Genomic DNA, 55,394 nt, shown 5'->3' with positions numbered 1-55,394 from the left:
TCGACGAGAAGATCTTGGCGCAGGATCACGCCTATGCCGTCCAGCTGGGTGGTGAGTATGTCGATATCTTCAACGACGGTGAGAACGTCGGCACCTTCCGGAATCCTCCGTCGGGTCAGGCCATCGATGTGCTCGGGCTGCCCGCGCCGCTGGCAGGCCAGGTGTGGTTGGACGGCAGTTTCCCGCTGCCCATCCCGGAATACAACGCGCAGCCGCAGACTTTGACGGTGACCAGGTATCGCCAAGGCCCCTTCCGGGTCGACGCCGCTGCTGTAGCGCGGGCCGGTCGGGCGGGCGCGGTCTCCGTCTGCCCGGACTCTGGGGGCTGGATGGATCATCCTTCTACGCGGGCCGCGGTGACCTCTCCGCGCGCGCCGAAGGAACATAGCGAATCCCTGACGGCGCGATCGTTGCCGCCATCCGCAGGCCGGTGGCGTAGGAGCGGAACGCGGCCCGATCTCCCGGTCGCGCTCGCACACCGAGCAGTTCCCTGGTACGAGGATGCAGCAACTCGCGCACGGCAACGGACGGCAGCAGCCGCGGAACCCAGCTGGTCGGACGTAAGACCTCGGGTGCGAGCGTGCGACCGGCAGGGGTGAGACGGAGCTCTTGCGCGCAGGTGCGCTCGAAATAGTCGCCGAAACTCGCCCAGTCCGGTGGCATGGCCCGCGCGGACACCCCGAACCGCAGATACCATTCGCAGCACTCGGCGTACAGGCGCTCGTGGTCGAGATCCGACAGCGGCGAGATGAAGGTATTGATCGCGACCACCAGCGTCTCCACGTAGGTCGCGTGCTGAAAGTGGAACACCTCCGGATTCAGCGCGTGGAAGCGCGTGCCCCGGTCGTCGATTCCACTGATGTGCCCATGAATGTTGACCATGCGGTGCCGCTGGTCCCGTTCGTCATAGGCCATGTCGATCGTTTGCGAGACGGTCCGCGCCTTGTGGTACCACAGCCGCATCGCCATGTGCTCGTCGAGAGCTGTCGCGATGGCCGGGTGCAGAATCTGTAGTCCCACTGCGCGCGGCAACGCGAGCAGGAATCGTCGATCGCCGACGTACCGGCGCAGCAGCGAGGTTTCTCGTTGGCGGTGCATCGATGACTTCCTCAACCGCGCATCCTGCAGTGCGGTGCGGCGGGTAGGGGAAGTGGTGTGGTCATCGTTGACCCCGTTCGAATACAGGCGGCTACTGAGGCAGTGCTGAGAGAATGATTCTTAAAGTCTCTCACTGCCTCGAGCGTCTGTCAACGGTTGATCGGACTTCATGCAGGCGTGAAGAATCAACCTTCCGGTTGGCCGTGAAAACTGTTGTGACACAAAACATGTGGCGATCAATATGTGCTGGTAGTGACTATATTAGCCAAGTCGAATCCCATTGAGGGCTTCGCTTTCGGTCGACCTATCGAAAGAATGCTGATTAACATCGTGCATGTTCTCGGGTGGTCTCACCCCCTGCTGAGGGGCTATACGGCCCGTGTTCTTCGACGCGGTGCCGCTGATTCCCGGAAATCTCGCGCGATTCATTCCGGCCCGGCGCTCCGCGAGTTCGTTCGCGCCGGGCCCGGACTACGATCTCGACGCGGTGCTCACCGAAGCGTTCGACTGCGCCGACGCCGCGTTGCGCGGGCTCGAACTGCCGTGGCCGGTCGTCCACGTCAGCGGGCGTGTCCGCGGCGCGTCGGCCCGGCCGCCCGGCGACCTGATGGAAGGTCTTGCCGCACAGGATCATCTGCTCGAAGCCCAGGCCTACGTCGTGTTCAGCGCACCGGTCGCCGACGACGACACGAATGATCGACGACGCCCGCCACGCGCTGCTGGCCGGGGGCGCGAAGGTCGACGCTCTCTATCAGGGCGCGCACGGATGATCACCGTGCCCGCCGAGAAGGGGAAATGAAATATGCAACCGACAATGCCGTCGAACGTCGCGCGCGGGCAGCGAGGACCGTGCGCGCGTGTGCTGGCCGACGCGTTCACCGACGACGCGATCTGGAACGAACTCCGTCCGCGCTCCACGCGCCGGGCAGGATCGGTCCTCTTGGCGCCGGTCGCGTGGACCCCGGGCGATCGCGCGGTCCTGCGATGATCGAGCGGTTCGCCACGATCGCGATCCGGACACCGAAACTGGTTCTCGCCGTGGCGGGTATCGCGTTCGTGCTGTTCGGTCTGCTCGGTGCGCAGGTCACCGACCGCTTGTCGGCGGGCGGGTTTCTCGACCCCGACGCGGAGTCCTCACGGGCTGAGCAAGCACTGGCTCGCGACTTCGATATCGCGGGAATGCAGCTGATCTTCGCTGTCGAAGCGCCCGGTGACGTACTCACCGGCGCCGGGGCCGATCGCGCGAACGACATCGTGGACGATCTGCGCATCGACGACCGGGTGTTGTCGGTCGATTCGCCGTGGACCGACCCGAACAGCCGTGCCCGGTTGACCGACCGGGACGGACACGTCGGACTGATCGTGGCGGGTCTGGCCGGCGACGACGACCAGGCGCAGAAGACCGCGGCCGACCTGGCCGGCCGATATACCGGGTCCACGGGCGAGATCACCGTCACCGCGGGCGGACAGGCGATGGCGTTCCAGGAGATCAACGAACGCGCCGAGCGCGACCTCGCGTTGGCGGAATCGATCGCGATCCCGCTGACATTTCTGCTGCTGATCTGGTTCCTGCGCAGTGTGGTCGCCGCGGCGATTCCGATCGCGGTGGGAGTGCTGGCCATCGTCGCGACCACCGCGGTGCTGTTCGTGCTGACCTTCGTCATCGACCTGTCGGTCTTCGCGCTCAACATCACCACCGCCCTCGGGCTGGCGCTGGCGATCGACTACTCACTCCTGATCATCGGGCGGTTCCGCGAGGAGATCGCCCGTGGTCACGACCAGCACACCGCGATCGCGCTGGCCATGCGCCGCGGTGGGCGGGCCGTGCTGTTCTCCGGTGTGACGGTGGCGATCGCGTTGATCGGAATGTTGTTCTTCCCGATGAACTTTCTGCGTTCCATCGGGTACGCGGGTGTGGCCGTGGTCGCGCTGTCGGTCGTGCTGGCGCTGACGTGTGTGCCCGCCCTGCTCGCACTCCTCGGTGAGCGGATCACCCGAAAGCCGTTGCGAGAGGCGGCCGCGGTCGAGTCGATGTTCCTGTACCGACTGGCGGTGGTGGTGCAGAAGCACCCCGTTCTCATCGCGCTGCCGGTGCTGGGAATTCTGCTGATCGCCGGGGCGCCGGTGCTGGGACTCCAGGTCGGGTTGCCCGACGATCGAGTCCTGCCCGCCGCCGCGCAGGCACGCCAGGTCGGTGACACGATCCGAGAGCAGTTCGACGCCAATGCCACCGGCACCGTCCACATCATCGTCCACCGCGAAGGTGCCGACACTGCGACGGCCGAGTACGCGGCCGCACTGTCTCGGGTGCGCGAGGTGGATGTAGTGCTCGCGCCGTCGGGGACCTATGCGGGCGGGCAACCGGTGGGACCCGGCGATCCCGGCGCTGCGCGTGCCGATAGCACCCATCTGACGATCGCCACCTCACTCGATCCGTACTCACCTGCCGCCGCACGGCAACTCGACGAGCTCGGTGCGGTCGCGCCACCCGGTGACGCGGTGTTCGGCGGTTTGGCTCAACAGAAGCGCGACACGGCAGCCGGGATCGCGGCTGCCTTCCCGAAAGCCCTGGCCTGGATCGCTGTCACCACGTTCATCCTGCTGATGTTGCTGACCGGCAGCCTCCTGCTGCCGTTGAAGGCGCTGGCACTCAACGTCCTCTCGCTCACGGCGACCTTCGGTGCGTTGGTCTGGGTGTTCCAGTCGGGACACCTCGGTGGATTCGGCACTGAGATCACCGGTTTCACCGTCGCCACGGTCCCGGTCCTGCTGTTCTGTGTGGCGTTCGGGCTGTCGATGGACTACGAGGTCTTCCTGCTCGCGCGCTTCACCGAGGAATGGGAGAGCTCCGGGCACACCAGGGCCGACAACGATCGGGCAGTCGCGGTCGGGCTCGCCCGTTCCGGGCAGGTTGTGACCGCGGCGGCGGCGATGATGATCGTGATCTTCGCGGCGATCGCGACGAGCGGGGTCACCATCATGCGCATGCTCGGCATCGGATTGACGCTCGCTGTACTGGTGGACGCCACGTTGATCCGTATGATTCTGGTCCCCGCCTTCATGCGACTGGCGGGCACCTGGAACTGGTGGGTACCGCGCGGGGCGCGGCCGTTCCTCGAGAAGGTTCGGCTGCGCGAATAGTGTCGATCGCCCAGGTAGCGCCGGCCCCTGCTCCTGCGCTACCTGGGTGCGACCCGTCTCGAACGAGGGTCAGGCGCTCAGCGCCTGCCAGATCATCACGGCCGTCGCGGCGTCCATCACCAAGTGCGGGAACAATGCCCGCGCCGGTCGCCGATGGGTGATCTGCCACGTCAGTGCGCCGAGCGTGACGACGGCATCGAGGGTGAAGATCGCCACGAATGCCCAGCCGAGCAACGGGACCGGCAGCTGGTTCTCCGCTCCACCGTGGACATGGTGGTGGTGCTGCTGCCCCAGGGTCGCGTAGAGCATCGCGAACGCGGCCACACAGTGATAGATCGCGGCGCCGACGTCGTCGGTGCGGCGACCGATCGCGATCACGACCCAGACCGACATCGCCAGCACCGAGAAGACGGCACGCCAGACCGTGGCGGGCAGGCCTCCACCTGCCGGCGTCCACATCACCGCCATCGCGACGAGCATGACGACATGGGCGAGTTCGGTTGCCCGACCGCCGTATCGACTGTTCGTCGGTGTGCCGGAACGGGCGTCGACCGCCGCGACGAGCGCGGCGGTCGAACACAGGCCGATCGCGATCCCGCCCACCGGTCCGGGTAGTGCGTGGTTCACCGCGCTCAGACGGGGCTGACGCGCACGACGTGGCGTCCGCCGAGGTCCACCGCCGACGCGGTCGGCTCAGTGATCAGTTGCTGCCGGGCACCTGCGCGCGATGTCGTCGCGCCACTGCGTCGAATCGCGCACGTACCACGCGGCGCTGTCACCGTCGAAGCTCACGCTGACCAGCGGGCGACCGATCGATTTTCCGGCGTGGGAGTGCACGAGATCCACCGACGTGATCGAGGCGAGCGGAATCTCCAGCGCGTCATCCGAGCCCGCTCGACGGAACCACAGGCGTGTCTCGGTCAGTACGAGTGCGCCGTTGCCGCGCACCTGCCGCCCACCCTTCGAGCCTCGCCCGAAGTAGTTGGCGACGGGGTCGCTACGCACGGCTTCGCCGGGTGCGAAGTTCTCCGCGATGGCCGCCTCGGCTGTCCGGCGGATGGCGCGAAGGATGAATCGGGTGACGAGCATGATGACCGCGAGTGCCACGGCCACGATGACGAGGACCATGGAGACGATCCAGCCGACAGTCATGGAAGCAGTGTAATGCTGCCTCGCTCAGGGCTCGATCGAGTTGGGCCGGACACAGATTCGTATCCCGCCCCGGCGGCGAACTGCTCTGGCGGGCGCGCTCTGATCTTCGTCCTCATCAGTCGTCTGACGCCACGTCGGAGGGTCGACGACGGTCGGTCGTGTATCGGCCGGTGGCCACGTCGTCCATCCGGCAGCGGCTGCATGTTCTGCGACAGATCTTCCCCAGTTCCACATCTTTCGCTCCTCCCCAGAGCTCATATGGATCTCGACCAGGCTATCCGGGGAGTGCTGTGGTGCGCTAACGATTTTCGGGGTGGGGAGAACTGGTTGACGCCACCTTCGGTGCTGTGGTCGGTGGATGTGCGAGCGACGGAGTCGGACGCGTCGACTTCGTCGGGGGCCGAGTCGATGTGGTCGTCGGTGACGCGGGTGTTGTCGACACCACTTGCGTGGTGGATGTCGTGGTCGGGCGGGTCGGAATCGTGGTTGTCGTGGTGGTGGTCGGCACCGTGCTGGTCGAGGGATCAGCCGACACCGTCACCGTGCTCGGATCGGCTGTCACCGTGACCGTCGACGTATCCGTCGGGGTCATGATGGCGGTCACCGTGGAGATCGAGGTCGAGGCGACCGTGCTCGGGTGTTGGGTACCGGACGTGTCCGGAGCCGGAAGGCTCACCGTGGCAGAGAAACTCGCGCTCACCGATATCGCCGCCGAGTTCTCGGGCGAGGCATCCGTGGTCACGGCCGCCGGCGTTTCCGGCACAGGGGCCGTGCTCGTGGCAGAGTCGGTGGCATCGGCGGTCGATTGGGCGGTCCCGGGAACGGTAGCCGTGTCGGCGGTCGAGATGTCGCTCGGTACGGTGACCTCGCTCGGTAGGACATATGTCGTGCTCGTCTCCGTCAGGCCGGTCTGGCTCGGGACGGCGCTGTACTCGGAAGTGTTTATTGTCGATTCGGACGAGAGCGGCTCCGCATTGTTCGTTCGCAGAGGCGGACTCGAATCCGCCCTTACCATGAGCGTTATCCCGATCGCGGTGGTGACCAACGCAGTCGCCACGCCCGCATACGACGTCTGCCGCCGGAACCGATCGGGCGATGGCGGCGCGGCGCTGTTGTCGACGGTTCGCATTCAACTCCTGCTTTCTCCCTCGCGACGCGCCGGGAACTTATGTGATCGAGACTTTCGGGGTCGCGAGTAGGGATCCACTTCGCGTAGCTGTTTCGAATGGATTCGTTGCAGCTCGCCCGCTCTGGTGAGAAAGTCGGCGATTATTTCGAGTTCGGTGGAATCGTAATAACTCAGCAGCATCTTGTAGCTCTCGACGATCATGGGTACGACGAGTTCCTGTATGCGGTGGGCTGCGAGTTCGGTGGCCACCACAATGACGCGACGACGATCGGTCGGGTGCAGCGAGCGGGCGATATAGCCCTGCTTCTCCAGGCGGTTGAGCATGATCGTGACGCCGGCAGCGGTGAGGCCGAGCCGTTCGGCCAGCGTTCCCGGCGTCGTGGACTTTTCTTCCCCGAGCAGGACGATTTCCAGTGCACGCCGATCGGTCTCGTTCACGCCGAGCACTCGGACCAATTCCCGGATCAGATCATCGACGGTTCCGTGATAGAACTCCAGCGCCCTCTTGAGCTCGACCGAGATCCGGGCGGGTTCGCTTGTCGTCGGGCACACAGGCTTTCCCATCGATCACTTGAAACAGAGAACCGCTCAGCAGAGGTCACCGATCAGGGAGCCCTCGGTTGTCGAGCGCCCGATTCGGCCCCGGGGAGTCAGAGAGATCGGTGGTCTCGATGGATGGCATCTCGGCTCCTGTCGAACATCACGAAAGCGGCACCGCACCGGCCGACGAAGCGAAACGTGGCTGTGTCAGACATGCACTGTACGACACGGCGGCCGATGCGATACTGCGCATCGAATTATTCGTTCGAGGTGGCAGTAACAACGTCAAACCTGAAGCGTGGCAACCACTATCGGCATCAGTGGTCACCAGCTCCGGATGGACCGGGTTGCTGGCACAACCCGGTCCGCGTGTTCACCACAGGCACCGGCGGATACCGGCAGTCGTGCTGTGGCGCCTGTCGGCGGGCTTAGGTGACAGATGTGGTCGTGAGGGTCGGGGACGGGTTGGGGTAGCACGAGGTCGCGACGTTGCCGACAAAGGAGACGTTGGTCGTCATGGTCATGCCGGGACTGGTGTAACTGGTCCCGGCGTACTTGCTGGTGATCGATGTTCCGGCGGCGCCCGCGGTGACATTGATGGTCACCGCGGGCGGGGTGAAGCTGGTACCGCCGGCAATCGGACCCGGCACGGTCAGCACGACATTCCCGCCTGACGTGGCGACGGTGCCTGCCACGGTGCCCCCGGAGGCGGTGGCCGAGACCAAGGTCGAATTCGCCGGAGTCGGAATGGTCATTTTCAGGTTGCTGATGTTGTTCACGGTGAAGCCGGCGGCCGAACTGGGAACCGACGAGGCGCCCGGTGTGATGGTGATGGCCACCGCGGAGCCCGACGCCGCGGAGCCCGGTGCGGTGCCGGTGACCGATGTGGTCATACTCGAGGTTTGGCCGATGCCGAAGACGGTGCCTTTACAGCTCCAGTTCACGCTGATGGGGGCGGCATTTGCCGGTGCGGCCAAACAGAAGACGGTGGCGACGGCCACCGGAGCGATAAGGCCGGCACGAAACAGGGACGAGGTCGATCTCATGGCGAACTCCAGAAATGTCGAGCAGCGGTATGACGAGAAGTCGAACCGCAAAATGGGTGTTCAAAAAATATAACCTGTTCTCGCATTTCTGTGGTTGAAATCGTCAATAGAAGAGTGCTGAAAATATCATTATCCGCTATTAGATATTTACTCCGGATAGTTAATTCCGGAAAAGTTTCTACGTGGTCCGTCGCTAAATAAATAGTCGGGCGATACGTATGCCGTCATCAGGCTCGGACGCGATTCACGCGTTCCCGATGAGAGGGAGGATGTGCGGGCGGTGACATCGTCGCGGTCGTACGGTGGTGGTCACGGGTAGAGGCGAGGACGCGGTGCCGTGGTGGTGCGTCCGTGACTCTCCCGCGTAGTGACGTAGCGATCGAACAAGGGAGCTCCATGTCCACAGCCCTGCGCCCCGATGACATTGCCCGGCAGCTCGCGCGGTTGGCGGCGACAGAGTCGATCATCGCGCTCAAACACCGCTACTTCCGGGCCTGCGACGCCAAGGATCCCGTCGGGTTCCGCGACTGCTTCGTCGCGGTCGGCTCGGTGCTGGACTACGGCCACCTCGGAGTCATGGATGCCGACGGCATGGCCGCGGTCTTCGCTTCGATCGCGTTGCGGCAGGTGGACGGCAAGCGCACGATCCTCGATATGCACCACGGTGTGCACCCCGACATCACGGTGGGGGAGGACGGCACTGCGAGCGGTCGGTGGACGCTGCGCTTCCGTCAGGTCGACCTGGTCGAACGCACCGAAACCGTTGCCACCGGCGAATACACCGACGAGTACCGGGTGCAGGACGGGCACTGGAAGATTGCGACCTGCCGGTTTCACCAGTTGTGGGCGATCACCAGACCGCTCGACGACGCCTGTCGAATCACGCAGTAGGAGCGGACCGATCGATGATCAGCCGAGCTCCTTCAGCTCGCGCTCGATCGCTGCCGCCGCGTGATGCATCCCGGTGCCGCGCAGTTGCTCGATCCGGTTGTGTACCCGGTCGATGCCGTAGGACCGCACGACGTCGGCGATACCGACTCTGCCGCACGGAGCGGAGGCGAATCTTGCGGCTGTGTCACTCATTCTCATTGCAACCCCCAATCGGGAATCCGTACCGATTCCCTTCTGGAGCCTAACGTGTTGCACGTGCATCTGCACGTGCAAAGCATCGGACTGTGCCATGTAACAGGTTGTGGCACACTCGGCTTCGCGAAGTTCGATGCTGACAGGAGTGGCCGTGAGTGAGGATGTGACCGCCGTCGTCGGTGCCTGCACCGGGCCGGATCCGGATGAAGACCCTGCTCTGCTGCGTCGGGTACTCGGTGTGCGTCTGCGGCGGTTGCGTGAGGCGGCCGGTATCAGCGGGGACGCGGCAGGCCGGATGATTCGTGCCTCACATTCCAAGATCAGTCGCCTCGAGGCCGGTCGGGTCAGCTTCCGGGTGGCCGACGTCGACGATCTGCTGACCGCGTACGGGGTGCGTGATGCCGATCTGCGGGACGAATACCGGCTCCTGGTGCAGCGGGCCAACGGGACCGGACGTTGGCAGGCCGGTCCGGATCTGACGGTCGCGCGACCGGACACCTACCTGGCACTCGAGGACGCCGCCGCGCTGATCCGTTGCTACGCACCGAACTTGATGCCCGAATTGGTGTGGACGCCCTCCTACGCGCACACGATCTTCGCGATCGCCGATCAGCAACCGGCCGCGGAGATCCAGCACCGCATCGAAGTGCTGGCCCGACGGCAACGACTGCTCACCCGCGCGGATCCACCGCGGGCGTGGTTCGTCATCGAGGAGGCCGCCTTGCGTCGACCGATCGGTGGGGCCGTGATCTGGCAGGCGCAGCTCGAGCACCTCGCCGAGTTGGCCGAGCGCCCCAATATCACCGTGCAGGTGCTGCCCGATCACATCGGCGGCCCAGCCATCAGCGCGACCCCCTTCACCATGTTGCGGTTCGCGGCGCCCGAGTTGAGCGATATCGCGCACTTTCTGCACCTGTCCGGCCCCCAGTTCCTCGAGAAGCCCGGCGAGCTGGACCGATTCAACGCGGTCTGGGATCGGCTCTGTGTCTGTGCTCTTCCGCCCGGGCGGACCGCTGAGCTGTTGGACACGCTGCGAACGAGTCCCGCTACTGTCGACCCCTCCTTCTAGCGAACCCGACAAGAACAGAGATCTGATGTCAGACAACGCCTTCGGTGCCCCACTGCCCACCGACGTCGACACCACCATCGCCCACGAAGCCCGCGTCTACGACTACTGGCTCGGGGGCAAGGACAACTACCCGGCGGACCGGGCGCTCGGCGACGCCATCGGTGAGCACGTCCCTGCCATCAAGACGATGGCGCGCGCCAACCGCGCCTTCCTCGGTCGTGCGGTCCGGCATCTGGTCGCCGACGCCGGGATCACCCAGTTCCTCGATATCGGCACCGGAATACCCACGGCCGGAAACACGCACGAGGTCGCCCAGCAGCTCGATCCCAACGCGCGGGTCGTCTACGTGGACAAAGATCCGATCGTGCTCGCCCACGCCCGGGCGTTGATGGACAGCACTCCGCAAGGTCGCACCCGATTCATTCACGCGGACCTGCACGACCCGAAGTCCATCCTCGACCACCCCGACATCGCCGACACCCTCGACCTGAACGAACCGGTCGCCATCATGCTCGTCGCGATCATGATGTACTTCGCCGACAGTGACCGTCCCCAGGACATCATCGCCACGCTGCTCGATGCCGTCCCCTCCGGTAGCTACGTCGTGATCACGCACCCCACCGCGGATTTCGCACCGGAGGCGATGGCCGGAGTCAAGGCCGCCGCGGAAGCGTCGGGGATCTCCTTCAACCCGCGGAGCAACGCCGAAACCGGTGAGCTGTTCACCGGAACCACTCTCATCGAACCGGGTCTGGTCCCCGTCGCCGCGTGGCGACCCGAACTCGTCGACCGCCCCGTCGCCGTCGCCGAGGCCGAAAGTGCTTGGTACTGGGCGGGTATCGGCCGCAAGCCCTGAGTCCTGGACCAGCTGTCGAGCGATAGCGAGGAGACGCGAGGAGGTCTATCCCCAAGTACGCCGTGTCGCGGGCATCTCGGAGTTCCCCGTTGCTTCCGGCACCACGCCGAGTACCTGGTGGATCCCGAGTCCGCCGTCCTCGAAGCCCAAGGCGGAGGCGGCCATATAGAGCCGCCAGATTCGTGCCCGCCCTTCGCCGACGAGTGAGACCGCTTGTTCCCAAGCGTTTTCCAGATTCGCGACCCATTGGCGAAGGGTCAGCGCGTAGTGCTCGCGCAGGGCCTCGACGTCACGCACCTCGAAGCCGGCGCGTTCCATTGCCAGGACGACTTCGCCCACATCGACGAGTTCGCCGTCCGGGAAGACATAGCGCCCTATGAAGGATCGATTGCTGATGACGGAGCCGCCTGGCGAGGAGATGGCGTGGTTGAGCAGCCGTCCGTGTGGACGCAGCAGTGCGCGCAGGGTATCGAAGTACTCCGCGGCACGCTTGGAGCCGACATGTTCGAACATTCCGATGGAGGAGATGGCGTCGAACTCTTCGCCGCGCAGGTCCCGATAGTCGGTGAGCCTGATCTCGACACTGTCGGCGAGCCCCGCCTCGGCGACTCGTTTGCGGGCCAGTTCCACCTGGGCACTGCTGATGGTGACGCCGACGACCTGCGCCCCATAGGTCGACGCCGCGTGCATCGCCATGGACCCCCAGCCGCAGCCCACGTCGAGCAGGCGCATCCCCGACCGCTCGGCCAACCCCAGTTTGCGGCAGATCAGGTCGTGCTTGGCGCTCTGGGCTTGCTCCAGTGAGCCGTCGTCGTCGGGCACGAACCGCGCGCAGGAGTAGGTCATGCTCGATCCGAGCACCAGCCGGTAGAAATCGTTGCTGACGTCGTAGTGATGACTGATCGCCGCCGCGTCGCGGCGTTTGGTGTGCAAGGCTCCGCGCGCTGGTCGCGCTTCCTCCGGTGGTGGTGACGGGCGGCGCCCGAGCACCCCGAGTTGCCGTGCCGCGCCGATGGCCTGCCAGGCCGCACCGAGGCCGAGGCGGGCGTCGTTCGGCGCGGTCGACTGGAGTGCTCTGAGCATTCTGAAGATGTCGCCGTCGAGGTCGACCGTGCCGGCGACGAACGCGCGCGCTACGCCGAGCTCGCCAGGTGCCCAGACGAGGTGGCGCAGCGCGTCCTCGGATCGCACGCGCATCGTGCCGGGGCTGTCACCGTCGGGTTGGATCGTGCTGCCGTCCCAGAATTCGAATCCCACCGCGGGATGCGGGCCGAGGGTGGCTCGCAGCAGAGGTTCGAACGCGGCGGAGATCGCGGCCTTGTTACCCATTCGTCCACTATGGGCCGCGTCGTGCTGCCTGCGTGGGAACGACGCGTGTTCATCTTCGGTGACCGCCTACCGTGGCGCGCTGATCGGTCACCCCGCCGATGCGCCTGCTTCGATCAGGGCGAGTCCAGCACGCTCGCCGGGACGCCATAGGGGAGAAAGCGCACCCGACGGCGGTCGTCGGTGTTGTCGCGGTGGGCGCGTAAGGCCTCCAGCTCATTGGGAAAGACCTGGTCGATCCTGGCCTGACCGGCATCGTCGGCGGTGTAGATCGCCCACACTCCGCTGCCGGTCTCGCCGGTGGTTTCGCCCTCGGGTGCTGTCGACGGTGGGCGTTGCGGCTGGACGAACTGTCCGAGCAGCGAGGACAGTGCGCCGACGCCGACCTGATCTATCCGATCCAGGTAGCCGCCTGCCTTCCCGAACAGGTCGCTGAGCTCGGCGCCCGTCCCGCGCAGTGCACGTTCGAAATCTTCCGGATCGATGCCGAATGGCCCGGTGTTTGCCATCGCGTGTCCTCCTGAGGACGAGTTGGCGTGTCTGTCCACAGTGTCCTCGCGAAATGGCCGCTTCGCCACGATGGCGCTCGGCTGTGCGCGCGTCGCGTCACCGACATATCCGCGGGGCTCGTAGGTTGATCACAGCAGCCGTAGCACTTCCACCACGAGAAGGGGCTCACACGTTGTCGAATCTCGAGTTCGCCGTCGCCGCCGGCATCCTCACCGCTTTCCTGGCCGCGGGCACCGTCTCCGCTCAACCATCGGCACCGATCCTGCGGCACCAACACAGTGAGGTCGCCGGGAACGAAAACATCGCCGAGTTCGCTCCTGCTGGGGACAAGGACGAAAGTGCCGACGATCCAGGGAGCGAAGGTAAGGGCAAGGGCAAAGGTAAGAGTGAGGGTAAAGGGAAAGGGAAAGGCAAAGGAAAGAAGAGCGGCGACTGAATACGCCAGGCCCACTGAGTGTTTCGGGACGAGCCGCGAGTCGGAGCCGAGCGCAGGGCCCGATGGGTGATAATCGCCGCGAAAGCTCGGCAGGTGCCGGGCGGTGGCGGGAGGCGGATCGATGACCGCGATCGGATTGGTCTTCACCGGAGTGGCTGTGCTGCTGCACGGCTACATCTTCGTGATGGAGTCACTGCAATGGACGGCGCCGCGGACGCGAGCGACGTTCGGGATGTCGGCCGCGGAGGCGGAGGCCACCAAGGAAATGGCCTTCAATCAGGGGTTCTACAATCTTTTCCTGGCCGTTGTCACGGCGATCGGGATGGGGTTCACCGCGTTCGGCGACAAGGGAATCGGGCTGGCGCTGGTGCTGGCCGGGGCCGGGTCGATGGTGGCGGCGGGTGTGGTGCTGCTGGCGTCGTCACCAGGTAGGGCGCGTCCGGCACTGATCCAGTTGCTTCCTCCGCTGATCGGCTGTGTCGCCTTGGTGATCGCCCGGCTCTGAGCACGATCGGTATTCACCCGGCAGCTGTCCCGTTATGGGATCTGCGCTGTGTCGGGGACGAGGACGATGCGCACGCCCTGGGTGAGTACCGAGGTCGCGGTGAGCCCGAACAGTGTTCGGAAGGTGTCGCTGAAATGGCTGGCCGAAGCGAACCCCGCGTCGGCCGCGGCGCGGGTCAGGTCGACGCCCTCGGCGACGGCACCTGCGACCGACAACAGCCGTGCCCACAGGCGGTAGCGCCGGAAACTGGTCCCGGCGTCGGCCGAGAACAGGTGCAGGAAACGGGAAGTGGAGATCCCGAGGTCGGCGGCCAACTCGGCGGCGCCCGCCTGCCCGGCGGGATCGTCGACGATCGTGTTCATCACCGCTCGGATCCGTTCGTCGATCGTCGCCGGTGCCTCGGCGCCCGCGATGATCCGGCGCAGCTCTCGAGGGTCCGGTGGGTCGGGTCGATTCAGGTAGGCGGTCAAGGTCGCTTCGTCGCGGTGTCTCGCCGCCACGGGCGTCGGCGGTTCGCTCATCGCGGCTCGCAGGCGGGCAGCCGCCGCCGAGCGGGGATCGAGATAGTAGAACAGGACGCGTCCTTCGGATTCGAGTTTGTGGGCCGTGCGTGCCGGAATCAATACGCTGCGCCGCCGCCGCTCACCGTCGGATGTGCGAACGGTGAGCATCTCGTCGACGCCGAGAACGAAGCACTGAACCGGTGTCGAATGCGTGTCCAGCTGGAACGACGGGCCCAGGAACGCCGCGTGGCCCTGCCAGAGCCACAGGGTGCGCTCGCCCGGTTCGACTGTCATAGGCGTGATCATCGCAGTTCAGGCGACACCGAGCACCAGCGCGGCGCCCGCGAGCTCGACCACGCAGTAGAACCAGATCGGATAGAAGCGGACCCCGCTGTCGACCAGCCTCGAGATGACCCGTCCACCCGCCATCCCGGCCAACGCGAACCCCACTGTCAACGCTGCCCCGGTCCGCAGTTCGTCGGCACCGAACGCAGACCAGAACAACACCCCTGCCACAGCCAGACCGAAACCGCCGTACACGGCGCGAATCTCCGACCGGCCCGCCGCTGTCGGCGCCGAGAGTCCGAACGGCCGCACCAGCGCGGCAGGGGCGGCCAGCGCATACAGTCCCATCCCCACGAACAGCACACCGACAAGGCACAGCACCACGGTTCTCATCGACTTGCCACCACCGAGCGCCCCTGCTCGACAGCGTGCTCATCCCGGAGCAGCGCGGCGCCGGCTCCGAGCATTATCAGGCCCGCGATGTCGACAGCTGCCACCCGCATCAGCCCCGGGCCCACCGAACCGTCGGCGATGACCAGGGCGAGAAAGCTGCCGAAGCTGATCGCGTTGGCGCCTATCGCGATCGGTCGCAGCGCGGGCCGAAAGACCGCCACCACCAGAATGACACCGACGATGGCGAACAGTACGGCCCGATGTCGCAGCACTACCTCGAGATCGGGCCCCGCCGGAGTTATGCCATAGGCCGCGTACATTCCCTGCGGTGCGATCGCACCGACGGCGGGTGCGGTATTGAGCAACCCCACGGCCGCCAACAAGGCCGGCCCAGCATGTCGTCGCATAGTTTCTCCTCGGATCGTCGTCTGGCGATCCTCACACCCGGTGCAACGTCGGCGCTTCCGAAAACCTGCTGGGGCCGGTGATCGGGGGGTTCAGCCGTCGAGCAGGTGCGGTAGGCCGGCGCGGAAGCGATCCGCATCGATGGCTTTGGCGGTAGCGAACGCCGGCAGCGAGACCAGCGGGAAGATCTGGGCGCGGGGGCTCGGGTCGTCGGCGGAATCGAGGATGGCGTTGGCGGCGGCGCGACCGGATTCGTTGGCACCTTCCATGGTGGCCAGGTCGATGTGGTTGCGGACGTGGTCGCCGCCGAAGTAGAGATTCGGTATGGCGCAGTGCGCGTCGGGGCGATGGTCGTAGGAGCCGACCGTGTTGACCAGCAGCGGGGTCTGGTTATGGATGGCGCCGCCGGACCAGGTGATGCCGGGGTCGAGGTGCCAGGAATGGATGTCCTCGTCGCGGAGCCAGTCGGTGCCGGTGTTGAGCCAGGTTTTGAGCTGGGCCCAGGTCTCGGTGGCGATTTCGGATGCGCTGCACTCCTTGGCGGTGCGGCCGAAGTGGATTCCGGGGGTGTCCCAGTCGGAGATGTCGACCGAGAGGCATTCCAGCACCGAGCCGTCGCCGTAGGTGGCGGGGAAATCGCCCACCCACATGGGGGCTTGGCGCAGGGCGGTGAGCGCCCAGGGGGAGCCGAGCGCGGCGATGTGTCCTTCGGGGATGTCGGTCGTGCGGCGAAGGTAGAACTGGATGCCGACCATCCAGTCGGTGACCAGATTGCGCAGGCCGCCCAGGCGCGGATCGGCGTCGATGATGTCGTCGTCGAGGAGATCGACGGCGCGGTCGACCGGCATGGCGCACAGATAGTGGTCGGCTGTCACCGTCGTGGTTCCACTCGTTCCGCGCACTGTCGCCGAGGCGATGCGACCTCCGGCCAGCTGCAACGCGGCGAGCCCCTGTCCCATGACGAAGCGGACACCGAGCGATCGGAGGTACCCGACCCATGGATCGATCCACGCGATGTTGGTCGGGCGGTTGAGGATACGGTCCACGCCACCGGAGAACTGCGGGATCGTGCCGGACGCGGCGAGGACGAGTGCTTCGCCGATCGTGCCGATGGTGCGGGCCGAACTGGTCTGTGGTTTCGCGGCGACGGTGATCCGGGTGAGCGCGTTCACCAGATACTTCCGGTACGCGGGCGACTTCCCCTCGGCGTGCATGATCTGTTCCCAGGTCACGTATTCCCACTGGCCGAAGCGCCGTTCGGTGCTGGAGGTGAACCACACGACCATCTGTTTGGCGAAGAACGCCAGCTCGTGCGGCGGCAGGTCGGGGATGAAGCCGAGCGCGCCGATGATGCTGTTCTGCACCAGCTCCGGCGTGATCTGGCTCATTCCACCGAGCTCGACCGGCGCGAAGATCGGCGGGAGGTCCTGGAATCCGGCGACCGTACCCTCGACCCGCACCAGGTTGTCGCGCACGCCGTTCGGATTGCCGGGGAACGGGATTCGGCTCATCGTGTCGGGTACGTGCTGATAGCAGCCGGGGAAGAAGCGGAATCCGTGCTCACCCGGCAGTTCCTGACGACCGGGCGACGCCGTCCCCGGCACACCCATGCTGCGAGCCTTGCCGCCGAGGAACGCGGGTTCGTAAACGGTGACGTCGTATCCGCGCTCGACCAGTTCGTGCGCCGCGCTCAGACCGGCCATGCCGCCGCCGAATATCGCCACCGCCTTACCGCCGGAGCGCAACAGTGGTGAGCGCCGCACGCTCGGAGCGGCGGTAACGCTCGGAGCGGCGACGGCTAGTGCGGCTCCGGCGACGAGTCCGGCACGCAACGCGGTGCGCCGGGTGATCGGTGCTGACAACGGTGTCGGCTGATCAGGCATGGTGTTCTCCTGGACCTGCGGTGGTGAGGGTGGAGCGCGGCGCGGACGGTGCCGCGTCGTGTGGTGTGGTGCCACGCAACGTTGTTCGCGTGGTGCGCCATTCGCTGGTGGAGTCGCGGATCTCGCGCGCCACGTCGGTGAGGAGGTCGGGCAGATGCGCTCGTTGATGGCGCAGTGCGCGGACCACGAGGCCCAGCGCGCGGGACGGGGTGTACAGCTCGGCGGGGCGGTGGGTGCGGGAGAAGATGCCCGCGGTGATCCGCGCCAGTTCCGGATCGTCGGCGGCGGTGCGGTAGAGCTCGATCTCCAAGGGCCGCATGGTCTCACCGCGTGCCAGCCGATTGGTCCAGTGGAAGATCTCGCGGCACTCGATGACGCGACGGCGCTCCCACTGCGCCAGTGCCGCATCGAGTGCGCGCGGATCATCGACAACGTCGGCGACCGATTCGGCGAGTGTGCGTCCGTAGTGCAGTGCGTCGCGGATGCCCTGCGCGGTGACCGGATCCTTGAAATGCCCGGAGTCGCCGGGCAATGCCCACCCGGGGCCCGCGGAGCGCCGGAAGTACGAGGCGATGCCAGTAGCTGAACGGACCCTGCCCACCCGCTCACAGCCGCTCAGCCGGTCGGTCAGGTCCGGAATCCGGGCGAGGGCCTCGGTGTAGCGGCGTTCGGCCTCGCCGGGGCCGCGTCCGGGTTCGCTGACCGAAGGCGGCTGCACCAGGCTGAGCACCAGGCCGTCATCGCACGGGAAGGCTGTGCCGAGGTCGGCGCCTACCCGCCACTGGGCGGCGATGTGGCGGTGGGTGTCGGCGGTGTCTCGCCAGTAGGCGAAGTAGCAGTCGCGCCCGCTCGGCACGGTGAGAAACGGTTGCTCGGCGCCCACCGCGCGGGCGATGGTACTGCGCCGTCCGTCGGCGCCGACGACCAACGCGGCGCGGATCTCCACGATCGCGCCCGCGGCGTCGAGATAACGCACACCGGCGCAACGGTTTTCGTCCCACAGCACTGCGGTGACCCGACAGCGCGCCCGCACCTCGGCGCCGGCGGCTACCGCGGTGCCCAGCAGTGCGGCGTCGAGCCCGGTGCGACGCACGCACATCGCGTAGTCGATGCCGTCGACCGGGGGAAAGGGGGAGCCGATGCCGTAGCCGGCGCCCTGTGCGTAGGCCCTCGTCAGGCGCGGCGCACCGAGCGCTTCGACGGCCGCCAACGCGTCGAGGCGCTGAAGTTCGGCCAGTCCGCCCGGCCAGAGCAGGTGGGTGGACAGCGTGTCCGAGGGCAATGTGGCGGCATCGAGCACGACGACGCTGCGCCCCGCCCTCGCCAGGGTCGCCGCGGTGGCCGATCCCGCGCAGCGCGCGCCGACCACGACGACGTCGGCCCGTTCGACCGTGGTGGCAGCGGAATCGACCATGGGAACTACCTCGGTCACTAAGTCTCGGACAGTGTGTCCGATTGATGATGAGGTTGGCCGAGTACAGGTGTCAATAGTGAACCTGGACAGGGGGATTGGCGTGGCCTGGACCACGCCGACGCGGCGGCGCGCCGCGCTGCGGGCACAATGGGCACATGGTCAATGCCAGCGCACCAGTTGCTGCCTCGGCGACGGATCGCCGATGCCCTCGCTGACCCGTGTCCCGCGATCGGCGCGCAAACCCGCCGACGATCGGCGGGCCGAATTCGAGCGTCGCGTCCTGGCCGCGGTCGAAGACCTGCTCGCCGACGGAACGCCGTTCACCGAGATCGCCGTGCAGAAGATCGCCGCGGCCTCGGGGTCGGCCAGGTCCACCTTCTACCGCTACTTTCCGGACAAGAGCAGGCTGCTGATCCGGATGGCCGAGCTGGCCACCACCGATCTGTTCGCGGCGGCGGAGATGTGGTGGAGTGCCGAGCACACCGATCAGCAGACCGGGGTCGTCGGTGCCATGCGCGCGATGATCGGCGGCTTCCGTGATCATCGCTATCTTTTGCTCGCCCTCACCGAAGTCGGTTCCTACGACCGGGAAGTCGGTGCCTACTGGCGTTCGAGGGTGGCGACGTTCGCCGAACTGGTCCGTGCGCGGCTGGAGGCCGAACAGCGTGAAGGCCACATCGCGCAGCGGCTCGACCCGCGGGCCACCGCGCTGGTTCTCACATCGATGGTCGAACGCACGATCTCGGTCGCTTTCGCCGTCGAAACCGGTATCGGCGAAGAGGAATTGGCCGATTCGCTCGGACGCGCGATCTGGCTCGTCATCTACGGTGACGCGCCGTAGCTCGCGCCTACCTCCGTCGTTCGTCGAGCCGGCCCCCGGCGACGCGCGGCAGGAGCGAAGCTCGCCGCTTCGGTCGTTGCGGGGCGTCGCCGGAGGCGTCGGATTCCTGCGACGAGATAACCCGTCAGCAGACAGCAGGGCATCGAGACCTCGTCAGCGCCGTATCGAGCGGACGGCGGGATCGGGCGCGAACGAGGTCAAGCCGACCTCGCGGTACTTGCCGACCAGTTGCTGATACTTGCGGCGATTGCGTGCCATGGGGGAGTCGGTGACTGCCGCGGGCAGCCGGGCGAAGGCGATCCGCAGTATCGCGCTGAGGAGCCGGAATTCCCGATCCTGGCGGCTGGTCCACGTGATCGGCATCTTCGCGCGGACCTCGGGATGCATGATGCCGCAGCCGAGGATCATCGCGAGATGGCCGAGGACGGGCGCGCCCAGCCGCCACAGCGGTTCGGTGACGGCGGGGAGGAAATACGGTCGCACCGAGCGTCGCACCTCGGTGGTGGCGGCCTCGAGGGCCGGGGTCATGCGCAGCTCGGCGACCATCCGGTCGTAGTGGGCGACCAGCTCGGTGTAGTCGGCGATGGGCGCCGAATTGCCCGGCAGGTGCAGCCCGCTCGTCTTGTGGAGGTACTGCTCCCAGATCGCCTGGTTGTCCGCCGCCGACGGGGTGTCGCCGGTGAGCACCACGTAGGCGCTGCGCTGGACGAAGAAGGTGGAGTAGAGGATCCAGTTCCACGCGTGCGGGTTGAGCGCGGAATAGCGCTCACCGTCGGGGCCGACGCCCTTGACGTCGCGGTGCAGCAGCATCAGTCGGCGCGACTCGGCGTCGCGATCGACGTCCTCGCCGTGGTAGATCAGCTGGTCGGCCGCGGCGGTGCGGACCGCGCGTCCCCATGGCTCATATCGGGAACGCCCGGTCGCCTCGAGTGCCGCCGAGACCGGTGGCAGCATCGGCTGATCGAAGAGTCCGACGCCGAACAGGCTGAACAGGACCGAGCCGCCGACGCGCTCGAATCGTTCGACGGCAGCGTTCGATTCGAGCGCCGAGGCTGCGCCATTGTCGGCACGCAATTCCTGGTGTGGCACGGGACAGGTCATCGGTGAACTCCTTTGTTCCGCCGTTGGGGGCTGTGTCGTGTCGAGCCCGCCAACACTGGTTGTGGTGCTGCATGGCACCACAACGTGTGTGGTGTCAGAGTGCACCAGAATTGTCGGATGGTCAAGAGTCCTTATCCACTACTCTGGTGCACTACAGCTCCACAACCGCGGCTGCGGTTGGCGGGCACCGGAACGGAGGCGATCGAGCGCATGCGTGAGCAAGCTGATGTCGCGGCGGCGCCGCGTGCCTACGGCGGGGTAGCGGCCGACGAGCGTAGATCCCGCCGCCGTGGCGCGCTGGTCGATGCCGCGCTCGACCTGCTCACCGAAGGCGGCGCGCCCGCTGTCACCAAGCGAGCGGTGTGCGCCAGGGCCAGGCTCAACGACCGCTACTTCTACGACCACTTCACCGACCGCGACGCATTGCTCACGGCGCTCGTCGAAGAGCACACCGAGCTCGGCATCGTCGCGGTGGTGACCGCGGCCCACGAGGCCGCCCCTGACCTCCACAGCCAGGTCTACGCCGCCGCCGACGCGGCGATCGGGTTCCTGCTGGACGACCCCCGCCGACAGGCTCTGCTGCTCGACGCGCACAGCACCGAGGCGTTGCAAGCGGCGCGGCTCACCACTCAGCACGCGATCGCCCGGGCGATGTCGGCGGTCGGCCGCGAACTCGTCGCCGAATCCGTCGTTGATCCCCTCGACTCCGACATGGCCGCCTACGCGGTCGTCAGCGGGACTCTCGAGCTCGTCGCCGCGTGGATGCGCGGGGAATTCGCCGCCACCCGAGAACACCTCACCGATCTCATCGCCCGACTGCTGCTGCTCACCGACAACTCGGGGGTTCTACAGGTCGCGGGCGTGAAGCCGACCGACTGACGCTCCGGCGTCGAGTCGAGGTGAACCGCCGTTGTCGAAGCTGCCGTCTCCACGAGTACCGGCGCTGTAAGCGGTCGATCGCGGTGACGACGAGAGTGCAGCGCGTATAGGACGATGAAGGCGTGAATGCTGCTGCGCCTGGACCAATCTTCGATGTCATCGCTGTGTTGAACGGAGCAGTGGACCTTCAGTCCTATCCGCGCCGCAATCTGGTGTTGAGCTCGCCGCAGACCGGTGGATTCGTCTTCGGCTCGGCCGCTTACCAGCGCGCGATCTTCGAACCGGTCGTTCACCTGCTCAACGGCGTCGAGATGCTCGAAAACCAGGGTTGGCAGCTGGTCAGCGTGGTCGAACGCAACATCGACAACGTGTACTACATGCTCGCGTTCATGCGCCGGACCTGAGATAGGTCCGCTGATGTCGAGAACTCTCGAGTGGATCCGTCCCAGGGGTGCGAGCAGGTGCTCCAACACCATGCTTGAACCTGTTGACCCGGCCGGAATGGGCCGAAGCGAAACCTGAGGAGAACATCATGACGATCCACCGGATGGATCACGTCGGCATCGTGGTCGAGGATCTCGCGGCCGCTGTCGCGTTCTTCGTCGAACTGGGCCTGGAACTGGAGGGTGAGGCGACAGTCGGTGGTCAGTGGGCCGACGATCTGCTCGGACTCGACGGCGTCCGGGCGGACATCGCCGTCGTACGGACGCCGGACGGGCGTAGCCGGGTCGAGCTCTCCACGTTCCTCTCGCCGACGACCACCAGCGCTGCGCCGAAGGCCTCGGTGAACACCCCGGGGATCCCTCGCCTGACCTTCGTCGTCGACGATGTCGACGACGTTCTCGGCCGCCTGCGTGCCCACGGCGCCGAACTCGTGGGCGCGGTAGCCCGATACGAGGACATCTACCGGTACAGCTACGTTCGCGGCCCCGAGGGCATCATCATCGGGTTGGTCGAGGAACTCCGCTGACAGGCAGTCCTAGGCGCCGGGGTCGGGTGATGTGCCGGAGTCGGGCGACGGTGCTGTCACCACCTCGCCGGTATCGGGATCGTCGACCTCTGGTTGTCGTCCGGTGGCCAGGTCGATCTGCTCGCCGATATAGCGGATGACCACCGCGATCATCGCGACCACCGGTACCGCGAGGAAGGCGCCGGTGATGCCGTAGAGCGAGCCGCCCGCGGTGACGGAGAGCAGCACGATGACGGCGTGCAGCTCCATGCTGCGGCTCTGCAGGACCGGTTGCAGCACATTGCCTTCCAGCTGCTGCACCGCGATGACGATGCCGAGCACGATCAGCGCCGTGGTCGGCCCGTTGCCCACCAGTGCGACGAGGACAGCCAGTGCGCCGGCGACGAAAGCGCCGACCATCGGGATGAATCCACCCATGAAGGTGATCACCGACAGCACCAGCGCCAGGGGAACGTCGAGGATGAACAGTGCCGCGCCGATCAGAACGGCGTCGACCATGCTGACGATCGCCTGGGTACGGATGAACCCACCCAGGGTCGCCCAGACTCGTGCCAGGACAGCTTCGACGTGGCGGCCGCTGCGGTTGCCGAACACCCCGTGCATCCAGGGCAGAAAACGGGGGCCGTCCTTGAGGAAGAAGAACACCAGCACCAAGACCAAGAACACGGTGATCAGGACCGAGGTGGCGGTGGACACGCCGGTGAACACACCGTTGGCGATCTGCGCACCACTGGATTGGAGTCGTCCGACGATCGCTTCGACCGCGGAATCGAGTTGCTCGTCGCGGACGCGGAACGGTGGTCCCTGGATCCAGTCGCGTACTTGGTTGACACCGTCGGTGGCCTTGTCGGCGAGCTGAGGTGCTTGATCACCGACCGAGGGCACGATCAGCGCGACGACCCCGGCCAACAATGCGACGAATGTCAGCAGGGTGATCGAAGCGGCCAACGCGGGCCGCAGCTTCTGCTGGGTCAGCCAGCGGGTCGGCGGCCACAGGATGGTGGTCACCACGATCGCCAGCGCGACAGGCAGGAGTACCACCCACAGCCGGGCGGTGATCGTGCCGAGTACCCACGCTCCCGCCGCGATCGCCACGATGCACAGCGACCATTTCGCCAGCCACAGGAACCCGCCGCCGATCACGTCCCCGCGATCACGCGACGGCTTCCCCTTCGGCTGCGCCCCACTCGTTTCCTTCACCGGCCCGCTCACGTCGCTAGTCTGGCACGCTCGCCGGTTCTGCGGCGCACCAGAACTCGGCATGGCGCCCTGACCAGGCAGCGGCGGCCGTCGGATTCGGTGGCACCGGAAGTTGTCGGTGCCACGGCATAGCGTTGCGTCCATGTCGGAAACCATCACCGTCGGCGGCATCACCATCGATACCGCCGACCCCGCCGAACTGGCCGAGTTCTGGTGCGCCGCACTTGGTTACACAGTCCTCACGGACTCCGGGGACTACGTCATGATCACCCCGCCCGGCGTCGGTTTCGGGCAGGGGCGCTATCTCGCGTTCCAAAAGGTTCCCGAGGCGAAGGGGGCCAAGAACCGGGTGCACATCGATTTCCAGACCACGGCCCGCGCGGCGGAGGTCGCCCGGCTGACGGCCCTCGGTGCCACGGTCCTCGGAGAACACTCGCTGCCCGGTTTCGGATGGACCGTGTTGCAGGACCCGCACGGCAACGAGTTCTGCGTCATCGCCGCCGAAAGCTGATCAGAATGGCGTGCTGTGCAAAAAGGCAGCGCGTGCACCGGATCAGTGCGTCGTCGAGGGTGGCTCTGCCTCGGCACGATCGAGTTCTTCGTCGAGGGCGAGGGCGGCGGCGATCAGGGCCAGATGGGTGAAAGCCTGGGGGAAGTTGCCCAGCTGCTCGCCCGACGGGCCGATCTCCTCGGCGAACAGACCGACGTGATTGGCGTAGGTGAGCATCTTGTCGAAGGCGTAGCGGGCCTGTTGCACGCGACCGGTCCGGGCGAGGGCTTCGACATAGAGGAAGCTGCACAGGTTGAAAGTGCCTTCGGTGCCCTGCAGGCCGTCGGGTGCCGCCTCCGGGTCGTATCGGTAGACCAGGCTGTCGCTGACCAACTCTTCGTCCATCGCGTCTAGCGTGCTCAGCCACATCGGGTCGGTGGGGGACAGGAATCGCATCCGGGGCATGAGCAGCAGCGAGGCGTCCAGTACCTCGGTGGCGTAGTGCTGGACGAACGCTCGGCGTTTCTCGCTCCAGCCGCGTTCGATGATCTGCCGGAAGACCGCGTCGCGCTCGGCGGTCCAGCGCACCACGTCGGCGGGCCTGGCGTGCTCGGTCGCCATGCGGATGCTGCGGTCGAAGGCCACCCAGGTCATCAGTCGGCTGTAGGTGAATTCCTGGCGGCCGCCGCGGGTTTCCCAGATGCCCTCGTCGGGGCGGTCCCAGTGGTCGGCGAGCCAGTCGATGAGGCCGGTGAACGTGCGCCAGCCGGCGATGGCGGCCATGTCGGTCGACTGCGCCAGCGCGTCGACTGCCTCGCCGTAGATGTCGAGCTGGATCTGGTCGACCGCACCGTTGCCGACCCGCACCGGCGCCGAACCCTGGTACCCCTCCAGATGAGGCAGGATTATTTCGTCCAGGTGTGGGTCACCGTCGACGCGATACATGATCTGTAACGGTTCGCCCGAGGCGGTGCCGCCGGCTTCGACCCGTTCGCGCAGCCAGCGACGGAAAGCGTAGGCCTCCTCGGTGAAACCGAGGTCGACCAGTGCCCGCACCGACAACGAAGCGTCCCGAATCCACGTGTAGCGATAGTCCCAATTGCGTTCGCCGCCGATCTGTTCGGGCAACCCCATGGTGGCCGCGGCGATCGGCGCGCCGGTCGGGGCGTAGGTGAGCAGTTTGAGGGTGATCGCGGAACGGTTGACCATGTCGCGCCAGCGCCCGCGGTAGGTGGACGAGCGCAACCACGTCTGCCAGAAGCGACGGCACTGGTCGAACTCGTGGGCGATCGCTGCCCACATCGGTGCCGACGAGACATCCGCTCCGGCGGGGGCGGTGGTGAGCACGACCGCGGCTCGCTCACCGGCGGACAGGGTGAATCGCGCGGTGATGTCGTCGCCGTCGGGGTGCAGCGCGATCGGGTCGGTGGCCTGCAGGTGGAGATCGGCGTCGGCGGAACGGAAGACGGCGGTTCGTTCGTCGACTCGGTCGAGGGTGTGGGTGGCGCGCGCGTAGTCGAACCGGGGGCGGCACTCGAGGGCGAACGTCAACGTTCCTCGCACCACTCGCGCGACTCGCACCAACCTGTGCCGGGTGGCGGGTTCGGTGCCGAGGATCGGTTCCATGAAGTCGGCGACCTCGCCCACTCCGTCGGGTCCGGAGAACCGCGTCAACAGGATCGCGGTGTCGGGCAGATACAGCTGCCGCACAGTCGCCGCGCTGCCGGCGGGTTCGACGGCCAGCGAACAATGTCCGCCCTTCTCGCTGTCGAGCAGCGAGGCGAACAGACTCGGCGAATCGAACCGGGGTGCGCACCACCAGTCGATGGTTCCGGCGGACGACACCAGCGCCGCGGTCTGCAGATCGCCGACGATGCCGTGCTCGTCGATCGGCGGGTACGTGTTCACGAACGCTCCTCGCCTCGGACCGCCGTTCGTGCGGTCGGCGAGTTTCAGCCAACCAGCGAACGTCGGCGCCGACCTCATCCGGAACGGGTGAATCAGATTCCAGGTCGGCGCCGGTGAAAGCCGCATGTCGACTGATCGGCCCCGAGGTTGGCACGTTCGGCAGCAGGTTGGCGCGTTCTGCACTTGTCGTGGCCGCGAGGGGATTCGAGACTTACGTTCAAATGGTCGGTGTCTGAACGATAGGAGCCTGCGGTGTCGGTTACCAGGGAGAGCGCCACCGCCTACGTGATTTCCGCGCTGGAGGCGAAGGGGACCGCGACCCGGGACGATTTCGATGTCGCCGGGATAGTCGCTGCGTTCCGGGACATCATCGACGGGTGGGATTTCCGCCTGTTGGAGCGGGATACGTTCTGGCAGATCGCCTCGACCTACCTCAGGACGTAACGGGCCCGATCGGGTGAGAACCCGATGACCAGCGCCGGGCTGCCCTGCGCAACGAGCCCGCGTCGGAGTAGCCGAGTAGCTCGGCTTGCCTGGCGCCGCCGAGTGACCCCGCGGAGACCGCTTCCGACAGCCGCGCTCTGCGGGCCCGATCCAGTTCGGCCCGCCAGGTCGTGCCCGATTCGGTCAGCCGCCGCTGCAGGGTTCGAGGACTGACGGTGAGGATCCGGGCGACGCTGTCGAGGGAAACCTCCCCGGCCTCGATAGCTTGGTCCAAGGCGTCGGCCACCCGTCTGGGCCAGGCCGAGACGAGAGTCGGCGGGGGCGCCAGCGCGGCGGCCAGCGGTTGCAGGACCGCGGCCAGCACTGGATCGGCGGTGGTCAGCGGCAGGTCCAGGTCTGCGGTGCGGAAGGTTATCGAGTCGGTGGGTGCGTCGAATTCCAGTGTGGCGGTACCGAACACCGCACGGAAGCCTTCGACGTGCGCGGGCGCGGCCTGGCGCAGTGAGACGCGCACCGGGTTCAACGGAGCGTCGACGACGCGGCGCGCCCGGCTCAGGACGGCCGATAATCCCCACAGTTGGGTGTGATCGCGTCCCCGGCCTTCGCCATCGAGGATATCGAGGTAGAGGGTCGACTCTTCTTCGGCCTCGACCAGGTCGAACCGGTGATTGGTGGTGACGGCGGTGATGTAGGGACCACAGGTGGCCAGCCCGGAGCCCAGCGTCGGGGCCGACGCGAACAGGTAGTCGTACAAGCCCAGGCTGGACAGCTCGTAGCGCTGGGCGACCTGCAGGGCGACATCCGCGCCGAGCCGATGTTCGCCGACCTCCCACAGCCGGGAGAACGTCGCACTGGGAAGGTGCACGTCATTGCCTGTCATCGACCAATCCGGGACCCCGGTATCGCGAATCAGCTGCGCACGATCCAGCCCGGCAGCGCCGAACTGGGAGATGACGAAACGGTGCAGCAAACTCTGGTCGGTAGCCATGACGTCTCCTCGGGGCAGCATGCCGATCTGCGAGCGGTCGCGGCTTCATCAGCTGCAGACATTGCCCGACGGGGAGAGTCCGTCGAACGTTTGTCGCTTGAGATCGGCACCTCGTGTTTGATCCGGTTCTACCAGCTCCGCGCTGGTGGCGGAAGCCTCCGTCACCAGGGCAACAATGGTGGGCGGATTCGAAAACTAGCGGCAAGGTCGTTACATAAGGGGCTCAGCGACAGGCCGGATCCAACGAGCTGTTCGTGCAGACCCTTTCGGATCAGGCTTCTGACGTTTCGGCCGGTAGGCGAACAGCTCGGTCGCTGGGCGCATCGACGAAAACGCGTTCCAGGAGGGCGTAAAGGCAGTCCCGGTCTCGGTCGCTGAGCTTCGTCAGGCCGTCCTGCGTGGCGTGCATCCTCGCCCGGATCGTGTCGGTGACACGCTCGCCCTCGGGCGTGATGACGAGATTGGTGACGCGCCGGTCGGATGCGCTGGTCTCGCGGCGCACGAGGTCACGCTTCTCCAGCCGGTTGATGATCCCGGTGACGTTGGAAGCGTCGCAGGCCAAGTTCGCGGCCAGGGCGCGCATCGTGACAGGCCCTCGGCGCAGCACGGTCAGTGTCTTGCCCTGGCTGGCGGTGAGGTTCTCACTCGCCGCCGCGGCGGTGAAGTCCCCGTAATAGACGCCGAGCGCCACCGAGAGCAGCTCCATGAGCTGGGCTCTATCGATGCACGGAGCTTCTTCCATACGAACCACCTTATCCGTAGAAACTTGACTATCTCAAATATCTGCCTCTAGCGTGTGGGCATTGCTTGAAGTTCTCAACCATCGATGTTGTCAAGTAGCTCTGAGGAGTATGCAGTGATCGTCACCCCGTCCGAGACCTCCCGCACGGCCGAAATCCTGTCGCGGCCCGTCACGCTGAACGGACTGACCGTCCCGAACCGCATCGTGATGGCGCCGATGACACGCATGTTCTCGCCGGGCGGTGTCCCCGGTGACGATGTGCGGTCGTACTACGCCCGTCGCGCCGCCGCCGGTGTCGGCCTGATCGTCACCGAGGGAACCTATGTCGGCCACCAGTCGGCCGGGCAGAGCGATCGGGTGCCGCGCTTCCACGGCGAGGAGCAGCTGGCGGGGTGGGCGAAGGTCGTCGAGGACGTCCACGCGGCGGGCGGCACCATCGTGCCGCAGCTGTGGCACATCGGCATGGTCCGCAACCAGGGCGACGAGCCCTATGCCGACGCGCCCGCCGTCGGTCCCTCCGGCATCCGCGTCGACGGCACCGAGGGCCTCGGCAAGGCGATGACCCAGCGTGACCTGGACGACGTCATCAGCGCCTTCGCCGAGGCGGCCGCGGACGCCGAGCGCATCGGCTTCGACGGCGTCGAATTGCACGGCGCGCACGGCTACCTCCTCGACCAGTTCCTGTGGGCTCGGACGAACCGCCGCGAGGATGTCTACGGCGGCGACGCGGTGGCCCGGACACGGTTCGCCGCCGAGATCGTGGCAGCGGTCCGGTCCGTCGTCTCGCCCGAGTTCCCGGTGATCTTCCGCTACTCGCAGTGGAAGCAGGAGGCCTACGACGCACGGCTCGTCGAGTCCCCGCAGGAGCTCGAGGCGATCCTGGCCCCACTCGCCGCGGCCGGTGTCGACGCCTTCCACGCCTCCACCCGCCGCTACTGGCTCCCGGAGTTCGACGGCTCGGACCTGAATCTGGCGGGCTGGACCAAGAAACTCACCGGCAAGCCGACCATCACCGTCGGTTCGGTCGGCCTCAATGGTGACTTCCTGCGCGCGTTCTCGGGCCAGGGCGCCGAGCTCGGCAGCCTGGACAACCTCCTCGACCGCATGGAGCGCGACGAATTCGACATGGTCGCCGTCGGCCGCGCCCTCCTCCAGGACCCGGAGTGGGCGTCCAAGGTCCTGGCGGGGCGGATCGACGAGGTGAAGCCGTACGACGGGGCGGCGCTGAAGATTCTCAGCTGAGCGACTCGATGTCGGGCCGCGCGCGGTACGTCAGCCTGTGACGGCGCCGTGCGCGGCCGAGCTGACGAGCTTGCGGTACTTGGACAGCACCCCCGAGGTGTACCGGGGCGGGAGCGGTTCCCAACCGACCTTGCGCGCGGCGAGTTCGCTGTCGTCGATCTCGACGTCGAGAAGGCGATTGGCGACGTCGAGGACGATCGGGTCGCCGTCGCGGACGAAGGCGATGGGCCCGCCGTCCACCGCTTCGGGCGCGACATGTCCCACGCACAAACCGGTCGTGCCGCCGGAGAATCGGCCGTCGGTGAGCAGCAGCACGTCCTTGCCGAGGCCGGCGCCCTTGATCGCGCCGGTGATGGCGAGCATCTCGCGCATGCCGGGCCCACCCTTGGGTCCCTCGTTGCGGATGACGACCACGTCACCGGCCACGATCGTGCCGTCTTCGAGGGCGTTCATCGCGCTGCGTTCCCCGTCGAACACCCGAGCGGTGCCGCGGAAGACATCGGAATCGAAACCGGCGCTCTTCACCACGGCGCCTTCGGGTGCGAGCGAGCCGTGCAGGATGGTGAGTCCGCCCGTACGGTGAATGGGCCGATCGAGCCGCCGGATCACGTCGCCGTCGAGGCCGAGTTCGATATGGGCGAGGTTCTCGGCCATGGTCGCGCCCGTGACCGTCATGACGTCGCCGTGCATGAGACCGGCGTCCAGCAGGGCCTTCATCACGACGGGGATGCCGCCGACCTTGTCTACGTCGTTCATGACATAACGACCGAAGGGCTTGAGATCGCCCAGGTGCGGCACCTTGTCACCGACTCGGTTGAAGTCGGCGAGGGTGAGGCCGACACCGGCCTCACGGGCGATGGCCAGCAGATGCAGCACCGCGTTGGTCGACCCGCCGAGCGCCATGACGACCGTGATGGCGTTCTCGAACGCCTCCATCGTCATGATGTCGCGGGCCGTGATTCCCTTGCGCAGCAACCCGACGACGGCCTCACCGGACTTCTCGGCGTACTCGTCACGGCGACGGTCGGGGGCGGGCGGTGCGGCCGAGCCGGGCAGGCTCATCCCGAGTGCCTCGGCTGCCGAGGCCATCGTGTTGGCCGTGTACATGCCGCCACACGCGCCTTCGCCCGGACAGATGGCGCGCTCGATGCGATCGACTTCCGCCGGGGTGATCAGCCCCTTGATGCAGGCGCCGACAGCCTCGAAAGCGTCGATGATCGTGACGTCCTTGCCGTCGATATTGCCGGGCAAGGTCGAACCCGCGTAGAGGAACACACTCGCCAGGTCCAGACGCGCGGCGGCCATCAACATGCCCGGCAGGCTCTTGTCGCAGCCCGCGAGCAGAACCGAACCGTCGAGACGCTCCGCCATCATCACGGTCTCGACCGAGTCGGCGATGATCTCGCGGCTGACCAGTGAGAAGTGCATCCCCTCGTGCCCCATCGAGATGCCGTCGGACACCGAGATCGTGCCGAACTCGAGCGGGTAGCCGCCCCCGGCGTGGACGCCGCGCTTGACCGCCTTGGCCAGCCTGTCGAGCGACAGATTGCACGGGGTGATCTCGTTCCAGCTCGAGGCCACACCGATCTGCGGTTTGACCCAGTCCTCGTCACCCATGCCGACAGCGCGAAGCATGCCGCGGGCGGCAGTTTTCTCTAGGCCGTCGGTCACATCGCGGGAGCGTGGCTTGATGTCGACGGGCTGTTCGGTGTCGTGTGCCATAGCGCAAGCCTACGAGCCCGGCTCGCGAGATCGCCACGACGGCGCCACTGTGATCGGTGCGGGCCTACCCGGCAGCAAGGCAGGACGACGAAGTCCCGATGGCGCCCAGGTCCGCGGGACCCCGGGCGTTGGCGATGGAACTGACTGTCGCGGTACCGAATACGCCCTTGCGGTCGTACATCGCCGCGGTGCCGACCGCGATCCCGTCCTGGGTCATCCGGTCGAGGCCGACCAGTCCGGCTTCATCCCCTTCCGGAAGCCGGGTCAAAGTCAGGGTGGCGTCGGCATTGATGTATTCCAGGCCGTTGCTGCCCAGATTGGTGACCACATTCGTCACATCGGCCAACCCCGCGACGAACTGGAAGGGAGTCGGTTGCTCACCGACCACGACCGCGATCGGACGGTGCCAGATCCCCGTGCGTGCGGGGTTGTGATGGGTGCGGGCATCAGGGGTCCACCCCTGTTCCTCGCTGAAGTACACCCGGTCCTGATCGGGCGATGGTTCCCGGTCGGTCGGCGGAGGGTCCGCGATCGTATCCGGCGACCAGCAGATGCCATCCGGTGTCGGTCCGGGGCGCAGGTACAGCGCGCTGGCACGCGCGACGGGTCGGTCGTCTTGGATCAGGACCGCATCGAACAATGACAGCCGACGGCCGTCTCGCACCGCCTCGACGCGAGTTGTACAGGGACGCATGAATACTGGGCGAAACAGGTCGAGCGTCCACCGCGCCGGTCGCAAGTCGGTCCGCTCGCGAACGATCGGTTCCCGCTCCACCGCGCGCGCCAGAACCGCTCCGACGGCCATACCGCGCAGCTGCCCACCGATCCACCCACTGCTCGCCTCGGGTTCGGGATGAAGGATTTCCGTGCGATCGGTCGGATCGGATTGTGCGCGAAAGAATGCATGGCTCACCGGCGGACTCCTAGGACTCGGGCAGTCTCGCCTGATGCGCGGCACCGGTGGCACGCGACTGACAGATGCCCCAGATCTGAGAGTCGGCGATTGATCAATGATGCCTCGGTCGGAAGTGGGCGGCCACTCGGCTGGAGAAGATCACAGGGGGTGACGTGTGTGCTCGTTGGTACGTCGAAATCGGTGCGTTAGGCTCGAATATGGCCCACCGTTCCATTGCACTCGGTGCGATGCTCATCGCGATGTCGTTGCTCAGCGCGTGCAGTGTGTTCGGCAGACAGGAAAACGATCCGCCCGCCGCGCGTGATGCGGATGTGATGGTGTCGATCGTGCAGTCGTCGTGGTACCTACAGACCGAACGAATCGGAAGTCGACGGCTTCCCTTTTTCGAATTGCGTCGTGACGGTACGGTTTTCACCACGGCCGACGGTGGCGCCGAGGAAAGCATGTTCGGCGTGTACTGGGCTCGGCTCACCGAGGACGGCATCGAGCAGGTCCGTCAGTGGTTCGACGACCTCTCGTTCAACGATGCCCACTATCAGGAGTCCTCACCGCCCACGGACCAGCCGACGACGACGGTATACGCGAACTTCGGTCTACCGGTCGGTGTGTCGGTCTACGGCTTGGATACCGAGCCCGGCGCGCAATCGGCGAACCGTGAGGTCCGCAGATTGGCCGGCGTGATCGATCGGTTGCGAGCTCTGCCCGACGACGAGCACCTCACCGTGCAGCGCCGTGCGCCGTACACCCCGACCGCCCTCGATATCGCGTTCCAGCCCGCGGTGCCCGAGGACGACAAGCAGTTGTCCGCACCGGTCAGATGGCCGTTCGCGACCCCGCTGACGCAGCGCACCCTGGGTGTCGGCGGCTACGGGACGGTGCTGTGCGCCACGATCGACGGCGCCGAAGCAGCCACGATCATCGAGCTCATGGCCGGACACGACAAGGACACCCCACCTCATTGGTCGACCGGGGCGACACCGGGGTCCGGACAACCCACCTCGGTCTCGGTGACGGCGAACGCGCTGTTGCGCGGTCAATCCGGTTGCAGCACAGCAGGAGCCGCCCCGGCGACATCGAATCGCGTGGCCGTAGAGCCACTTCAGGACGTGGTACTCGCCGATCCGGCGACGTGGAACGGGCGCTACCCGGCCGACCGGTTCACCACCGCGGCCCGCCTGGAACTCTATGCCGCGGTGCCGATCCTGGTCCGCGAACTCGAGAGAAGGCAAGCTGTCGAGGACGCGAGCGGCACCAGGAACAGTACCGAGTTCCATGTGCCGACCGGATCGGACCTGGGCTGGTACGACTACGGATTCGTGGCCGCCGAAGTGGACGGCGCGCGGTATGTCGACCTCGAGGCGCGCTACGAGGGGATGGCTCCCGATCCGTGGGAGCCGCCGACCTGGCACGCTCGCATCGCCCTCGGCACCGAGACCGTCACCGACCTCGACCTGCGTTGACCGTGCCGCACTCGGCGCGGCGGGATCGCGCGAATTCAGGTCAGTTCGATCGGTCCCCGGAGTTGGCGGGCCACCGCGCTGAACCAGCCGAGGTGGTAGCGGCCGCCCTCCGCGTCGAATCGGGAGCGCAACTCGTACCAGCGCAGCCCGGGGTGTCGATGGTGCACATCGTGCAGGTTGAAGCTGAGTGCGAATCGCTCGAGTCCGCGGGGCAGACGCAGATTCATTGCCGCCCTGGGTGATTCGAGCTCGGTACCGTAGTGGTAGGCGTTGTCCGACAGCGAGATGATCAGCGCGCGGCAGCCGATCGCGGCAAGCAGCATCCAGCCCTGAGCACCGTAGGCAACGAAAGCGGCGGTGTGGACGACGACGATCGCGGCGGCATCGGTGCGGAACCGTCTCAGAACCACCGGCTGGGCGACTCGTTCGAGCACGAGACCGCCGACCGAATCCGGTGCTTCGACCCAGCGTCCCAGCGCGCGAATGGCACGCTCGGGCATCGGCGTGAGGAGCAACGCGAGCACTTCCAACAGGTACAGCCCGCCGAACAACTTCAGATAGAACAGCAGCACCGCGGCCTGCCTGCTGGATTTCGTCGGATCGTAAACCTCGCTGCGCTCACGGACCCGGCTGTAGCGATGGTGCAGCAGGTGGCCGACTTTCAGCATCGCGAACGGCGACCCGTACACCACCGCCAGAATTCGTCCCATCCGGTCGTTGCATGTCCGGCTCCGCAGCAGTGACCCGTGAATGGACTCGTGGATCAGCGACCAGAACGGGGTGGTGGTCAGCGTGATCGGCACCAAGATCCAGCCCCACGCGGGGTTTCGCGGAAGCAGTACCAGTGGCAGCACGAACAGCTGGACGGTGCCGATTGTCAACGCCAGCACGAGGAGTCCGACATTCACCAGGTCGCCGTCGGCCGTTCGCGGCCGTTCGGAGGGGCGCGGGGTGCGAGTTCGAGTCATGCTGCAACGTCGCTTCGGGTAGATCAGGCAAACTCCGCTCCCATCCTGTCACCACCACCGGATGCGTGACGGGCCCGCGAACCTGGTGTTCGCCCACAATTCAGCGCGGATGCACCCGCGTCACCGGAGCGCTAGGAGCTCTGCTGATCGGGTTCCATATCGAGCAGGAGCGGGAACCAGCTGAGGGTCCAGGCGGCCACCGCGGTCGATGCCAGCACGTGGATCAGGTAGATCGTGCCGATCAGGCCGATACCGTAGTCGCGCATCCAGGCACCGAGCGGAATCAGAGCCAGCAGGTCCAGGCCGAGCATCAGTACCGAGAGGAGCAGGGCCGGCGCTGCCCACGACGGTGGGCCGGGCTCAGCTGGAGCGTCGGCCGCAGCCTGGGTGGGCGGGGCGTCGAGCGGGTTCTCGTTGACCATGTTGTCCTCACGGGCAAAGCCGCTGGTGCGGCTGGAACGGTCGACACCGCGTCGTGTGCGTCCGATGGCGGGATGCTGCGTACTTGCTGAGCTGTCAGGTATTCGGGGTCGCAGACGGCCCGGATCGGCGCTCGAGGTGAAAATCTCGGCATCCGCAATCGATCGGCAACAGGAAGGGGACGGCCTGTAGTGCGGCAGCTCAGAACTCGGCAACCCTGATGGATCGTCACCGATCGGATTTTCGGTCGACTGGAAGTCGGGAGGGTCGGCGGATACGCCGCCGGAGCCAGGCGTACGAGCGCCCGTCGTTGTTTCCCCTTTCTACTGTATACACGATTCCGGGCCCTCATGAGGCGTCAATTCTTGGTCCATAATCGCTCGCGAAAACCGAAACCACCAGGTGAGGAGTAGCGAGATGGCATTTGTGCTCGGGTTCGACGAGGTCGATCGGACGCAGGTCGCGATCGTCGGCGGTAAGGGGGCGAACCTCGGTGAGTTGTCGCGAATCGACGGTGTCGAGGTGCCGGACGGCTTCTGTGTGACGACCGAGGCCTTCGCGCGCACGGTGGCGGGGGCATCGTCGCTCGACGATCGGCTCGACGAGCTGTCGCGCCTCGAGCCGGGGGATCGGGCGGCGATTTCCGTGCTGAGCGAACAGCTGCGGCGCACGGTCGAGGAGCTGGTCGTTCCCGAGGAGGTAGCGGAGGCGATCCTCGCCGCGCATGCTCGGCTCGGAATCGACGGCGCCTACGCCGTGCGGTCCAGTGCGACGGCCGAGGACCTGCCCGCCGCGTCGTTCGCCGGTCAGCAGGACACCTTTCTCAATGTCGTGGGAGCGGCGGCGATCCTCGAGCACGTGCGCCGGTGCTGGGGTTCGCTGTTCACCGAGCGAGCCGTCACCTATCGACTGCGAAACGGCTTCGACCAGAAAATGATTCAGATGAGCGTCGTCGTACAGCGGATGGTGTTCGCGCGGGCCGCCGGCATTCTGATGACGGCCGACCCCGTCAGCTCCGACCGAACCGTGGTGTCCATCGACGCCGGTTTCGGTCTCGGCGAGGCTCTCGTATCAGGTCTCGTCAATGCCGACGTCTACCAGGTGCGCGACGACCGCATCACCAGCAAGGCGATCGCCACCAAGAAGGTCGCCGTCGAGCCGGTGCCGACGGGCGGTACCCAGGTGCACGAGATCGCGCCGGAGCGCCGAAACGAGCCGGTGCTCTCCGATGACGAGGTGCTGCGCCTCGCGCGGCTCGGCCGTCGCATCGAAGCACATTTCGGCAGCCCCCAGGACATCGAATGGTGTTCGGACGGTGATGGTTTCCGGATCGTGCAGAGCAGGCCGATCACCACCCTGTTCCCGATCCCCGTCGCCGCCGACGGGGAGAACCACGTCTATGTGTCGGTCGGCCATCAGCAGATGATGACCGATGCGATGAAGCCGTTGGGGATCTCGGTGTGGCAGCTGACGAGTAACGCGCCGATGCGCGACGCGGGCGGTCGCTTGTTCGTCGACGTCACCGCGATGATGTCCGCACCTATGAAAGGCGCCGCCTTGGTCGCGGGCCTCGGTAAATCCGACCCGTTGATGGGAGACGCGCTGCGCACCGTGCTGGAACGCGATAACTTCGTTCATCAAGTGCCAGAAGAGGATTCCGGTGCACCAGCCGCACCGTTCGGCATCGCTGCCGAGGAGATCGAGACCGATCCCGACATCGTCACCGAGCTGATCGCCGAGAGCGAGGCTTCTCTTACGGCGTTGAGAGGCGAGATCGCAAACCTGTCCGGACCGGCGTTGCTCGACTTCATCCGATCCGATATCCAGGAGGAACTGCGGCGGGTTCTGTTCGCGCCCCGGGGTTTACAGGTGATCATGGCCGCGATGGACGCCACGGAGTGGCTCAACGATCGGTTGCGAGAATGGCTGGGCGAGAAGAACGCCGCCGATGCCCTCACCCAGTCGGTTTCCGGGAACGTGACATCGGAAATGGGTCTGGCGCTGCTGGACGTTGCCGATGTGATCCGACCGCACCCGGAGGTGGTGGCGTACCTGGAGCAGATCGAGGACGACGATTTCTTGGTCGGTCTGGCCGATTTTCCGGGCGGTGACGAGACGAGAGCCGCGATCGAGGACTTCCTCGTCGAGTACGGCATGCGCTGCGCCGGCGAAATCGACATCACCAGGCTGCGGTGGAGCGAGAGCCCCGCCACGTTGGTGTCGACAATCCTCGGCAATATCAAGAACTTCGGGCCCGGCGCGGGGAGACAGCGCTTCGACGACGGCCTTCGCGATTCGCAGCAGAAGCAACAACAGATTCTGCGAGCTCTACGAGCACTTCCCGACGGGGAACAGAAAGCCGTCGAGACCGAGCAGATGATCGAGCGCGTGCGCACTTTCTCCGGCTATCGGGAGTACCCGAAGTACGGCATGGTCAGCCGCTACTTCGTCTACAAACAGGCACTGCTGCGCGAGGCCGAACGATTGGTGGAGTCCGGTGTGTTGCGCGAGGCCGACGACCTCTTCTTTCTGCGGTTCGATGAGCTGCACGAGGTGGTTCGCACGCACCGGGCGGATCAGGAACTCGTCGCCGCACGAAAAGACGCGTTTCGCTCCTATCAGTCGCTCACCGCGCCGCGAGTGCTCACCTCCGACGGCGAAGCGCTCACCGGGGCGTATCGACGCGAGGATCTGCCCGCCGACGCGCTGCCCGGCCTGGCGGTCTCGGCCGGGACGATCGAAGGCCGCGCCCGGGTGATCTCCGATATCGCGCAGGCCGACCTCGCATCGGGCGACATCCTGGTCACCGCCTACACCGATCCGAGCTGGACCCCACTGTTCGTCGGCATCGCGGGGCTGGTCACCGAGGTGGGCGGCCTGATGACCCACGGTGCCGTGATCGCCCGCGAATACGGCCTGCCCGCCGTGGTCGGCGTGGAACATGCCACCGAGCTGATCCGCGACGGGCAGCGCATCCGGGTGAACGGCACCGATGGCTACGTCGAGATGCTGTCGCAGCAGTAGTCAACGTCTTCGAGCCGACAGATCGATTGCTGAGAAATGGGAAGGATGGTGGACGTGCGCGTCGGTGTGGTCGGTTTGACAATGGGGATGTACCTGGCGACTTGGTGTCGCCGACTGGGTATGGAGGTGGTGGCCGCCTGCGATCGCGACCCGACCCGGCGGGCCGAGGCGGCCGAGCTCCTGCCACAGGCGGCCGTGTTCGAGGACTGGAGTGCCCTGCTGCACCACGACCTCGACGCGGTGGTGCTCGCCAACAACTTCGACGAGCACGCGCCCTTGGCCATCGCCTTCCTCGAACGCGGTATCCACGTGCTCTCCGAATCCGCTGCCTGTGTGGACGAATGGCAAGCGGCGGCGTTGCTCGATGCCGAACGGCGCTCCTCCGCGACGTACTCCTTCGCCGAGAACTACGTCTTCCATCCGCATGTTCAGCTCATTCGAAATGTTCTGGAGGCCAAGGAGATCGGTCAGGTGACGCTCGTGGAAGCGGACTATCTGCACGGGATGTCACCCGATGACGTCTCGAGCCTGATCGGCGATCCCGGCCACTGGCGAGGCCGCATCGAACCGACGGCGTACTGCACTCACACCCTGTCGCCGATCCTCGCCCTCACCGGGGAGCTGCCGACCGAGGTGACGGCCTTTCACGTCGACTCCGCCGATGCCAGGGCCGCTGTGGTCATGGTGGTCCGGCTCAGCGGCGGCGGATTGGCCATCACCCGGCACGGATTCCTGCAGGGCGAACCGGACAGCCACTGGAGTTGGGTTTCGGTGCGCGGCACCGAGGGTTTGGCCGAATCGGTCCGCGCGCCCGGCGGGCGTGCGTGGTCGGTGCGCGTGCGCAAGGAAGGCTGGACCGATCGGGATGGCGTCACCCGCGACGAGGAACGCAGGCCCGCGCCGATGGCCCTCTCCGACGGCACGCTCGTCGAACCGAAAGCCGAAGGCACGGTCCGGATCCTGCAAGGCTTCCGGGCGTGCGTGGAGGAGGGTGCGCCACCGCTCGTACCGATCGGCCCGGCGGTAGCGGCTTCGCTGGTCGGTGTTGTGGGCGCCCGCTCGCTGCGGGAGGGATCGCGCCCGGTATCGATGCCGAACCTGTTGCTGTGAGCGGAGTTTCGCTGTCGGGTGGACCGAGGTGCGGTGGGCTCAGTTTCGCGGCGATCGTCGTGCTGTCGGACGGGCCGATTCGATGCGGGCGGCGAGCTCGACCAGATCGGCCGCGGGGCCGGAGGGTGGGGTGCGGCGGTGCCAGATGGCGCGGAATTTCCGGGTCAGAACTATCGAATCGGCCAGGTCCACCTCGTGCAGGGTGCCCGCACGGAGTTCGTGGGCGACGATCAGGCGGCTGACGACCGCGGGAGCGAGGCCGCTACGGGTGGTCGCGAGAATCGCTGCGGCGGAACCGAGTTCGGCCGCGGGTCGTGCGGGGGTGCCGTGGATCTCGAGTGCCGCCCAGACCGTGTCCCTGGTTCCGGAACCCTTCTCGCGCCACACCAGTGGCGTCTCGGCGAGCTCGCGTGGGCTCACCGGCCGACCGCGAGTAGCCCACGGGTGGGTCGGTGCGACAACGACAACGAGCTCGTCGGCCACGAGTACCCGGCTACCCAATCCCGAGGGCGCCTGCGGTCCTTCGACGAATCCGAGCACGACGTCGCGATCGCGTACCGCCGTGGTCACCTGGTGAGAATTCGCAACATCCAGTTCGACGGCGAGCTCGGGTCGAAGCTTGCGCAACGCCGCCAGCCACTGCGGGATCCGGTGATCGGCAATGGTCTTCGAGGCGATCACATGCAGTTGTGGTGCCAGCTCGCGGTGCAGGTTCGCGACACCCTCCATCAAGGCACGGCTCGCGGCCAGTACCGGCCGACCCAGTTCGACCACGGCCGAACCGGCATCGGTCAACGCCGAACCGGTGGGTCCGCGATCGAGCAGCCGCAGATGCAGTCGCCGTTCCAGCGCGCTGATGCGCATGCCGACCGCGGGTTGGCTGATGCCGTGTCGGCGCGCGGCGCCGCCGCCTGCGTGGACATCCTGGATCGGGCCTGCATCGAGGAGTGCCCGGTCGACTGCATCTTCATCGGCGATCGGATGGCCTACATCCAACCCGACGAGTGCACCGACTGCGGCGCGTGTGAACCCGCCTGCCCGGTCGAAGCCATCTACTACGAAGACGATCTGCCGTCGGGCCAAGAACAGTTCATCACCGAAAACGCCCTCTTCTTCCACGAACCGCTGCCCGGGAGAATCGAGCCACTCGGTCATCCGGGCGGCGCGACATCGGTCGGTGTCCTCGGCGTCGATACGGCCTATGTGCGGGCGTTCGAGGTGTAGTTCTCGAATCGAGGCGGCAAATCCCGCAGGTCGGTCTAGTTGTACGCCAGAATGTCGCCATGCGGACATTCGCCAAGATGGTGCACGCCGTCACTGCTGGGGTTCTGATCGTCGTTGCTGGTCACGGCGTTGCCGATGCCGCACCCACCGGGAGTGCTGACGGTCTGCTGCCATGGCCGGCCGCCGGGCCGGACGGCGTCCACGCGTCGGGTGCGGCGTTGGCGGAAGGACTCACCGGGATGGTGGTGTGGTCGCGCGAGGCGAACACCCCGGTCCCGATCGCCAGTATCGCGAAGGTGATGACGGCGGTGGTCGTGATCGCCAGCGGCGACCTCGAACGGCCGGTGACGGTGCCGCAGGAAGCGGGGGCCTACTGCGCCAGGGAAAACGGCAGCACCGCGGGGTTGGTCGCCGGCGAGGTGCTCACCGCGCGCCAACTGCTGTACGCGCTGCTGCTGCCCTCCGGCTGCGACGCCGCCTACACCGTCGCCGAGTCGTTCGGGCCCGGCCAGGGCGGTTTCCTGGCCAGGATGAACGACACCGCGCGGGTCATGGGTTTGGCGGGAACACATTTCAGCGACCCGGCCGGCATGCCGTACCCCACCGACTTCTCCACCTATTCGACACCGGCAAATCTCGTGGCGCTGGGTGTGCGCGCGATGAACCTGCCGCTGTTCCGTGAGATCGTCGGCGCGAGGAACTTCCACGTTCCGGCCGGGCCTGCCAACCGTGAACACCACTGGGAAACCACGAACCGCATGCTCGACGAGTATCCCGGCACCATCGGTATCAAGACCGGCAACACCGACGCCGCGGGTCACTGCTTGATGTTCGAGACGGTTCGCGCGGGCATCCCGATGATCGGTGTGGTTCTGCACAGCTCGGACCACAGCAGCGCAGCGGCCAGGCAGGACGCCGAGCGCATGCTGAACTGGGCCTACGACCCGATCCTGCGCGTTCTGCAGCCGATCGGAGGCTGACGACCGGCGCGATCCGAGCGCAACGCCTAGCATTCGGGATGTGCGCGGTGGCAGATGGTTTCGGGTCCTCGTCTGCCTGATCGTGCTCGGCAGTACGAGTGCCTGTGTGGGCGCGGTTGACCGGGCCGATTTCGAGGATCAGCTCCGATCGCGTGGCGGCGGTTTGGTGAGTGCGTTGCCGCAGGACGCCATCGCGGCGCTCACCCAGCGAACCGGCGTCACCGACGTCGAAGCGAACCTCATCATCCTCACTCCGCCGAACTCGACCCAGTTCCGCCTGACATTGGACGATCAACCCGCCCAGATCACGCGGTTCATGGCTGACGACGCAGTGCTGGCCGCTCGGGCACCCACCGTCCGCCTGCGTGTGCGGCCACCTGATCGTTCGCGGCAACTCGACGACTATTCCTTCACCCTCGGGGAATTGAGCGCACCACGCCCGGTCCGGGTCTCCGCGTTCGACGACCTCGACGGCGAGGATTTCACCGTCAGCGAGGTGCCCGGCCTGTCACGAGTAGAAGAGATCGTCGACACCGCCCTCGCCCGCAGCGAACTGCCCGACGGCCAGGTCACCGTCATCGTGGTGAGTCGTTTCGGCCGCGAGATCCGCATCGTCGCCAACGTCTTGTCGCCGCGCTCGGAGATGGTCGTCGAATTCGACCGCACCGGCGCATTCCTCCGAGCACAGCAGGTGTAGCGCATGCGACGCGTACTGGTAGCAGCGGTTTCCCTCGTCAGCGCCGCCGCTTTTCTGACGATTATTGTTGCCGTCGCCGTCTGGCCGGGCGAAGCGAAACTCACCGCACCGCTGTTCTGTTCGTCTCCGGCCACCGAGCCCGTGGTCGTCTCCGACACCTTCCACGACTCCGAAGGAACCTCGACCAACTACACGCTCTACTGCGTCAGCGACCGCGGTGTCCTCACCGACGAGGGCTTCGCACTACCCATGCTGGTGCTGTTCGCCGCACACGTCGTGATCTTGGGCGCTCTGCTCCTGCTCGCCGCGGTGATCGGCCGCGTCGGGCACCGACCCGAACCGTCGGACGGGCCGTTCGAGCGCGTGCAGGACAGCTGACGGTCAACTCAGATCTTCGTCATCGCCTTCCAGATCGACCTGTAGATCCACCGAGAAGTTGTCGATCGACAGTGGCTTGCCCGACTCGGTCATCGTCAGCTTCTCGGTGCCGAGGCCGGTTCGATGCAGGAAGACCGTAGTGACGGTGGCGGCGGCTCGTGCCTGGTCGCGTTCGGTCGGCCACATCCGCGTGGAGCTGCCGTCGCCACAGTCCACGAAGCCGAGCTCGTCGAGGTGTGGGCGGGTGGATTCGGTGGTGAAGGCGCGCAGGCGGATCTCGGTCGGGGACAACTCGAGTTGGGCGTAGCGATCCGGTGTCTTGTCGCGGTCGAAGAAGTGCAGCACGAGCGGTTCGGGGCCGGGGCCGAGCGCGCGCATGGCGAGGTGAACGCTGCGCAGCAGATCGGTCAGTAGGCCGCGTAGATGCCCGAGGGTATAGACGCTCCAGATCTCGCTGCCGCGGCCGTCCGAACCGGCCGGTGAGGCGGACCAGGTGAAGCCGACCTCGTAGTCGTCGGCGCTGTTGTACTCGATATCGTGCTCGTCAACCGGAATCCGGTCGTCTGCGTCGACGAATTCGGGATAGTGGTACTGGGTCTTCCAGTGCCACCACCTGCTGTTGGCATCGGAATCGGTGGACTCGACCCGCACGGACAAGCCTCCCCACTCGGAGAGCTCGAGCGTACGCAGCGTATCGCCGTCGACCCAGCCGACACCGAGATCCGCCAGACCGCAAAACCAGGTGGGCGGACCCCATGTCGCCACCGCGAGGTCCAGGTAGCGACGGAACTGTTCTGCCTCGATGGTCGCGACGGCGATGGACAGCTGCATCCGCTCGCTCTCGGCATACGGATCGTGGTCGTCGCGAATTCGGCCACCGGAGGGTGTGTGCGGGATGTCGACCGCACCGTCGCTGAGCAGGGTCCATCCCGCGGTGCGGCACACCTGTTCGACGTCGGCTCGGACGAACGTGCGGAACTCACCCGCACGCAACTGCGTCAGCAAGTCGGTGAAACGTCCGTCGGGCATGGTGTCCATACCTGAGCACGCTAGCGATGACCACCGACACGATTCTGTCCCGAAGATCGCGAAACGGTCTCCGGAAGCTGTTGCCGCGCTTGACTATCCGGACCGTCTGTCGGTGAAGGTCTCAGCCGATCGGGGGTACCTGTTCAGCGGGAACCGGCGCGGGTGGCGGGGTTCCGTCGCCGAAGGGGCGCCCACCCAGTTCCTCGCGATGGTGCGGGGTGAGCCAGTTCGACAGATCCGGTCCCGCGGGGACGATTCCGGTGGGGTTGATATCGCGGTGCACCACGTAGTAGTGCTCCTTGATCTGCCCGAAGTCGATGGTGTCGCCGAAGCCGGGGGTCTGGAACAGGTCGCGGGCATATGCCCACAGCACCGGCATCTCGCTGAGTTTGGTGCGGTTGCACTTGAAATGGCCGTGATAGACGGGATCGAAACGGGCCAGCGTCGTGAACAGCCGCACGTCGGCCTCGGTGATCGTGTCACCGACCAGATAGCGCTGCGTGCTCAGTCGATCGGCGATCCGGTCGAGGGCGGCGAAGAGTCGAGCGTAGGCGGCATCGTAGGCGTCCTGATCGCCGGCGAAACCACAGCGGTAGACGCCATTGTTGATGTCGCGGAACACGTCCCGGTTGATCTCGTCGATCTGCGCGCGCAGCGGTTCGGGATACAACTGCGGTGCGCCCGGCCGGTGATACGCGGTCCATTCCGTGGAGAAATCCAGGGTCATCTGTGCGTAGTCGTTGGTGACGACCTGCCCGGACGCGATCTCGACGACGGCGGGCACGGTGATCCCACGCGGATAGTCCGGGAACCGGGCCAGATAGGCGTCGCGCAGGTAGTGGATGCCGAGGACCGGGTCGACCTCGCCCGGATCCAGATCGAAGGTCCAGCTCAGCTTGTCGTGGGTGGGCCCACACAGGCCCAGTGACAGCACCGGTTCGAGCCCGAGCAGCCGCCGCACGATCAGCGTGCGATTTGCCCACGGACAGGCCCTGGCCGCGACGAGTCGATAGCGACCCGCTTCGACCGGATATCCATCACCTCCGTCGGCGGTGATCCGCGTGGTGATGTAGTTGGTGTCGCGACGGAACTCGCCCGCCTCGACGTAGGTGCCCGCACCGGCATCGCTCACCGCCTCAGTCTCGCATACCCACGCGCTCGGCGAGTCGATCAACGCCCGGGACAGCCATGGCGTTCTTGTGCGGTCGCGCTCCACTCGAGGCCGACATGTTCATGGCGCGAACTCTGGAGGAAATCGCGGTGCGCACCTCATCGAGCTGCTGCGCGGTAGTCCGAAAGGTACGCGGGCCGTAAACGAGAAGTCGGCAGGTGGGGTAGGGGATTCCAGTGGCGTCGCGGCGAACTCGGCTCGTGATCGCGATCTGTCCTGCCGATGTCGTGACCGCCGTCCGGCTCGCATACGGACGAACCCGCCAGTAACCTGTGGCCCGTGATACCGATGGGCAAAGCGCCGGGCGGGGCGGCGCGACCACGCATCGCTCTGACCGCGGTCGCTGTGGTGGTGTTCGTGACGTTCCTCGACACCACGATCGTGAGTGTGGCGCTGGGGGACATCCGGCGTGATCTGAGTGCCGACGTGACGATGTTGCAGTGGGTGGTCAACTCCTACACCGTGGTGTTCGCCGGGTTGATGTTGGCGGGTGGCTCGCTGGGGGACCGGTGGGGGCGCAAGCGGGTGATGATCATCGGTTTGGTGATCTTCTGTGCCGGGTCGGTGGTCTCCGCGCTCGCGAGCAGTGTCGCGGTGCTCATCGCGGGCCGCGCGATCATGGGACTGGGCGCCGCGGCGTCGGAACCGGGAACGCTGTCGGTGCTGCGCCATGTCTTTCCCGACGATCGGACTCGAGCCAAGGCGATCGGTGTGTGGGCGGCGGTGTCGGGGCTGGCGTTGGCGGCGGGACCGGTGCTGGGCGGCGTGCTGGTCCACGCGTACGGGTGGCGCTCGATCTTCTGGTTCAACCTCGTGTTCGCGGCGGTGGCGCTCGTCATCGCGCTGTGGTCGGTGCCGGAAAGCGCCGATCCGAGTCCGGAGCCCATCGACTGGGCAGGCGCGGTGCTCGGCGCGGCGGCGTTCGGGTCGGTGATCTATGCCGCGATCTCCGGTCAGGACCGGGGCTACACCGCGCCGTCGGTGCTCGCGTTCTTCGCGATAGGCGCGCTCGCGTTCGTCGGGTTCATCGCCGTCGAAACACGAGCGCGCGCACCCATGCTAGACCTGCACTACCTGCGCTTTCCTGCCGTGCGCAGCGCACTGCTGGTGGCCTTCGCCGTCTATTTCGGCATCTTCTCGATCTTCTTCTTCACCGCGCTGTATCTGCAGGTGATGCAGTCGTATTCGGGCGCGCGCACGGCCACGGTCTTCGCGCCGATGGCCGGCGCGATCGTGATCGGCTCGCTGGTCGCGGGGCTCTGGGTAGCGAGGCGTGGTGCGCTCACCCCGATGATTCTCGGCTGTGTGATCGGCGCGGGCGGGATCTTGTTCACCCGCCACATGCTGTCCGGGGAAATCCACGATCCTTCGCTGTCGGCCGCGATGGCGGTGGCGGGCTTCGGCTTCGGGATCGCGGTGGTGCCGTTGACATCGGCCGTGATGTCGGGCGTCCCGGCGGAACACTCGGGAATGGCTGCCGCGGTGACCAATACGATGCGCCAGGTCGGCTCGGCCTTCGGTGTCGCAGTCCTCGGTTCGCTGGTGAGCGGATTCCTGTCCTCGGACCTGAAGGCGCGCATGAACGAACTGGGTTTGCCGACCTCGCTACAGCCCGACGCCATCCAAGCGGTGGAACTCGGGAAGATTCCCGAGGGCGTCGATATCGGCCCGTATCTGAAATACCTGTCGAAGGTGTCCGAGGTGCTCAACGCGGGCAAGGCGGCCTTCCATCACGGACTCGACGTGGCGCTGCTCGTTTCGGCGCTGATGATTCTCGCCGCCGCGGCCTTCACTGCCATCGACGCGGCACGTCACCGTGCGGATATCACCTGATTCAGAGGTACGAATCACTAACTCGCAGAGGCTGTTCCGGCCGACGCTCGGTGCGTCGGCCGGAACCGGCATCAGGCGCTGACCGAGGCTGTCACTTCACGAGTCAGTCGCGACGACCAGGGACACCAGAAGCAGCCGGGCAAGAACGCTCCGCATGCTTCGTCGAGGTGATCCTCGGTGTACACGATGCTCGAGTCGCAGACCTCGATGGCCATGGTGAAAAAGGTGATGGTGTCGGGATCCAGGTGGAAGTTCCACCCGGGGTTGTAGCTCTGCGCGGTCTTGCGGATTCTGCCCATGACGTGGATGGACATCGTCTCATCGCCGGACAGGATCCGCCGCGCCTCCGCGATACGTTGTTCGTTGTTCAGCTGGAAAATGAACTCTTTTCCGCTGTAGTCGGTGAATGCAAAGAGCGCCATGACATTTCCCCTTGTCGATGTGTTTTCGAGCGAGCGGGAGTCGAGCGTGTTGCGTGGCCGAGTATATCGGCCGAATCGCGTGCGCATGAGCGTATTGCCGATGAAAACTGTTGGTAAGCAACAGGTTTAGGGAATCGGTCGGTTTTTATCCGCGAAACGGGGCAACGGGGGAGTGCTCATCGGCGCGTCCCTGAGGCGAGCTCGTCTCGACGCGGTGACTGCCGTCCAGAATCCGCCTTCGCCGCGGTGATCAGCTCCCGGACCGCCATCGCACCTCGCGCGACAGCGCCCGCGACCCGACCGTCCGCGCCGATCAACACGGCCGATGGCGTGCCCCGAACCCGGTAGCGCAGAGCCGCCTCGTTGCCCTGTTGCACCAGTACCGGTATGTCGCCCACCTCCTGCGCGCGGCCCCAGGCGGCATGTTCGGTGAGATCACCATTGCCGACCAGTACGACCGTCAGAACCTTCCTGACCCGTGATTGCCACCGCGGCAACTCACGAGCCAGCGCCGCGCACATCTCGCAGCCGGGATGGACGAACACCAGCAGTACTGCCTTGCCGGGCGCCAGGAGCGACTCCAAGCTGATCCGCCCACCCTCGACGGCCAGCAACTCGAACTCGGGTGCCACCGCACCGACCGGCAGACCCTCCGCGCCCAGCGTCGACAGCGCCTGTTCGTCGACCCGCCGACCCAGCGCGCGCAGCTCCCCGAGCGTCCAGAGCAGCACCACCGCCAAGATCACGATCAGCGCCAGCCCGGCAGTGGCCTCGGCGGGCAACCCGGCCGGAACCTGCGGATACCGCAGCGCCCCCACGGTGACCAGAGCGGCGAGTGTCATCAACAGTCCGTTGCGCACCAGTGTCGCGGGCCCGATCGGCCCCGCGCTCGCCGCTCCGAAGCAGGAGCAGTTCGGATGCTCACCCCGCAGTAGTAACCGCACGATAGCCGCGGTGAAACCGGCGAGCAGCAGCAACGCCACGCTGCCCGCGACCGCGGCGGTCCATGGCAACAGCACCCCGGCTGCCACCAGTCCTTCGGCTACCGGTAATCCGATCGCCACGAGGGGAACCCACCTGATGGGTATCCCGAAATCCGCCACCGCCTTCCGCGTCGCGGGCCCGTCCGCCAACTTCCCCCACGTCGACAGTCCGAAGGCCCCAGCCAGTACCAATCGCGAACCCCACACTCCGTATTCGATCAGCATTCCGGCACCATCCCACAGACGAAGGGCTCTGAAACATAATTTGCTGGAACAGCTTTCGCCACAGTCCGGGCGTACTACCGAGCGGAGCCGTCCAGGTGTCGTTTGGACAGATCGACGCGGCCGGGCAGGACCATCAGTAGATCCTTCTTGACCTCGACCCTGCGCGTCGCGGCCCGAACCACCCGTGTTCCTGTCGCCAGATCGTGGACGGCTCGACGACCGTTCGCGGTGACCATCGCGAGCACGCAGCTGACCGCGAATGTGCCGAATCCGATCAGCGCCAACGCATTCAATACCGACGAGTCCGGGTTGCTGCCCGAGACCGATATGAGGAAGAACGGCAAGAAGATGATCAGCATCCGGACCGCAGCCTGACGCAGGCCGAGTCCAGGTCGAGCCCAGGCATCGGCGGGAACCACCTGTAGCCCGAGTAAGCCCTTGCCGAGCGTCTGTCCGTCTCGGCGAACCAGGAGGAAGACCTCGAGCCCGATATAGGCGGCGAAATAGCACAACCAGGCTCCGACGCTGTAAACAACGTCCTCGTACGTCTCGCCGATCGCCATCGCCGTGAGTACCACTGGCAGGCTTATCGGCAAGGCGATGAGAAAGGTGAGTGCCAGGCAGGCCACGAAGTCGATGAGCCTTGCGGCCAGTCGGCGAAGGAACGGAGCGGCTTGATACGGCATCTGACCTCACAGTGAACCGATGGTCGTTGATCCTGCTCGGCCGCTTGCGCTTTCACTGTGGCCGCCCGACCAAGGCTAGCGACTCCGCGTGGTGTGAAGCGCCGAACTCACGATTCGCCGACCGGGCCGGCTACTCCGAGCAGGGTCGTTTGCACCTGTAGGAGGTGGTCGATGTCGCCTTCGGTGTCGGCGACGGCGTTGCTGTAGAGGAAGCTCTCGCCGAGGCGGACCAGGGCGAAAGCCAGGGTTGTTCGGTCGATCGGGGGGCGGTATCCATCCTGTTCTTGGGCGCGCTGGATGAGTCGCTCGACCAGTGCGACGCTGCCGCGATGGACCGGCCCGTCGGCCTGCGTGACCAGTCGAAGGGCCGCCGGTGATTCGTTCTGGAGATAAGTGCGCAGTGCCGGGTCGGCCGCCAGGCGGCGCAGTATTCGATCGAAGACTTCGGAGATGCGGTGGGCGCCGCGGCTGTCGCACTCGCTGTCGATCGCGTTGAGCAGGCGTTCGAACTGACGGGCTATGGCGATACCGAGCAGGTCTTCTCTGGTGCCGAATCGGCGGTAGATGGTGGTGCGGCTGATCCCGAGTTCCGTTGCTACGGCATGTAATTCCAGACGTTCACCGCGAAGGAAGATACGGATCGCGGTGTCGAGCACATCATTGGGGGGTGCGGTGGGGGACAGGAGCGGAGCCGACTGTGTATCGCGGGGCCGCGGTGCGTCGCCCGGCGTGGTCGGCTCATCGGGTAGGGATGGCTCTGCGGTCGGTGTTGTGCCCGCATCGACCCCACGCACGGCAGCCGGATCGAGATGGCGCATCGCCGCGACGATGATCGAGACCGTCAGATTCGCGGCCGCGGGGAAATCGAGGTGCTGGGCGAGGGCTTGCTGCACGCCGCGCACCCCGATGTCGGCGATCGCCGCCGCGCAGAAATCGGCGCTGGCGCCCCATTGCAGGTCGGCGCTACCGTATTCGTGCCGGATCAGTTCGGCGACGGTGTCGGCGACCGACTGGATCGTGGCTGTCCTTACCTCGTGTGATCGTCCCGCCGTCGGCGCCCCGAACAGCACGTGGAAGCCCTCGGTGTGGGTGGCGGCGAAGTCGAACAGTGCTCGCGTTGTCGTCGCGATGTGCCGGTCGAGATCGAAACCCTGTGCGCGCCGGTAGCTTTCCCGCATCCACTCCAGCAGGCTCGCCGCCTCGCGGCGCACACACGCGTCGAAGAGCTGTTCCTTGGTTCCGAAGTGCGCGTACAGCGTCGGTTTGGAGGTTTCGGCCGCGGTGGCCAGTTGCTCCATGGTGACGTTGTCGAAGCCGTGCGCGGCGAATACCGAGAGCACTCCGTCGAGCAGCGTGTCGTCGGATGGCCGCACCGCCGTGGAACGGCGGCGCGGCCGGTCGTCGGCCGACTCCGAATCGGACCTGGTCATGATGCAGCAGACTACCGTCAGCCGTTGCGCGGGTGGGCGAAGCAGTTGACCGGCACGCGGTTGGCCGGATCGAGGGCATTGAGAATATGCTGTGCGACAACCGGATCCGAGGCGGCGCCGGCATGTTCGAAGATCGCCAGCGGGCACTGGTCCTGCACGACGATATTGGTGACGTTCGGGGCGATCGGTCCCATGCCGCTGGTATGCGGAGCCACCACCTGATCCCAGCGGGTCATGATGAAGGTGTAGTCGATGTCGGCGGGGTAGGCGTCACCGGAGTTCACCGCGTCGAGGTAGTCGGAGCCGCTCGTCATCTGCAGGCTCGCGCCGAATCCGAATGCCTCGGAACGGAGTTGGAGGTCGTCCCAGACTCCGAGCAGGTCGAGAGCGCGGGCGATCAGCGCCTGACCGCCGGCCCTGGTGCCGTCGTTGAGCGGGGTCAGGTTCACCGACTTGGCGACCTTGGCCGCTCCGCCCAGGTACTTGATGTACCACCGCGGCATCACGGTGCCTTCCGAGTGGCCGACGAGGTCGACCTTCTGCGCTCCGGTAGCTGCGAGCACGCGATCCACGAACGGCGCGAGCTCCTGAGCCGATGATTCCCGCATCGACTTGGTGCCCGGAATCAGGTTCAACGGCACCGGCGCGGCCGGGTCGAGGCCGTAGTTCAGCGCGAACACGCAGTAGCCGTTGTTCGCCAGCAGCGGCGCGATGGTCGTCCAGTTGGCGGCCATCGTCGCGGTGAGACCGTGCACCAGCACCACCGGTTCCGGATGTTCGGCGCTCGGACGGCAGTTCCAGTCGTTGGCTCCGGGCGGGGAGGCCCGGTCGACGAAGTGGACGATTCCAGGAATCAGCCCGTACGGAACGGGGTACTGCGGAGCTGCCTGCGCGGTGGCGGGTGCACCGGCAGCGGCGGCGCAGCCCAGTGTCGCGGCCAGGATCAGCCGTTTCATGACGCCGGGGCGTCGACGGTCGGTGGTTCGGGCGGGAGAAGACATGAGCACTCCTAGGACATCGTTGTACTGCCAGAAGTTCTAGCATGGCTTTACTGGAAGTAAAGCCATATCGCGCAAAACTCGCGTATTTGTGAGAGATCGGTTGACATGACGGCGGGCTTGATGGAACGTCTACTCATATTCGTTCCATTCGAGGAGTCATCTGACGTGTGCCCGGCATCCACGCACAACACCGGCAGTGCTGCCGAACTGACCATCGACCGCGTCCACTTGCGCGAATGGCTGATCTCGCTCGGTCTGCGGTGCGCGGGCCCGGTGGAGGTCGCTCGCATCGGAGGGGGCAATTCCAACCTGACGTTCCTTGTCACCGACACCGCCGCCCGTCGCTGGGTGCTGCGCAGACCGCCGCTGGGCGAGCTGCTCGCCTCGGCCCACGACGTTGTCCGCGAGGCGCGGGTCATGGGTGCCTTGTTCGACACCGACGTGCCGGTGCCGCTGATTCTCGGGGTGGGTGCTCAGGACGGCGTCCCGATGGTCTTGCTCGAGCATGTCGAGGGTCAGGTCATCGAGGACATGTCCGTCGCGCGGAAGCTCACGCCCCATCAGCGTCGGGCCACGGCGCTGGCCTCGGTCCGCGCACTCGCGCAGGTACACGCCGTCGACCTCACCGCCACCGGACTGACCGACCTGGCCGGACACCGCCCCTATGCCGAACGTCAGATCCGCCGCTGGTCCAGGCAATGGGAACAGTCCCGAACCCGGGATCTCCCGCTGGTGGATCAGCTCACCGATCGGCTGACTGCCGCGATCCCCGAACAGCGGGAACGAACGTTGGTGCACGGCGACTTCCACCTGCGCAACATGATCATCGCGCCCGGCGACGGTTCGATCACCGCGGTCCTCGACTGGGAGTTGTGCACACTCGGCGACCCACTCGCCGACCTCGGCAGCCTGCTCGCCTATTGGACGGAACCGGGCGAACCCGGGGTCGCGGGATTCGAGATGACCACGCTGCCGGGGTTCCCCAGCAGGCAGGAACTCGTCGACGAATACCTCGACCACACCGGACGTGACCCCGCGGCACTGGCCTTCTGGCACGCACTCGGGCTCTGGAAGCTGGCGATCATCGCCGAAGGCGTGCGGCGCCGAGCACTCGACAACCCGGACAACAGCACCCATGCCGGGGCTCCGACGACCGAACAGATCGATCACCTCGTCGAGCTCGCCGACGTGGTGGCCACCGCTACCGGCATCTGACCACCAGCGCAGAAAGACGACAACCACCATGCAATTGGCACTGACCGGCGATGAGATCGCCTTCCGCAATCATCTGCGGTCCCTGTATCGCAACGAAATTCCGCCCGAGATCCGCGATGGCGTGCGGGAAGGACGCGAGCTCAGCCGCGAGGCGCTCGTCACCACCCAGCGCATCCTCGATGCCAACCGCATCGCGGTGCCGAACTGGCCGCACCAGTGGGGTGGCCGGGACTGGACCCCGATTCAACGCCATCTCTGGCACGACGAGATGGCGCTCGCGTCGGTACCGGAACCGCTGACCTTCAATGTCGACATGATCGGCCCGGTCATCGCCCGGTTCGGCACCGAGGAACAGAAGGCCCGGTTCTTGCCCCCTACCGCCAACCTCGACATCTGGTGGTGTCAGGGGTTTTCCGAACCCGAAGCGGGCTCGGACCTCGCCTCCCTGCGTACCACCGCGACTCGCGACGGCAACGACTACGTCGTCAACGGGCAGAAGATCTGGACCAGCATGGCCCAGTACGCGGACTGGATGTTCTGCCTGGTCCGTACCGACCCCGGTGCGGCGAAGAAGCAAGTGGGAATCTCGCTGTTGTTGATCCCGATGGACGCGGCCGGGGTCACGGTGCGGCCGATCGAGCTCATCGGCGGCAGCCGCGAGGTGAACGAGGTGTTCCTCGACGACGTCCGCGTGCCGGCCGAACATCTAGTCGGACAGGAGAATCAAGGCTGGACCTACGCGAAATTCCTGCTCGGCAACGAGCGCACCGGCATGGCCGCGATCGGACGCACCAAAGTCCGGCTGTCGACGATCAAAACGCGCGCCCGTCACACCCGGGTAGGCAAGGGCACGCTGCTCGACGACCCGCTGTTCGCCGCGCGGCTCACCGAACTCGAAAACGAAACGCTCGCACTGGAATTGATCCAGATCGGCGCGATCGCCGGAGCGAAGCAAGACCGGACGGCGCAGACGGCATCGATTCTGAAACTCCGTGGCAGCCAACTCCAGCAGGCCGCCACCGAACTGATGATGGAAGTCGCGGGTCCGAGCGCGCTCCTGCCGGACCACAACCGATGGGCCGGTCGCAGCACGGCCGCCTACCTCAACTGCCGCAAGACATCCATCTACGGAGGATCGACCGAGGTGCAGCGCGGCATCATCGCCTCGACGATCCTCGGACTGTGAGCCCAGACCATGAATTTCGAACCGACTGCGGAACAAACGATGTTGCGCGACACCGTCAGCGACGTCCTGGCCGACCCTGCGCCTGCAGCGTCGGATGATCTGTGGGCCACCTTCGCCGACCTCGGGTTGCTTGGGCTGACCTTTCCCGAATCCGACGGTGGCCAGGGTGCGGGTCCGATCGAGGCCATGATCGTGATGTCGGAACTCGGCGCCTGCCCGGCCCGGATTCCGGTACTCGACTGCGCCTACCTACCAGGAAGCCTGCTGGTCGAGGCGGCCAGTCCTGGCCAGCGCCGCGCACTGCTGCCGAAGGTCGCGGCGGGGGACCTGCGGCTCGCGTTCGCACACGAGGAGCTGTGCTCGCGCTGGCCACTGCGAACCTGCTCGACGGCTGCTGTCCGGCGGGGCGCTTCGTGGCGAGTGAGCGGGCGTAAGTCACCCGTTCTCTACGGCGCCGAAGCGGACCTGCTCGTTGTCAGCGCGACCGGGCCCGACGGTATCGGCCTGTTCCTCGTCGACCCCGCCGACGCGGGCGTGACCAGACGTGGAAGTGCCACCCATGACGGTATGCGCGTGGCCGACATCGTCTTCGAACAGGCCACCGCCGAGCCGTTGGCCGCGCTGGGTGCCGACTCTGCCATCGAAGCCGCCCAGGTCGCGGCCCAAGCCGCGCTGTGCGCCGAGGCTGTGGGCGCGATGACCGAGGCCTTGCGTATCACTGCCGAATATCTATGTACCCGAAGACAGTTCGGTGTTCCCTTGCGCAGCTTCCAGGCGCTCACCCACCGCGCCGCCGACATGCACATCGCGGTCGCGCTCGCCCACGGCATGTCCGTGTACGCCTCGACGGCGTTGGCCGACGGCCTGATCGACCAGACGGTGGCCTCGCGGGCGAAGCTGCGTGTCGGGCGGTCGGCACGGTTCGTCGGTCAAGAGGCTGTCCAACTGCACGGCGGCATCGGAATGACCGAGGAGCATCCGATATCGCGCTACTTCGCGCGGCTCACCGCCATCGAACAGACGCTCGGAAATTCTGATGACCATCTGCGATTCCTGATGGACCGGGTCGCCGAGTACGACATGGTCGACCTGTGAAGCCCGCGGTCACCGGGCGACCGGTCGTCGAGGTCACCGGCGGCAAGGTGCGGGGCCGGACCGTCGACGGTGTCAGCGCGTTTCTCGGAGTGCCTTTCGCAGCTGCTCCGGTGGGGCGGGCTCGCTTCCGGGCGCCCGCACCGGTGTTGGGCTGGACGGGGATTCGAGAAGCGGACGCGCTCGGGCCGACGTGCCCGCAAGGTGCTTACCCGCCCGCTATCGAACAGATATTGGGCACCTACCTGGTGGCGGGCACGGAATGCTTGAACCTGAACATCTGGACGCCCGACCCCGGCGGGGGCGGTCTGCCGGTCATGGTGTGGATCCACGGAGGCGCGTTCGTGCACGGGTCCAACGCGGTACCGGCGTACGACGGAACCGCCTTCGCCCGTGACGGGGTGGTGCTCGTGGCGATCAATTACCGGCTCGGTGCCGCGGGCTTCGCCGTGCTCGACGGTGCACCGGCCAATCGCGGCCTGCTCGATCAGCTGTTCGCGCTGGCCTGGGTGCGTGAGAACGTGCGGGCGTTCGGCGGAGATCCCGACAATGTCACGGTCTTCGGCGAATCAGCGGGTGCGATGAGCGTCGCCTCGTTGCTGAGCTCGCCCGCTGCCACCGGGCTGTTCGCACGGGCGAT

At 66.3% G+C, this 55,394-nt stretch carries 59 protein-coding genes (1 of these 59 cut by a window edge); 29 read left to right on the top strand and 30 right to left on the bottom strand.

Annotation, left to right across the window (positions count from 1 at the left end; all coding sequences use genetic code 11):
- Positions 1–342 precede the first annotated feature (342 nt).
- Positions 343–1,098 (bottom strand): oxygenase MpaB family protein, encoded by a 756-nt coding sequence (locus ASD42_RS23270; RefSeq protein WP_056820333.1) that lies wholly within the window; start codon positions 1,096–1,098, stop codon positions 343–345.
- A gap of 379 nt (positions 1,099–1,477) precedes the next feature.
- On the opposite strand from ASD42_RS23270, the gene ASD42_RS23265 reads away from it, so the two are divergent.
- From ASD42_RS23265 to ASD42_RS23260, 3 genes are read left to right on the top strand one after another with little or no spacing between them, the layout of a single operon-like run.
- Entirely contained in the window at positions 1,478–1,897 is a 420-nt protein-coding gene (locus ASD42_RS23265) for a hypothetical protein (protein ID WP_056820330.1), read from the top strand.
- A gap of 3 nt (positions 1,898–1,900) precedes the next feature.
- Positions 1,901–2,086, top strand: a complete 186-nt coding sequence (locus ASD42_RS34790; protein ID WP_162256225.1) for a hypothetical protein — start codon at positions 1,901–1,903, stop codon at positions 2,084–2,086.
- Complete coding sequence (locus ASD42_RS23260; RefSeq protein ID WP_056820327.1) at positions 2,083–4,239, top strand: MMPL family transporter; 2,157 nt, start codon at positions 2,083–2,085, stop codon at positions 4,237–4,239. The genes ASD42_RS34790 and ASD42_RS23260 overlap by 4 nt, the downstream gene beginning before the upstream one ends.
- Before the next feature lie 69 nt (positions 4,240–4,308).
- Here ASD42_RS23260 and ASD42_RS23255 read toward each other — a convergent pair whose 3' ends face one another.
- Together ASD42_RS23255 and ASD42_RS23250 are read right to left on the bottom strand one after the other, a co-directional pair.
- Positions 4,309–4,866, bottom strand: coding sequence for a DUF5134 domain-containing protein (locus tag ASD42_RS23255; RefSeq protein ID WP_056820324.1), 558 nt, complete (start codon positions 4,864–4,866; stop codon positions 4,309–4,311).
- A 66-nt stretch (positions 4,867–4,932) separates the two neighbouring features.
- Positions 4,933–5,391: a hypothetical protein gene (locus tag ASD42_RS23250; protein WP_056820321.1), complete on the bottom strand. Its 459-nt coding sequence runs from the start codon at positions 5,389–5,391 to the stop codon at positions 4,933–4,935.
- 410 nt (positions 5,392–5,801) lie between these two features.
- Between ASD42_RS23250 and ASD42_RS23245 the strand changes: the two genes are divergently transcribed.
- Positions 5,802–6,590 (top strand): hypothetical protein, encoded by a 789-nt coding sequence (locus tag ASD42_RS23245; RefSeq protein WP_156677545.1) that lies wholly within the window; start codon positions 5,802–5,804, stop codon positions 6,588–6,590.
- Here the strand turns inward: ASD42_RS23245 and ASD42_RS23240 are convergent.
- Both ASD42_RS23240 and ASD42_RS23235 read right to left on the bottom strand, forming a co-directional pair.
- Positions 6,521–6,958, bottom strand: coding sequence for a MarR family winged helix-turn-helix transcriptional regulator (locus ASD42_RS23240; RefSeq protein WP_235569787.1), 438 nt, complete (start codon positions 6,956–6,958; stop codon positions 6,521–6,523). The two genes, ASD42_RS23245 and ASD42_RS23240, sit on opposite strands and share 70 nt — an antisense overlap.
- A 530-nt stretch (positions 6,959–7,488) precedes the next feature.
- The gene (locus ASD42_RS23235; RefSeq protein ID WP_235569786.1) at positions 7,489–7,815 is read right to left on the bottom strand and encodes a hypothetical protein; all 327 of its coding nucleotides are present in this window, start codon (positions 7,813–7,815) and stop codon (positions 7,489–7,491) included.
- Here ASD42_RS23235 and ASD42_RS34520 point away from each other — a divergent pair.
- Entirely contained in the window at positions 7,808–8,179 is a 372-nt protein-coding gene (locus tag ASD42_RS34520) for a hypothetical protein (RefSeq protein WP_131816450.1), read from the top strand. The genes ASD42_RS23235 and ASD42_RS34520 overlap by 8 nt on opposite strands.
- Positions 8,180–8,502: 323 nt before the next feature.
- On the top strand, positions 8,503–8,997 hold the full coding sequence (locus tag ASD42_RS23225) for a nuclear transport factor 2 family protein (protein ID WP_056820310.1): 495 nt from the start codon (positions 8,503–8,505) through the stop codon (positions 8,995–8,997).
- 18 nt (positions 8,998–9,015) lie between these two features.
- Here ASD42_RS23225 and ASD42_RS34515 read toward each other — a convergent pair whose 3' ends face one another.
- A complete protein-coding gene (locus tag ASD42_RS34515) occupies positions 9,016–9,189 on the bottom strand; it encodes a hypothetical protein (protein ID WP_156677544.1) in 174 nt (57 codons plus the stop codon).
- Positions 9,190–9,343: 154 nt separating this feature from the next.
- Here ASD42_RS34515 and ASD42_RS23220 point away from each other — a divergent pair, with 154 nt between their 5' ends.
- Together ASD42_RS23220 and ASD42_RS23215 are read left to right on the top strand one after the other, a co-directional pair.
- A complete protein-coding gene (locus ASD42_RS23220) occupies positions 9,344–10,261 on the top strand; it encodes a helix-turn-helix domain-containing protein (protein ID WP_235569785.1) in 918 nt (305 codons plus the stop codon).
- 25 nt (positions 10,262–10,286) lie between these two features.
- On the top strand, positions 10,287–11,117 hold the full coding sequence (locus ASD42_RS23215) for an SAM-dependent methyltransferase (protein WP_056820307.1): 831 nt from the start codon (positions 10,287–10,289) through the stop codon (positions 11,115–11,117).
- A 45-nt stretch (positions 11,118–11,162) separates the two neighbouring features.
- Here the strand turns inward: ASD42_RS23215 and ASD42_RS23210 are convergent, their stop codons facing one another.
- The gene (locus ASD42_RS23210; RefSeq protein WP_056820304.1) at positions 11,163–12,446 is read right to left on the bottom strand and encodes an SAM-dependent methyltransferase; all 1,284 of its coding nucleotides are present in this window, start codon (positions 12,444–12,446) and stop codon (positions 11,163–11,165) included.
- A 113-nt stretch (positions 12,447–12,559) separates the two neighbouring features.
- Positions 12,560–12,952: a hypothetical protein gene (locus ASD42_RS23205; protein WP_056820301.1), complete on the bottom strand. Its 393-nt coding sequence runs from the start codon at positions 12,950–12,952 to the stop codon at positions 12,560–12,562.
- Positions 12,953–13,125: 173 nt separating this feature from the next.
- Here ASD42_RS23205 and ASD42_RS23200 point away from each other — a divergent pair, with 173 nt between their 5' ends.
- Positions 13,126–13,389: a hypothetical protein gene (locus tag ASD42_RS23200; RefSeq protein WP_056820298.1), complete on the top strand. Its 264-nt coding sequence runs from the start codon at positions 13,126–13,128 to the stop codon at positions 13,387–13,389.
- A gap of 121 nt (positions 13,390–13,510) precedes the next feature.
- The gene (locus tag ASD42_RS23195; protein ID WP_056820295.1) at positions 13,511–13,894 is read left to right on the top strand and encodes a DUF1304 domain-containing protein; all 384 of its coding nucleotides are present in this window, start codon (positions 13,511–13,513) and stop codon (positions 13,892–13,894) included.
- 32 nt (positions 13,895–13,926) lie between these two features.
- Here the strand turns inward: ASD42_RS23195 and ASD42_RS23190 are convergent, their stop codons facing one another.
- The 5 genes from ASD42_RS23190 to ASD42_RS23170 all read right to left on the bottom strand — a co-directional run bounded on the left by ASD42_RS23190 (position 13,927) and on the right by ASD42_RS23170 (position 18,777).
- Positions 13,927–14,691 carry a helix-turn-helix domain-containing protein gene (locus ASD42_RS23190; RefSeq protein ID WP_056820291.1) on the bottom strand — a complete coding sequence of 255 codons (765 nt, stop codon included), beginning with the start codon at positions 14,689–14,691 and terminating at the stop codon, positions 13,927–13,929.
- 18 nt (positions 14,692–14,709) lie between these two features.
- Positions 14,710–15,075: a DUF4345 family protein gene (locus ASD42_RS23185; protein ID WP_056820286.1), complete on the bottom strand. Its 366-nt coding sequence runs from the start codon at positions 15,073–15,075 to the stop codon at positions 14,710–14,712.
- A complete protein-coding gene (locus ASD42_RS23180; protein WP_131816451.1) occupies positions 15,072–15,482 on the bottom strand; it encodes a hypothetical protein in 411 nt (136 codons plus the stop codon). Before ASD42_RS23180 ends, ASD42_RS23185 begins: the two co-directional genes overlap by 4 nt.
- A gap of 90 nt (positions 15,483–15,572) precedes the next feature.
- A complete protein-coding gene (locus tag ASD42_RS23175; RefSeq protein WP_056820281.1) occupies positions 15,573–17,363 on the bottom strand; it encodes a hydroxysqualene dehydroxylase in 1,791 nt (596 codons plus the stop codon).
- Positions 17,356–18,777: an NAD(P)/FAD-dependent oxidoreductase gene (locus ASD42_RS23170; RefSeq protein WP_084787263.1), complete on the bottom strand. Its 1,422-nt coding sequence runs from the start codon at positions 18,775–18,777 to the stop codon at positions 17,356–17,358. Before ASD42_RS23170 ends, ASD42_RS23175 begins: the two co-directional genes overlap by 8 nt.
- Before the next feature lie 202 nt (positions 18,778–18,979).
- Here ASD42_RS23170 and ASD42_RS23165 point away from each other — a divergent pair, with 202 nt between their 5' ends.
- A complete protein-coding gene (locus tag ASD42_RS23165; RefSeq protein WP_056820277.1) occupies positions 18,980–19,618 on the top strand; it encodes a TetR/AcrR family transcriptional regulator in 639 nt (212 codons plus the stop codon).
- Between the two features lie 153 nt (positions 19,619–19,771).
- On the opposite strand, the gene ASD42_RS23160 is transcribed toward ASD42_RS23165, so the two are convergent.
- Complete coding sequence (locus ASD42_RS23160) at positions 19,772–20,719, bottom strand: oxygenase MpaB family protein (RefSeq protein WP_056820274.1); 948 nt, start codon at positions 20,717–20,719, stop codon at positions 19,772–19,774.
- A gap of 210 nt (positions 20,720–20,929) precedes the next feature.
- Here ASD42_RS23160 and ASD42_RS23155 point away from each other — a divergent pair, with 210 nt between their 5' ends.
- From ASD42_RS23155 to ASD42_RS23145, 3 genes are all read left to right on the top strand, one after another.
- Positions 20,930–21,598, top strand: a complete 669-nt coding sequence (locus tag ASD42_RS23155; RefSeq protein ID WP_056820271.1) for a TetR/AcrR family transcriptional regulator — start codon at positions 20,930–20,932, stop codon at positions 21,596–21,598.
- A 179-nt stretch (positions 21,599–21,777) separates the two neighbouring features.
- Entirely contained in the window at positions 21,778–22,002 is a 225-nt protein-coding gene (locus ASD42_RS23150) for a hypothetical protein (RefSeq protein ID WP_056820269.1), read from the top strand.
- 128 nt (positions 22,003–22,130) lie between these two features.
- The gene (locus tag ASD42_RS23145) at positions 22,131–22,568 is read left to right on the top strand and encodes a VOC family protein (protein ID WP_056820533.1); all 438 of its coding nucleotides are present in this window, start codon (positions 22,131–22,133) and stop codon (positions 22,566–22,568) included.
- Positions 22,569–22,577: 9 nt separating this feature from the next.
- On the opposite strand, the gene ASD42_RS23140 is transcribed toward ASD42_RS23145, so the two are convergent.
- A complete protein-coding gene (locus tag ASD42_RS23140) occupies positions 22,578–23,780 on the bottom strand; it encodes an AI-2E family transporter (protein ID WP_056820266.1) in 1,203 nt (400 codons plus the stop codon).
- 130 nt (positions 23,781–23,910) lie between these two features.
- Here ASD42_RS23140 and ASD42_RS23135 point away from each other — a divergent pair, with 130 nt between their 5' ends.
- Positions 23,911–24,279, top strand: a complete 369-nt coding sequence (locus ASD42_RS23135; protein WP_056820262.1) for a VOC family protein — start codon at positions 23,911–23,913, stop codon at positions 24,277–24,279.
- Positions 24,280–24,321: 42 nt separating this feature from the next.
- Here ASD42_RS23135 and ASD42_RS23130 read toward each other — a convergent pair whose 3' ends face one another.
- Positions 24,322–26,166 (bottom strand): glycoside hydrolase family 15 protein, encoded by a 1,845-nt coding sequence (locus ASD42_RS23130; RefSeq protein WP_056820531.1) that lies wholly within the window; start codon positions 26,164–26,166, stop codon positions 24,322–24,324.
- A gap of 252 nt (positions 26,167–26,418) precedes the next feature.
- On the opposite strand from ASD42_RS23130, the gene ASD42_RS23125 reads away from it, so the two are divergent.
- Positions 26,419–26,610 (top strand): hypothetical protein, encoded by a 192-nt coding sequence (locus ASD42_RS23125; protein ID WP_056820260.1) that lies wholly within the window; start codon positions 26,419–26,421, stop codon positions 26,608–26,610.
- Here the strand turns inward: ASD42_RS23125 and ASD42_RS23120 are convergent.
- Both ASD42_RS23120 and ASD42_RS23115 read right to left on the bottom strand, forming a co-directional pair.
- Positions 26,600–27,598: an AraC family transcriptional regulator gene (locus tag ASD42_RS23120; RefSeq protein WP_056820258.1), complete on the bottom strand. Its 999-nt coding sequence runs from the start codon at positions 27,596–27,598 to the stop codon at positions 26,600–26,602. The genes ASD42_RS23125 and ASD42_RS23120 overlap by 11 nt on opposite strands.
- 271 nt (positions 27,599–27,869) lie before the next feature.
- Complete coding sequence (locus tag ASD42_RS23115) at positions 27,870–28,304, bottom strand: MarR family winged helix-turn-helix transcriptional regulator (RefSeq protein WP_082843662.1); 435 nt, start codon at positions 28,302–28,304, stop codon at positions 27,870–27,872.
- Between the two features lie 150 nt (positions 28,305–28,454).
- Between ASD42_RS23115 and ASD42_RS23110 the strand changes: the two genes are divergently transcribed.
- The gene (locus ASD42_RS23110) at positions 28,455–29,582 is read left to right on the top strand and encodes an NADH:flavin oxidoreductase (RefSeq protein ID WP_056820250.1); all 1,128 of its coding nucleotides are present in this window, start codon (positions 28,455–28,457) and stop codon (positions 29,580–29,582) included.
- A gap of 30 nt (positions 29,583–29,612) precedes the next feature.
- Here the strand turns inward: ASD42_RS23110 and ilvD are convergent, their stop codons facing one another.
- Entirely contained in the window at positions 29,613–31,304 is a 1,692-nt protein-coding gene (ilvD, locus tag ASD42_RS23105) for a dihydroxy-acid dehydratase (RefSeq protein ID WP_056820246.1), read from the bottom strand.
- A gap of 64 nt (positions 31,305–31,368) precedes the next feature.
- Positions 31,369–32,217 carry an acyl-CoA thioesterase domain-containing protein gene (locus ASD42_RS23100; RefSeq protein ID WP_056820243.1) on the bottom strand — a complete coding sequence of 283 codons (849 nt, stop codon included), beginning with the start codon at positions 32,215–32,217 and terminating at the stop codon, positions 31,369–31,371.
- A gap of 200 nt (positions 32,218–32,417) precedes the next feature.
- Here ASD42_RS23100 and ASD42_RS23095 point away from each other — a divergent pair, with 200 nt between their 5' ends.
- The gene (locus tag ASD42_RS23095; RefSeq protein WP_056820242.1) at positions 32,418–33,680 is read left to right on the top strand and encodes a hypothetical protein; all 1,263 of its coding nucleotides are present in this window, start codon (positions 32,418–32,420) and stop codon (positions 33,678–33,680) included.
- Between the two features lie 35 nt (positions 33,681–33,715).
- On the opposite strand, the gene ASD42_RS23090 is transcribed toward ASD42_RS23095, so the two are convergent.
- Together ASD42_RS23090 and ASD42_RS23085 are read right to left on the bottom strand one after the other, a co-directional pair.
- Positions 33,716–34,648 carry a fatty acid desaturase family protein gene (locus tag ASD42_RS23090; RefSeq protein ID WP_056820239.1) on the bottom strand — a complete coding sequence of 311 codons (933 nt, stop codon included), beginning with the start codon at positions 34,646–34,648 and terminating at the stop codon, positions 33,716–33,718.
- Between the two features lie 131 nt (positions 34,649–34,779).
- Entirely contained in the window at positions 34,780–35,070 is a 291-nt protein-coding gene (locus ASD42_RS23085) for a hypothetical protein (RefSeq protein WP_056820236.1), read from the bottom strand.
- 415 nt (positions 35,071–35,485) lie between these two features.
- Here ASD42_RS23085 and rph point away from each other — a divergent pair, with 415 nt between their 5' ends.
- Both rph and ASD42_RS23075 read left to right on the top strand, forming a co-directional pair.
- A complete protein-coding gene (gene rph / locus ASD42_RS23080) occupies positions 35,486–38,092 on the top strand; it encodes a rifamycin-inactivating phosphotransferase (RefSeq protein WP_056820234.1) in 2,607 nt (868 codons plus the stop codon).
- A gap of 54 nt (positions 38,093–38,146) precedes the next feature.
- The gene (locus ASD42_RS23075; protein ID WP_084787262.1) at positions 38,147–39,202 is read left to right on the top strand and encodes a Gfo/Idh/MocA family protein; all 1,056 of its coding nucleotides are present in this window, start codon (positions 38,147–38,149) and stop codon (positions 39,200–39,202) included.
- A 39-nt stretch (positions 39,203–39,241) separates the two neighbouring features.
- Here the strand turns inward: ASD42_RS23075 and ASD42_RS23070 are convergent, their stop codons facing one another.
- A complete protein-coding gene (locus ASD42_RS23070) occupies positions 39,242–40,132 on the bottom strand; it encodes a LysR substrate-binding domain-containing protein (RefSeq protein WP_235569794.1) in 891 nt (296 codons plus the stop codon).
- Here ASD42_RS23070 and fdxA point away from each other — a divergent pair.
- From fdxA to ASD42_RS23050, 4 genes are read left to right on the top strand one after another with little or no spacing between them, the layout of a single operon-like run.
- Positions 40,034–40,426, top strand: a complete 393-nt coding sequence (gene fdxA / locus ASD42_RS35380) for a ferredoxin (RefSeq protein ID WP_084787261.1) — start codon at positions 40,034–40,036, stop codon at positions 40,424–40,426. The genes ASD42_RS23070 and fdxA overlap by 99 nt on opposite strands.
- Before the next feature lie 59 nt (positions 40,427–40,485).
- Positions 40,486–41,406 (top strand): D-alanyl-D-alanine carboxypeptidase family protein, encoded by a 921-nt coding sequence (locus ASD42_RS23060; protein ID WP_235569784.1) that lies wholly within the window; start codon positions 40,486–40,488, stop codon positions 41,404–41,406.
- 40 nt (positions 41,407–41,446) lie between these two features.
- Entirely contained in the window at positions 41,447–42,103 is a 657-nt protein-coding gene (locus ASD42_RS23055) for a hypothetical protein (RefSeq protein WP_056820231.1), read from the top strand.
- Between the two features lie 3 nt (positions 42,104–42,106).
- Entirely contained in the window at positions 42,107–42,481 is a 375-nt protein-coding gene (locus ASD42_RS23050; protein WP_056820228.1) for a hypothetical protein, read from the top strand.
- 3 nt (positions 42,482–42,484) lie between these two features.
- Here the strand turns inward: ASD42_RS23050 and ASD42_RS23045 are convergent, their stop codons facing one another.
- A complete protein-coding gene (locus tag ASD42_RS23045; protein ID WP_056820225.1) occupies positions 42,485–43,519 on the bottom strand; it encodes a hypothetical protein in 1,035 nt (344 codons plus the stop codon).
- Positions 43,520–43,631: 112 nt separating this feature from the next.
- Positions 43,632–44,642, bottom strand: a complete 1,011-nt coding sequence (locus ASD42_RS23040) for a glutathione S-transferase family protein (RefSeq protein ID WP_056820221.1) — start codon at positions 44,640–44,642, stop codon at positions 43,632–43,634.
- A 327-nt stretch (positions 44,643–44,969) separates the two neighbouring features.
- Here ASD42_RS23040 and ASD42_RS23035 point away from each other — a divergent pair, with 327 nt between their 5' ends.
- Positions 44,970–46,514: an MFS transporter gene (locus ASD42_RS23035; protein ID WP_063893704.1), complete on the top strand. Its 1,545-nt coding sequence runs from the start codon at positions 44,970–44,972 to the stop codon at positions 46,512–46,514.
- 71 nt (positions 46,515–46,585) lie between these two features.
- On the opposite strand, the gene ASD42_RS23030 is transcribed toward ASD42_RS23035, so the two are convergent.
- The 5 genes from ASD42_RS23030 to ASD42_RS23010 form a co-directional block, all read right to left on the bottom strand.
- Positions 46,586–46,936, bottom strand: a complete 351-nt coding sequence (locus ASD42_RS23030; protein ID WP_056820218.1) for a BP74-related protein — start codon at positions 46,934–46,936, stop codon at positions 46,586–46,588.
- 176 nt (positions 46,937–47,112) lie between these two features.
- On the bottom strand, positions 47,113–48,144 hold the full coding sequence (locus tag ASD42_RS23025) for a MauE/DoxX family redox-associated membrane protein (protein WP_056820216.1): 1,032 nt from the start codon (positions 48,142–48,144) through the stop codon (positions 47,113–47,115).
- A gap of 74 nt (positions 48,145–48,218) precedes the next feature.
- Entirely contained in the window at positions 48,219–48,830 is a 612-nt protein-coding gene (locus ASD42_RS23020; protein ID WP_056820213.1) for an RDD family protein, read from the bottom strand.
- Between the two features lie 107 nt (positions 48,831–48,937).
- Positions 48,938–50,260, bottom strand: a complete 1,323-nt coding sequence (locus ASD42_RS33955) for a QsdR family transcriptional regulator (RefSeq protein WP_056820208.1) — start codon at positions 50,258–50,260, stop codon at positions 48,938–48,940.
- Between the two features lie 17 nt (positions 50,261–50,277).
- Positions 50,278–51,261: a lipase family alpha/beta hydrolase gene (locus tag ASD42_RS23010; protein ID WP_235569783.1), complete on the bottom strand. Its 984-nt coding sequence runs from the start codon at positions 51,259–51,261 to the stop codon at positions 50,278–50,280.
- Positions 51,262–51,468: 207 nt separating this feature from the next.
- Here ASD42_RS23010 and ASD42_RS23005 point away from each other — a divergent pair, with 207 nt between their 5' ends.
- The 4 genes in view from ASD42_RS23005 to ASD42_RS22990 are tightly spaced (at most 28 nt apart) and all read left to right on the top strand, a layout consistent with a single transcriptional unit that may run on beyond the window.
- Complete coding sequence (locus ASD42_RS23005; protein ID WP_056820509.1) at positions 51,469–52,476, top strand: phosphotransferase family protein; 1,008 nt, start codon at positions 51,469–51,471, stop codon at positions 52,474–52,476.
- A gap of 28 nt (positions 52,477–52,504) precedes the next feature.
- Positions 52,505–53,662, top strand: a complete 1,158-nt coding sequence (locus tag ASD42_RS23000) for an acyl-CoA dehydrogenase family protein (protein ID WP_056820203.1) — start codon at positions 52,505–52,507, stop codon at positions 53,660–53,662.
- A 9-nt stretch (positions 53,663–53,671) separates the two neighbouring features.
- Positions 53,672–54,757, top strand: coding sequence for an acyl-CoA dehydrogenase family protein (locus ASD42_RS22995; RefSeq protein WP_056820200.1), 1,086 nt, complete (start codon positions 53,672–53,674; stop codon positions 54,755–54,757).
- Positions 54,754–55,394 carry the 5' end (the start) of a carboxylesterase/lipase family protein gene (locus ASD42_RS22990; RefSeq protein WP_056820196.1) on the top strand. It continues 859 nt past the right edge of the window, so only the first 641 of its 1,500 coding nucleotides appear in the window; its start codon is at positions 54,754–54,756; its stop codon lies beyond the right edge, outside the window. Before ASD42_RS22995 ends, ASD42_RS22990 begins: the two co-directional genes overlap by 4 nt.

Source organism: Nocardia sp. Root136 (genome assembly GCF_001427185.1).
Taxonomy (GTDB): domain Bacteria; phylum Actinomycetota; class Actinomycetes; order Mycobacteriales; family Mycobacteriaceae; genus Nocardia; species Nocardia salmonicida.
Note: the sequence above shows the minus strand (reverse complement) of the source record. Positions and strands in the feature narration are given on the sequence as shown.

Excerpts from the sequence above, each read along its gene's own strand:
- ASD42_RS23270 (WP_056820333.1), bottom strand. The coding sequence starts at position 1,098 with ATGCACCGCCAACGAGAAACCTCGCTGCTGCGCCGGTACGTCGGCGAT.
- ASD42_RS34790 (WP_162256225.1), top strand. The coding sequence starts at position 1,901 with ATGCAACCGACAATGCCGTCGAACGTCGCGCGCGGGCAGCGAGGACCG.
- ASD42_RS23260 (WP_056820327.1), top strand. The coding sequence starts at position 2,083 with ATGATCGAGCGGTTCGCCACGATCGCGATCCGGACACCGAAACTGGTT.
- ASD42_RS23250 (WP_056820321.1), bottom strand. The coding sequence starts at position 5,391 with ATGACTGTCGGCTGGATCGTCTCCATGGTCCTCGTCATCGTGGCCGTG.
- ASD42_RS34520 (WP_131816450.1), top strand. The coding sequence starts at position 7,808 with ATGGTCATTTTCAGGTTGCTGATGTTGTTCACGGTGAAGCCGGCGGCC.
- ASD42_RS23235 (WP_235569786.1), bottom strand. The coding sequence starts at position 7,815 with ATGACCATTCCGACTCCGGCGAATTCGACCTTGGTCTCGGCCACCGCC.
- ASD42_RS23225 (WP_056820310.1), top strand. The coding sequence starts at position 8,503 with ATGTCCACAGCCCTGCGCCCCGATGACATTGCCCGGCAGCTCGCGCGG.
- ASD42_RS34515 (WP_156677544.1), bottom strand. The coding sequence starts at position 9,189 with ATGAGTGACACAGCCGCAAGATTCGCCTCCGCTCCGTGCGGCAGAGTC.
- ASD42_RS23215 (WP_056820307.1), top strand. The coding sequence starts at position 10,287 with ATGTCAGACAACGCCTTCGGTGCCCCACTGCCCACCGACGTCGACACC.
- ASD42_RS23210 (WP_056820304.1), bottom strand. The coding sequence starts at position 12,446 with ATGGGTAACAAGGCCGCGATCTCCGCCGCGTTCGAACCTCTGCTGCGA.
- ASD42_RS23205 (WP_056820301.1), bottom strand. The coding sequence starts at position 12,952 with ATGGCAAACACCGGGCCATTCGGCATCGATCCGGAAGATTTCGAACGT.
- ASD42_RS23195 (WP_056820295.1), top strand. The coding sequence starts at position 13,511 with ATGACCGCGATCGGATTGGTCTTCACCGGAGTGGCTGTGCTGCTGCAC.
- ASD42_RS23190 (WP_056820291.1), bottom strand. The coding sequence starts at position 14,691 with ATGACAGTCGAACCGGGCGAGCGCACCCTGTGGCTCTGGCAGGGCCAC.
- ASD42_RS23185 (WP_056820286.1), bottom strand. The coding sequence starts at position 15,075 with ATGAGAACCGTGGTGCTGTGCCTTGTCGGTGTGCTGTTCGTGGGGATG.
- ASD42_RS23180 (WP_131816451.1), bottom strand. The coding sequence starts at position 15,482 with ATGCGACGACATGCTGGGCCGGCCTTGTTGGCGGCCGTGGGGTTGCTC.
- ASD42_RS23175 (WP_056820281.1), bottom strand. The coding sequence starts at position 17,363 with ATGCCTGATCAGCCGACACCGTTGTCAGCACCGATCACCCGGCGCACC.
- ASD42_RS23170 (WP_084787263.1), bottom strand. The coding sequence starts at position 18,777 with ATGGTCGATTCCGCTGCCACCACGGTCGAACGGGCCGACGTCGTCGTG.
- ASD42_RS23165 (WP_056820277.1), top strand. The coding sequence starts at position 18,980 with ATGCCCTCGCTGACCCGTGTCCCGCGATCGGCGCGCAAACCCGCCGAC.
- ASD42_RS23160 (WP_056820274.1), bottom strand. The coding sequence starts at position 20,719 with ATGACCTGTCCCGTGCCACACCAGGAATTGCGTGCCGACAATGGCGCA.
- ASD42_RS23155 (WP_056820271.1), top strand. The coding sequence starts at position 20,930 with ATGCGTGAGCAAGCTGATGTCGCGGCGGCGCCGCGTGCCTACGGCGGG.
- ASD42_RS23145 (WP_056820533.1), top strand. The coding sequence starts at position 22,131 with ATGACGATCCACCGGATGGATCACGTCGGCATCGTGGTCGAGGATCTC.
- ASD42_RS23135 (WP_056820262.1), top strand. The coding sequence starts at position 23,911 with ATGTCGGAAACCATCACCGTCGGCGGCATCACCATCGATACCGCCGAC.
- ASD42_RS23120 (WP_056820258.1), bottom strand. The coding sequence starts at position 27,598 with ATGGCTACCGACCAGAGTTTGCTGCACCGTTTCGTCATCTCCCAGTTC.
- ASD42_RS23115 (WP_082843662.1), bottom strand. The coding sequence starts at position 28,304 with ATGGAGCTGCTCTCGGTGGCGCTCGGCGTCTATTACGGGGACTTCACC.
- ilvD (WP_056820246.1), bottom strand. The coding sequence starts at position 31,304 with ATGGCACACGACACCGAACAGCCCGTCGACATCAAGCCACGCTCCCGC.
- ASD42_RS23095 (WP_056820242.1), top strand. The coding sequence starts at position 32,418 with ATGGCCCACCGTTCCATTGCACTCGGTGCGATGCTCATCGCGATGTCG.
- ASD42_RS23090 (WP_056820239.1), bottom strand. The coding sequence starts at position 34,648 with ATGACTCGAACTCGCACCCCGCGCCCCTCCGAACGGCCGCGAACGGCC.
- ASD42_RS23085 (WP_056820236.1), bottom strand. The coding sequence starts at position 35,070 with ATGGTCAACGAGAACCCGCTCGACGCCCCGCCCACCCAGGCTGCGGCC.
- rph (WP_056820234.1), top strand. The coding sequence starts at position 35,486 with ATGGCATTTGTGCTCGGGTTCGACGAGGTCGATCGGACGCAGGTCGCG.
- fdxA (WP_084787261.1), top strand. The coding sequence starts at position 40,034 with ATGCAGTCGCCGTTCCAGCGCGCTGATGCGCATGCCGACCGCGGGTTG.
- ASD42_RS23060 (WP_235569784.1), top strand. The coding sequence starts at position 40,486 with ATGCGGACATTCGCCAAGATGGTGCACGCCGTCACTGCTGGGGTTCTG.
- ASD42_RS23050 (WP_056820228.1), top strand. The coding sequence starts at position 42,107 with ATGCGACGCGTACTGGTAGCAGCGGTTTCCCTCGTCAGCGCCGCCGCT.
- ASD42_RS23045 (WP_056820225.1), bottom strand. The coding sequence starts at position 43,519 with ATGGACACCATGCCCGACGGACGTTTCACCGACTTGCTGACGCAGTTG.
- ASD42_RS23035 (WP_063893704.1), top strand. The coding sequence starts at position 44,970 with ATGGGCAAAGCGCCGGGCGGGGCGGCGCGACCACGCATCGCTCTGACC.
- ASD42_RS23030 (WP_056820218.1), bottom strand. The coding sequence starts at position 46,936 with ATGGCGCTCTTTGCATTCACCGACTACAGCGGAAAAGAGTTCATTTTC.
- ASD42_RS23025 (WP_056820216.1), bottom strand. The coding sequence starts at position 48,144 with ATGCTGATCGAATACGGAGTGTGGGGTTCGCGATTGGTACTGGCTGGG.
- ASD42_RS23020 (WP_056820213.1), bottom strand. The coding sequence starts at position 48,830 with ATGCCGTATCAAGCCGCTCCGTTCCTTCGCCGACTGGCCGCAAGGCTC.
- ASD42_RS33955 (WP_056820208.1), bottom strand. The coding sequence starts at position 50,260 with ATGACCAGGTCCGATTCGGAGTCGGCCGACGACCGGCCGCGCCGCCGT.
- ASD42_RS23010 (WP_235569783.1), bottom strand. The coding sequence starts at position 51,261 with ATGTCTTCTCCCGCCCGAACCACCGACCGTCGACGCCCCGGCGTCATG.
- ASD42_RS23000 (WP_056820203.1), top strand. The coding sequence starts at position 52,505 with ATGCAATTGGCACTGACCGGCGATGAGATCGCCTTCCGCAATCATCTG.
- ASD42_RS22995 (WP_056820200.1), top strand. The coding sequence starts at position 53,672 with ATGAATTTCGAACCGACTGCGGAACAAACGATGTTGCGCGACACCGTC.